At 63.7% G+C, this 56,294-nt stretch carries 53 protein-coding genes, 3 tRNA genes and 1 riboswitch (1 of these 57 running past the window's edge); of the genes, 16 read left to right on the top strand and 40 right to left on the bottom strand.

Going from position 1 to position 56,294, the window contains the following annotated elements:
• The 9 genes from fusA to gltB all read right to left on the bottom strand — a co-directional run.
• Nucleotides 1-198 carry the 5' end (the start) of an elongation factor G gene (gene fusA / locus Q0P59_RS13245; protein WP_295006984.1) on the bottom strand. Its footprint begins 1,854 nt before the window's first position, so 198 of the gene's 2,052 nt are visible here — the first part of the coding sequence; it begins with the start codon at nt 196-198; its stop codon lies beyond the left edge, outside the window.
• A 24-nt stretch (nt 199-222) separates the two neighbouring features.
• Entirely contained in the window at nt 223-546 is a 324-nt protein-coding gene (locus Q0P59_RS13240; RefSeq protein ID WP_295006981.1) for a hypothetical protein, read from the bottom strand.
• Nucleotides 546-1,904, bottom strand: coding sequence for a bifunctional UDP-N-acetylglucosamine diphosphorylase/glucosamine-1-phosphate N-acetyltransferase GlmU (glmU, locus tag Q0P59_RS13235; protein ID WP_295006979.1), 1,359 nt, complete (start codon nt 1,902-1,904; stop codon nt 546-548). Before glmU ends, Q0P59_RS13240 begins: the two co-directional genes overlap by 1 nt.
• Nucleotides 1,905-1,943: 39 nt before the next feature.
• Nucleotides 1,944-2,624, bottom strand: a complete 681-nt coding sequence (locus Q0P59_RS13230) for a YEATS-associated helix-containing protein (RefSeq protein WP_295006976.1) — start codon at nt 2,622-2,624, stop codon at nt 1,944-1,946.
• Nucleotides 2,625-2,756: 132 nt separating this feature from the next.
• Complete coding sequence (locus Q0P59_RS13225; protein ID WP_295006974.1) at nt 2,757-4,289, bottom strand: SpoVR family protein; 1,533 nt, start codon at nt 4,287-4,289, stop codon at nt 2,757-2,759.
• Entirely contained in the window at nt 4,286-5,557 is a 1,272-nt protein-coding gene (locus Q0P59_RS13220) for a YeaH/YhbH family protein (protein ID WP_295006972.1), read from the bottom strand. Before Q0P59_RS13220 ends, Q0P59_RS13225 begins: the two co-directional genes overlap by 4 nt.
• Before the next feature lie 70 nt (nt 5,558-5,627).
• A complete protein-coding gene (locus tag Q0P59_RS13215; RefSeq protein WP_295006970.1) occupies nt 5,628-7,550 on the bottom strand; it encodes a PrkA family serine protein kinase in 1,923 nt (640 codons plus the stop codon).
• Between the two features lie 257 nt (nt 7,551-7,807).
• A complete protein-coding gene (locus Q0P59_RS13210) occupies nt 7,808-9,277 on the bottom strand; it encodes a glutamate synthase subunit beta (protein ID WP_295006968.1) in 1,470 nt (489 codons plus the stop codon).
• Nucleotides 9,277-13,848 (bottom strand): glutamate synthase large subunit, encoded by a 4,572-nt coding sequence (gene gltB, locus Q0P59_RS13205; RefSeq protein ID WP_295006997.1) that lies wholly within the window; start codon nt 13,846-13,848, stop codon nt 9,277-9,279. The genes Q0P59_RS13210 and gltB overlap by 1 nt, the downstream gene beginning before the upstream one ends.
• Here gltB and Q0P59_RS13200 point away from each other — a divergent pair.
• Nucleotides 13,765-13,989: a hypothetical protein gene (locus tag Q0P59_RS13200; RefSeq protein WP_295006999.1), complete on the top strand. Its 225-nt coding sequence runs from the start codon at nt 13,765-13,767 to the stop codon at nt 13,987-13,989. The two genes, gltB and Q0P59_RS13200, sit on opposite strands and share 84 nt — an antisense overlap.
• A gap of 99 nt (nt 13,990-14,088) precedes the next feature.
• Here Q0P59_RS13200 and aroB read toward each other — a convergent pair whose 3' ends face one another.
• The 7 genes from aroB to Q0P59_RS13165 form a co-directional block, all read right to left on the bottom strand.
• Nucleotides 14,089-15,186, bottom strand: coding sequence for a 3-dehydroquinate synthase (aroB, locus tag Q0P59_RS13195; protein ID WP_295006995.1), 1,098 nt, complete (start codon nt 15,184-15,186; stop codon nt 14,089-14,091).
• Complete coding sequence (locus Q0P59_RS13190) at nt 15,186-15,677, bottom strand: shikimate kinase (RefSeq protein WP_366090776.1); 492 nt, start codon at nt 15,675-15,677, stop codon at nt 15,186-15,188. Before Q0P59_RS13190 ends, aroB begins: the two co-directional genes overlap by 1 nt.
• Before the next feature lie 116 nt (nt 15,678-15,793).
• The gene (pilQ, locus tag Q0P59_RS13185; protein ID WP_295006964.1) at nt 15,794-17,929 is read right to left on the bottom strand and encodes a type IV pilus secretin PilQ; all 2,136 of its coding nucleotides are present in this window, start codon (nt 17,927-17,929) and stop codon (nt 15,794-15,796) included.
• A complete protein-coding gene (locus Q0P59_RS13180) occupies nt 17,926-18,471 on the bottom strand; it encodes a pilus assembly protein PilP (RefSeq protein ID WP_295006962.1) in 546 nt (181 codons plus the stop codon). The genes pilQ and Q0P59_RS13180 overlap by 4 nt, the downstream gene beginning before the upstream one ends.
• Complete coding sequence (locus tag Q0P59_RS13175) at nt 18,468-19,151, bottom strand: type 4a pilus biogenesis protein PilO (protein ID WP_295006960.1); 684 nt, start codon at nt 19,149-19,151, stop codon at nt 18,468-18,470. The genes Q0P59_RS13180 and Q0P59_RS13175 overlap by 4 nt, the downstream gene beginning before the upstream one ends.
• A complete protein-coding gene (locus tag Q0P59_RS13170) occupies nt 19,148-19,717 on the bottom strand; it encodes a PilN domain-containing protein (RefSeq protein WP_295006958.1) in 570 nt (189 codons plus the stop codon). Before Q0P59_RS13170 ends, Q0P59_RS13175 begins: the two co-directional genes overlap by 4 nt.
• A complete protein-coding gene (locus Q0P59_RS13165) occupies nt 19,714-20,799 on the bottom strand; it encodes a pilus assembly protein PilM (RefSeq protein WP_295006956.1) in 1,086 nt (361 codons plus the stop codon). Before Q0P59_RS13165 ends, Q0P59_RS13170 begins: the two co-directional genes overlap by 4 nt.
• Before the next feature lie 228 nt (nt 20,800-21,027).
• Between Q0P59_RS13165 and Q0P59_RS13160 the strand changes: the two genes are divergently transcribed.
• Nucleotides 21,028-23,271 carry a penicillin-binding protein 1A gene (locus tag Q0P59_RS13160; protein ID WP_295006954.1) on the top strand — a complete coding sequence of 748 codons (2,244 nt, stop codon included), beginning with the start codon at nt 21,028-21,030 and terminating at the stop codon, nt 23,269-23,271.
• Here the strand turns inward: Q0P59_RS13160 and cyaY are convergent, their stop codons facing one another.
• A complete protein-coding gene (cyaY, locus tag Q0P59_RS13155; protein ID WP_295006952.1) occupies nt 23,272-23,589 on the bottom strand; it encodes an iron donor protein CyaY in 318 nt (105 codons plus the stop codon).
• A 41-nt stretch (nt 23,590-23,630) separates the two neighbouring features.
• On the opposite strand from cyaY, the gene Q0P59_RS13150 reads away from it, so the two are divergent.
• From Q0P59_RS13150 to Q0P59_RS13140, 3 genes are read left to right on the top strand one after another with little or no spacing between them, the layout of a single operon-like run.
• Nucleotides 23,631-23,792 carry a lipoprotein gene (locus tag Q0P59_RS13150; protein ID WP_295006950.1) on the top strand — a complete coding sequence of 54 codons (162 nt, stop codon included), beginning with the start codon at nt 23,631-23,633 and terminating at the stop codon, nt 23,790-23,792.
• Nucleotides 23,789-25,051: a diaminopimelate decarboxylase gene (lysA, locus tag Q0P59_RS13145; RefSeq protein WP_295006948.1), complete on the top strand. Its 1,263-nt coding sequence runs from the start codon at nt 23,789-23,791 to the stop codon at nt 25,049-25,051. The genes Q0P59_RS13150 and lysA overlap by 4 nt, the downstream gene beginning before the upstream one ends.
• Before the next feature lie 5 nt (nt 25,052-25,056).
• Nucleotides 25,057-25,422 (top strand): RNA-binding S4 domain-containing protein, encoded by a 366-nt coding sequence (locus Q0P59_RS13140; RefSeq protein WP_295006993.1) that lies wholly within the window; start codon nt 25,057-25,059, stop codon nt 25,420-25,422.
• On the opposite strand, the gene Q0P59_RS13135 is transcribed toward Q0P59_RS13140, so the two are convergent.
• The 12 genes from Q0P59_RS13135 to Q0P59_RS13080 form a co-directional block, all read right to left on the bottom strand.
• Complete coding sequence (locus Q0P59_RS13135) at nt 25,419-26,306, bottom strand: AEC family transporter (RefSeq protein WP_295006946.1); 888 nt, start codon at nt 26,304-26,306, stop codon at nt 25,419-25,421. The two genes, Q0P59_RS13140 and Q0P59_RS13135, sit on opposite strands and share 4 nt — an antisense overlap.
• Nucleotides 26,307-26,396: 90 nt before the next feature.
• The gene (gene hslU / locus Q0P59_RS13130) at nt 26,397-27,737 is read right to left on the bottom strand and encodes an ATP-dependent protease ATPase subunit HslU (RefSeq protein WP_295006944.1); all 1,341 of its coding nucleotides are present in this window, start codon (nt 27,735-27,737) and stop codon (nt 26,397-26,399) included.
• Entirely contained in the window at nt 27,734-28,270 is a 537-nt protein-coding gene (gene hslV, locus Q0P59_RS13125; protein WP_295006942.1) for an ATP-dependent protease subunit HslV, read from the bottom strand. Before hslV ends, hslU begins: the two co-directional genes overlap by 4 nt.
• A 13-nt stretch (nt 28,271-28,283) precedes the next feature.
• Nucleotides 28,284-29,582: a hypothetical protein gene (locus Q0P59_RS13120; RefSeq protein WP_295006940.1), complete on the bottom strand. Its 1,299-nt coding sequence runs from the start codon at nt 29,580-29,582 to the stop codon at nt 28,284-28,286.
• 45 nt (nt 29,583-29,627) lie between these two features.
• Complete coding sequence (locus tag Q0P59_RS13115; protein ID WP_295006938.1) at nt 29,628-30,392, bottom strand: metal ABC transporter permease; 765 nt, start codon at nt 30,390-30,392, stop codon at nt 29,628-29,630.
• Complete coding sequence (locus Q0P59_RS13110; protein WP_295006936.1) at nt 30,382-30,951, bottom strand: ATP-binding cassette domain-containing protein; 570 nt, start codon at nt 30,949-30,951, stop codon at nt 30,382-30,384. Before Q0P59_RS13110 ends, Q0P59_RS13115 begins: the two co-directional genes overlap by 11 nt.
• Before the next feature lies 1 nt (nt 30,952).
• Nucleotides 30,953-31,849, bottom strand: a complete 897-nt coding sequence (locus Q0P59_RS13105) for a zinc ABC transporter substrate-binding protein (RefSeq protein WP_295006934.1) — start codon at nt 31,847-31,849, stop codon at nt 30,953-30,955.
• 11 nt (nt 31,850-31,860) lie between these two features.
• On the bottom strand, nt 31,861-33,261 hold the full coding sequence (locus Q0P59_RS13100) for a TonB-dependent receptor (RefSeq protein WP_295006932.1): 1,401 nt from the start codon (nt 33,259-33,261) through the stop codon (nt 31,861-31,863).
• A gap of 88 nt (nt 33,262-33,349) precedes the next feature.
• Nucleotides 33,350-33,631 carry a hypothetical protein gene (locus tag Q0P59_RS13095; RefSeq protein ID WP_295006930.1) on the bottom strand — a complete coding sequence of 94 codons (282 nt, stop codon included), beginning with the start codon at nt 33,629-33,631 and terminating at the stop codon, nt 33,350-33,352.
• Nucleotides 33,632-33,640: 9 nt separating this feature from the next.
• Nucleotides 33,641-34,834, bottom strand: a complete 1,194-nt coding sequence (locus tag Q0P59_RS13090) for a class I SAM-dependent rRNA methyltransferase (protein ID WP_295006928.1) — start codon at nt 34,832-34,834, stop codon at nt 33,641-33,643.
• A gap of 73 nt (nt 34,835-34,907) precedes the next feature.
• A complete protein-coding gene (locus Q0P59_RS13085; RefSeq protein WP_157274975.1) occupies nt 34,908-35,060 on the bottom strand; it encodes a hypothetical protein in 153 nt (50 codons plus the stop codon).
• Nucleotides 35,061-35,157: 97 nt separating this feature from the next.
• Entirely contained in the window at nt 35,158-35,691 is a 534-nt protein-coding gene (locus tag Q0P59_RS13080) for a cysteine hydrolase family protein (protein WP_295006924.1), read from the bottom strand.
• A gap of 117 nt (nt 35,692-35,808) precedes the next feature.
• Here Q0P59_RS13080 and Q0P59_RS13075 point away from each other — a divergent pair, with 117 nt between their 5' ends.
• Complete coding sequence (locus tag Q0P59_RS13075) at nt 35,809-36,756, top strand: helix-turn-helix domain-containing protein (protein ID WP_295006923.1); 948 nt, start codon at nt 35,809-35,811, stop codon at nt 36,754-36,756.
• On the opposite strand, the gene xerC is transcribed toward Q0P59_RS13075, so the two are convergent.
• The 6 genes from xerC to Q0P59_RS13045 are packed head-to-tail and all read right to left on the bottom strand — an operon-like array spanning nt 36,753 to nt 41,438.
• Complete coding sequence (xerC, locus tag Q0P59_RS13070; RefSeq protein WP_295006921.1) at nt 36,753-37,658, bottom strand: tyrosine recombinase XerC; 906 nt, start codon at nt 37,656-37,658, stop codon at nt 36,753-36,755. The two genes, Q0P59_RS13075 and xerC, sit on opposite strands and share 4 nt — an antisense overlap.
• Nucleotides 37,655-38,326, bottom strand: coding sequence for a DUF484 family protein (locus Q0P59_RS13065; RefSeq protein WP_295006919.1), 672 nt, complete (start codon nt 38,324-38,326; stop codon nt 37,655-37,657). Before Q0P59_RS13065 ends, xerC begins: the two co-directional genes overlap by 4 nt.
• Nucleotides 38,323-39,153, bottom strand: coding sequence for a diaminopimelate epimerase (gene dapF, locus Q0P59_RS13060; protein ID WP_295006917.1), 831 nt, complete (start codon nt 39,151-39,153; stop codon nt 38,323-38,325). Before dapF ends, Q0P59_RS13065 begins: the two co-directional genes overlap by 4 nt.
• Before the next feature lie 60 nt (nt 39,154-39,213).
• Complete coding sequence (locus Q0P59_RS13055; protein ID WP_295006915.1) at nt 39,214-39,720, bottom strand: N-acetyltransferase; 507 nt, start codon at nt 39,718-39,720, stop codon at nt 39,214-39,216.
• Nucleotides 39,717-40,592: a lipid A biosynthesis acyltransferase gene (locus Q0P59_RS13050; RefSeq protein ID WP_295006913.1), complete on the bottom strand. Its 876-nt coding sequence runs from the start codon at nt 40,590-40,592 to the stop codon at nt 39,717-39,719. The genes Q0P59_RS13055 and Q0P59_RS13050 overlap by 4 nt, the downstream gene beginning before the upstream one ends.
• A gap of 3 nt (nt 40,593-40,595) precedes the next feature.
• The gene (locus Q0P59_RS13045) at nt 40,596-41,438 is read right to left on the bottom strand and encodes a lysophospholipid acyltransferase family protein (RefSeq protein ID WP_295006911.1); all 843 of its coding nucleotides are present in this window, start codon (nt 41,436-41,438) and stop codon (nt 40,596-40,598) included.
• 159 nt (nt 41,439-41,597) lie between these two features.
• Between Q0P59_RS13045 and metK the strand changes: the two genes are divergently transcribed.
• The 5 genes from metK to metF all read left to right on the top strand — a co-directional run bounded on the left by metK (nt 41,598) and on the right by metF (nt 47,372).
• Nucleotides 41,598-42,761 (top strand): methionine adenosyltransferase, encoded by a 1,164-nt coding sequence (metK, locus tag Q0P59_RS13040; RefSeq protein ID WP_295006909.1) that lies wholly within the window; start codon nt 41,598-41,600, stop codon nt 42,759-42,761.
• A 70-nt stretch (nt 42,762-42,831) separates the two neighbouring features.
• Nucleotides 42,832-44,037, top strand: coding sequence for an HD-GYP domain-containing protein (locus tag Q0P59_RS13035; RefSeq protein WP_295006907.1), 1,206 nt, complete (start codon nt 42,832-42,834; stop codon nt 44,035-44,037).
• Between the two features lie 32 nt (nt 44,038-44,069).
• A riboswitch (S-adenosyl-L-homocysteine riboswitch) is annotated at nt 44,070-44,144 on the top strand.
• Between the two features lie 81 nt (nt 44,145-44,225).
• Nucleotides 44,226-45,638, top strand: a complete 1,413-nt coding sequence (gene ahcY / locus Q0P59_RS13030) for an adenosylhomocysteinase (RefSeq protein WP_295006905.1) — start codon at nt 44,226-44,228, stop codon at nt 45,636-45,638.
• A gap of 91 nt (nt 45,639-45,729) precedes the next feature.
• On the top strand, nt 45,730-46,551 hold the full coding sequence (locus Q0P59_RS13025) for a TlyA family RNA methyltransferase (RefSeq protein ID WP_295006903.1): 822 nt from the start codon (nt 45,730-45,732) through the stop codon (nt 46,549-46,551).
• Nucleotides 46,548-47,372, top strand: a complete 825-nt coding sequence (metF, locus tag Q0P59_RS13020; protein ID WP_295006901.1) for a methylenetetrahydrofolate reductase [NAD(P)H] — start codon at nt 46,548-46,550, stop codon at nt 47,370-47,372. Before Q0P59_RS13025 ends, metF begins: the two co-directional genes overlap by 4 nt.
• 61 nt (nt 47,373-47,433) lie before the next feature.
• On the opposite strand, the gene Q0P59_RS13015 is transcribed toward metF, so the two are convergent.
• A complete protein-coding gene (locus Q0P59_RS13015; RefSeq protein ID WP_295006899.1) occupies nt 47,434-48,258 on the bottom strand; it encodes a mechanosensitive ion channel family protein in 825 nt (274 codons plus the stop codon).
• Between the two features lie 157 nt (nt 48,259-48,415).
• On the opposite strand from Q0P59_RS13015, the gene Q0P59_RS13010 reads away from it, so the two are divergent.
• The 3 genes from Q0P59_RS13010 (at nt 48,416) to Q0P59_RS13000 (ending at nt 48,747) form a co-directional block, all read left to right on the top strand.
• Nucleotides 48,416-48,491: transfer RNA gene (locus Q0P59_RS13010), tRNA-Lys, on the top strand.
• Between the two features lie 20 nt (nt 48,492-48,511).
• A tRNA-Lys gene (locus tag Q0P59_RS13005) sits at nt 48,512-48,587 on the top strand.
• An 84-nt stretch (nt 48,588-48,671) separates the two neighbouring features.
• A tRNA-Met gene (locus Q0P59_RS13000) sits at nt 48,672-48,747 on the top strand.
• A 67-nt stretch (nt 48,748-48,814) separates the two neighbouring features.
• On the opposite strand, the gene Q0P59_RS12995 is transcribed toward Q0P59_RS13000, so the two are convergent.
• From Q0P59_RS12995 to rng, 3 genes are all read right to left on the bottom strand, one after another.
• A complete protein-coding gene (locus Q0P59_RS12995; protein WP_295006897.1) occupies nt 48,815-49,228 on the bottom strand; it encodes a ProQ/FINO family protein in 414 nt (137 codons plus the stop codon).
• A 70-nt stretch (nt 49,229-49,298) separates the two neighbouring features.
• Complete coding sequence (locus Q0P59_RS12990) at nt 49,299-50,174, bottom strand: dienelactone hydrolase family protein (protein ID WP_295006895.1); 876 nt, start codon at nt 50,172-50,174, stop codon at nt 49,299-49,301.
• A gap of 19 nt (nt 50,175-50,193) precedes the next feature.
• On the bottom strand, nt 50,194-51,645 hold the full coding sequence (gene rng, locus Q0P59_RS12985; RefSeq protein WP_295006893.1) for a ribonuclease G: 1,452 nt from the start codon (nt 51,643-51,645) through the stop codon (nt 50,194-50,196).
• Between the two features lie 36 nt (nt 51,646-51,681).
• Here rng and yegQ point away from each other — a divergent pair, with 36 nt between their 5' ends.
• Both yegQ and Q0P59_RS12975 read left to right on the top strand, forming a co-directional pair.
• On the top strand, nt 51,682-52,953 hold the full coding sequence (gene yegQ / locus Q0P59_RS12980) for a tRNA 5-hydroxyuridine modification protein YegQ (RefSeq protein ID WP_295006891.1): 1,272 nt from the start codon (nt 51,682-51,684) through the stop codon (nt 52,951-52,953).
• A 67-nt stretch (nt 52,954-53,020) separates the two neighbouring features.
• On the top strand, nt 53,021-54,130 hold the full coding sequence (locus Q0P59_RS12975) for an acyltransferase (RefSeq protein ID WP_295006889.1): 1,110 nt from the start codon (nt 53,021-53,023) through the stop codon (nt 54,128-54,130).
• Here the strand turns inward: Q0P59_RS12975 and Q0P59_RS12970 are convergent, their stop codons facing one another.
• The gene (locus Q0P59_RS12970) at nt 54,131-56,089 is read right to left on the bottom strand and encodes an acetoacetate--CoA ligase (protein ID WP_295006887.1); all 1,959 of its coding nucleotides are present in this window, start codon (nt 56,087-56,089) and stop codon (nt 54,131-54,133) included.
• Between the last annotated feature and the right edge of the window lie 205 nt (nt 56,090-56,294).

Genomic DNA, 56,294 nt, shown 5'->3' with positions numbered 1-56,294 from the left:
CACGGCCGAGTTCAGGGAGTGACCGGCTTCCTTTTCCTGCGGGTCGGAATCACCCACGGTATTGCCTTTTTCGATGCTCCCCCTGGCGGCAATGGCGCCGGTTGCGAACAGCAGGGCTTCGGCCAGGCAGGTCTTGCCGGCCGCACCGTGACCGACCAAAGCAATAGAACGAAGGGCCTCGCTAGCGTATCTGGACATCTTGTTCTCCCTGAAAAAATGAAATCAGCGGTTCTTGGCAGCCTCGACAGCCTCGGCCACCAGTTTTTCTGCGAAATGCGGCCCCAAACCCAGGATCAGGGCGCTCGCCACGGCGACCAGCGCCACGCCGGCGATCAACTGGATGGTCTGGCGACGGAAATCCGCCCCCTGGCTCAACGCGAACCACACCGGGCCGATCACCGGCAGCAGCAAGACCGGCAGGCCGGTTTTCAAACCGAGACTGAAAGCGGCGGGCACGGTTCCGATATAGCCGACGAGCAACAGCACGCCACCCGCCGCCAGCGACAGGGTCGAGGCGACGGCAAAAGCGATGAATCCCCAGTCCATTACTTCTTCACCTTCTGCGGCCGCGCCCAGCCCGGCAGGGTCAGTTGCTTGGCGCGCGACACGGTCAGCGCGTCGGGCGGCGCGTCCTTGGTCAGCGTCGTGCCGGCGCCCAGCGTGGCGCCGCGGCCGACGCGCACGGGCGCCACGAGCTGGGTGTCGGAACCGATGAAGACGTCGTCCTCGATCACCGTCAGGTGCTTGTTGGCGCCGTCGTAGTTGCAGGTGATGGTGCCGGCGCCGACGTTCACCCGCTCGCCGATCTCGGCGTCGCCGATGTAGGCCAGGTGGTTGGCCTTCGATTGCGCCGCGATCCGGCTCTTCTTGACCTCGACGAAGTTGCCGATATGCACCTCGGGGCCGAGCTCGGTGCCCGGGCGCAGGCGGGCGTAGGGGCCGAGCACGCCGTCCGGGCCGATCACCGCGTCCTCGAAGTGGCAGAAGGCCGCGATGCGCGTGCCGGCGCCGACCTTGACGTTCTTCAGCACGCAGTAGGGGCCGACCTCGACGGCATCGGCCAGTTCGACCTTGCCCTCGAAGACGCAGCCGACGTCGATGGCGACATCGCGGCCATGGCTCAGCTGGCCGCGGATGTCGATGCGCGCCGGATCGGCCAGGCGCACGCCGGCAACCAGCAGCTGGTCGGCCAGGTTGCGCTGGTGCTGGCGTTCCAGCTCGGCCAGCTGCACCTTGCTGTTCACCCCCAGCACTTCCCATTCGCCTTCCGGCTGCGCGGTGCGCACCGGCAGGCCCTCGGCCACGGCCAGCGCGACGATGTCGGTCAGGTAGTACTCACCCTGGGCGTTGTCGTTCTTCAGGCGGCCCAGCCAGTCGGCCAGACGCGCCGTCGGAATGGCCATGATGCCGGTATTGACCTCGCGGATCGCCTTCTGCTCGGGCGTGGCGTCCTTTTCCTCGACGATGCGGGTCATGTGGCCCGCCGCGTCGCGCACGATGCGGCCGTAGCCGGTCGGGTTGGCGAGATCGACGGTGAGCACCGACAGCCCGTCCTTGCCGGCCTGCAGCAGACGCTTGAGGGTCGCCACGGAGGTCAGCGGCACGTCGCCGTAGAGAACCAGCGTCTGCGCGGCGCCGCCGAGTTCCGGGATGGCCTGCGCCACGGCGTGGCCGGTGCCCAGTTGCTGCGCCTGCTCGGCCCAGGCCAGGTCGTCGGCGGCCAGCGTGGCGCGGACGACGTCGCCGCCGTGGCCGTAGACGACGATCAGCTTTTCCGGCGCCAGCTGGCGGGCGGTGTCGATGACATGCTGGGCCAGCGGCTTGCCGGCGATCGGGTGCAGCACCTTGGGGAGATTGGAATGCATGCGCTTGCCTTGGCCGGCAGCGAGGATGACGATGTTCATGGTTGGTTTCAGGTTAAGGGCCGGCTGGCGCCGGCGGGTTCATGCGATCTTTTTCTGTTCCTGTCCGCCGATGATGTCGGCCAGCACGGCCTTGCCGCGTGCCGAGACGACCCAGTGCAGGACATTCTTTTCGTTGATCCGGGTTTCGATGACGCCCAGCGTCTTCATCACGGTCAGGCGCTGGCTGACCAGTTCGCGGGCCAGGCCGGTGCTGTCGCAGACGGCGGCCAGGTTGCCGTAGACGAAGCTGTCTTCGGCCAGGACGCGGAGGATTTCGACATCGTTGTAGGACAGCACTTCGCGCGGGTCGGGCTCGCCGCTCCTCGGCGCCTCCGCTTCGGCCTTGGCGGCAACAGGCAGCGGGAGGACGGGTTCTTCGCGCTTTTGCTGCTTGAGATGCCCGACATCGCGCCGGACCTGGTCGATCTGGCCGATCAGGCGCTGCACCATGTTCTCGAACAGGCGGCGCGAGGCGACGACGTAGAGCAGGCAGAAGCCGGCGAAGACGTAGTAGTCGATGGGCTTGGTGCGCGCCCCTTCGAGCAGGGTGCTGGAAATCATGTTGAGGAACATCGGCACGGTCAGTGCCGCGACGACGCCGAATACCGGGTACTTGATCCAGTCGCGGCGGGCGGGTTCGCCCTGGCGGTCGGCGAGGAAATAATTGGCGGCACCGCCCAGCATCCCCATGACGACCATCACTCCGAGAATGAGCAGCATGTGCCCGTCAAGCGCTCCGTTCGGAGTCGTCACCTGCAAGGCAGGTTGCAGCTCAGCCGACATAAATCCCCCTTGTTGTCCCTCGTCATTTTCACATGATTACGGCAAACAGGGGAAGGCATCGGCATGACCTCAGGATGCGCCGTCCGTCGCCCGCCGGCGGTCATGCATGCGCTCGGCGAGCAGGGTCACGCCGCCCTTCTCGTCCTGCTGTTCGAGACGCACGGCAAAGCCCCACAGATAGGCGAGGTGCTCGAGGACGCGCTCGTAATCGGGCGCCAGGTCGCGCCGGCGGTGCATGAAGTGGCGCAGCGTCAGCGAGCGGTCGCCGCGCAGGTCGACATTCCACACCTGGATGTCGGGGTCATGGCTGCCCAGGTTGTACTGCTCCGACAGCTTGAGGCGCAAGGCGCGGTATCCCGGATCGTCGTGAATGGCGCTGACCTCCAGCTTCGCCCGCTCATCGTCGTCGAGCACGGCGAAGAAGCGGAACTGGCGCATCAGGCGGGGCGACAGGAACTGGGCGATGAAGCTCTCGTCCTTGAAATTGCGCATGGCGAAGTCGAAGGTTTCCCGCCAGTCGGAGCCGGCAATTTCCGGGAACCAGGCCCGGTCCTCGTCGTCCGGCGCCTCGCAGATGCGGCGCAGGTCTTGCCACATGGTGAAGCCGAGGGCGTAGGGGTTGATGCCGGAATACCAGTTGCTGTTGTAGGGCGGCTGCATGACGACATTGGTGTGCGACTGCAGGAACTCGAACATGAAGCCGTCGCCGACGCGCCCTTCGTCGTACAGGGTATTGAGCAGGGTATGGTGCCAGTAGGTCGCCCAGCCCTCGTTCATGACCTGGGTCTGGCGCTGCGGATAGAAATACTGGCCGATCTTGCGCACGATGCGGATGATCTCGCGCTGCCACGGTTCGAGCAGGGGAGCGTGCTTCTCGACGAAATAGAGCAGGTTTTCCTCGGGTTCGGCCGGGAAGCGGGCCTCCTCGCCGCTTTGCGCCGCCGCCTCGTGTTGCGGCAGGGTGCGCCACAACTCGTTGACCTGCGACTGCAGGTAGGCCTCGCGCTCCCGCTGGCGCTCCCGCTCCTTCTCCAGCGACAGGGGCGGCGAACGCTTGTAGCGGTCGACGCCGAGACTGGAGACGGCATGGCAGGCGTCGATCAGCTGTTCCACCACGTCGACGCCATGGCGTTCCTCGCACTCGGCGATGTAGTTCCGGGCGAAGACCAGGTAGTCGATGATGGCGTCGGCGCTGGTCCACTGCTTGAACAGGTGGTTGCCCTTGAAGAAGGAGTTGTGGCCGTAGGCGGCGTGGGCGATGACCAGGGCCTGCATGGCCATGGTGTTCTCTTCCATCAGGTAGGCGATGCACGGATCGGAGTTGATGACGATCTCGTAGGCCAGGCCCATCTGGCCGCGCTTGTAGCGGTTCTCGGTTTCCAGGAAGTGCTTGCCGAAGGACCAGTGGTGGTAATAGACCGGCATGCCGATGGCGGCGTAGGCGTCCATCATCTGCTCGGCGGTGATGATCTCCAGCTGGTGGCGGTAGCAATCCAGGCCGTAGGCGCGGGCGACGCGGCCGATCTCGGCGTCGGCGCGGTCGAGTTCCTCGAAGGTCCAGTCCGACCCTTCGGCGATCTTGGGGTGGCGTTTCCGGCTCATGCCAGTTTCTTCCTGAACAGTTCCCGGAATACCGGGTAGATGTCGCTCGCCGCGACGATGCGCTGCTGGGCGAAAACGCCGGCGTGCGTGGCAAGCAGCTTTTCGTATTCGCGCCACAGGTTCTGCGGCTCCGCCTCGGTGATTTCCACGTAGGCGAAATACTGGACCACGGGCAGGATGGATTCGGACAACAGCTCGCGACAGCCCGGCGAATCGGAATCCCAGTTGTCGCCGTCGGAGGCCTGCGCGCCGTAGATGTTCCACATGCTGCTCGAGTAGCGGGCCTGGATGATTTCATACATCAGCTTCAGCGCCGACGAGACGATGGTGCCGCCGGTTTCGCGCGAGTGGAAGAAGGTGTCCTCGTCCACCTCCTCGGCGATGGTGTGGTGGCGGATGAACACCACCTCGATGTGCTCGTAGTTGCGGTTGAGGAACAGGTAGAGCAGCATGAAGAAGCGCTTGGCCATCTGCTTGGTGGCCTCGTCCATCGATCCGGAAACGTCCATCAGGCAGAACATCACGGCCTGCGTCGAGGGTTGCGGGATGCGCACCCGGTTGGAGTAGCGCAGGTCGAAGGGGTCGATGAACGGCACCGCTTCCTGCTTGGCGCGCAGGATGGCGATTTCGTGGCGCAAGCGGGCGATTTCGTCGGGATCGGGACTGGCTTCGTCGAGCAGCGATTCGAGTTCGTTCTGCAACTCGCGCAGCCGGCGGCGGTACGGCCCGCCGATCGCCAGGCGCCGCCCGGCGGCGCTGCGCATGGTGCGCACCAGGTTGATGTTGGTCGGCACCCCGCTCTGGGTGTAGCCCGCGCGCACCCGCTTGTACTCGTCGATCCGCGCCAGCTGGCGCTTGATCAGGTTGGGCAGGGCCAGTTCGTCGAAGAAGATGTCGAGAAACTCGTCGCGGGTCAGCGTGAAGACGAAATCGTCCAGCCCCTCGCCTTCGTTGCTCGCCTGCCCCTTGCCCTGGCCGGCGCCGCCCTCGGTCGGCCGGTCCATCTGGTCGCCCTGCGCGAAGCGGTCGTTGCCGGGATGGACGGTCTCGCGCCGCCCGCCCCGCCCATGGCGGAAATGCGGTTCGCCGATGTCCTTGCCCGGAATGCCGATCTTCTCGCCGTTCTCGAGGTCGCGGATGCCCCGCTTGGCGATGGCATCGGCCACCGCCTTCCTGATCTGCCCCTTGAAGCGGCGGATAAAGCGGCCGCGATTGATCGAACTCTTGTTCCTGCTGTCCTGCCGACGATCGACGATGCGTACGGTCATGACGCCTCCCGTTGTCCGCTGCCCGCTGGCCGGCGGCGCCCGTTTCGCGGACGCCCCGCCACTCAGCTACTCAGCTGCTCTTCCTGACGCGCAGGTACCACTCGCAGAGCAGACGCACCTGCTTCTCGGTATAGCCCTTGTCGCTCATGCGATCGACGAAGTCCTGGTGCTTCTTCTGCTCGTCGGCGCTGGCCTTGGTGTTGAAGGAAATGACCGGCAGCAGGTCCTCGGTATTCGAGAACATGCGCTTCTCGATGACCGCCCGCAATTTCTCGTAGCTGGTCCAGGCCGGGTTCTTGCCGTCGTGCTTGGCCCGGGCGCGCAACACGAAATTGACCACCTCGTTGCGGAAGTCCTTCGGATTGCTGATGCCGGCCGGCTTCTCGATCTTTTCCAGCTCGTCGTTGAGGGCCGAGCGGTCGAGCATCTCGCCGGTGTTCGGGTCGCGGAATTCCTGGTCCTGGATCCAGAAATCGGCGTAGGTGACGTAGCGGTCGAAGATGTTCTGGCCGTATTCGGAATAGCTCTCCAGGTAGGCCGTCTGGATTTCCTTGCCGATGAACTCGGCGTAGCGCGGGCTCAGGAATTCCTTCAGGAAGCGCAGGTAGCGTTCCTCGACCTCGGGCGGGAACTGCTCCTGCTCGACCTGCTGCTCGAGCACGTACATCAGGTGCACCGGGTTGGCGGCGATTTCGCGGTGATCGAAGTTGAAGACCTTGGACAGGATCTTGAAGGCGAAGCGGGTCGACAGTCCGGTCATCCCCTCGTCCACCCCGGCGAAGTCGCGGTATTCCTGGTAGCTCTTGGCCTTCGGATCGGTATCCTTGAGATTCTCGCCGTCATAGACGCGCATCTTGCTGAACAGGCTGGAGTTTTCCGGCTCCTTGAGGCGCGACAGCACCGAGAACTGGGCCATCATGCGCAGCGTGTCCGGCGCGCAGGGCGCAGCAGCCAGCGAGGAATTGGCCAGCAGCTTCTCGTAGATGTGCATTTCGTCGGTGACGCGCAGCGAGTACGGCACCTTGACGATGTAGATGCGGTCGAGGAAGGCCTCGTTGTTGCGGTTGTTCTTGAAGGCCTGCCACTCCGCCTCGTTGGAGTGGGCGAGGATCAGCCCGTCGAAGGGAATCGCGCCGAAGCCCTCGGTGCCCTTGTAGTTCTGCTCCTGCGTCGCGGTGAGCAGCGGGTGCAGGACCTTGATCGGCGCCTTGAACATCTCGACGAATTCGAGGATGCCGCGGTTGGCCAGGCACAGGCCGCCGGAGTAGGAGTAGGCATCCGGATCGTTCTGCGAATAGGTCTCCAGCTTGCGGATGTCGATCTTGCCGACCAGCGAGGAAATGTCCTGGTTGTTCTCGTCGCCCGGCTCGGTCTTGGCCACGGCGATCTGCGACAGCACCGACGGGCACAGGCGGACGACGCGGAAGCGGGTGATGTCGCCGCCGAATTCCTGCAGGCGCTTGACCGCCCACGGACTCATGATGCCGCCCAGGTAGCGCCGGGGAATGCCGTAGTCCTGCTCGAGGATGGGGCCGTCTTCGTTGATGTTGAACAGGGCGAGCGGCGACTCGTGCACCGGCGAGCCCTTGATCGCATAGAAGGGCACCCTCTCGATCAGCGCCTTCAGCCGTTCGGCCAGCGACGACTTGCCGCCGCCGACGGGGCCGAGCAGGTAGAGGATCTGCTTCTTTTCCTCCAGCCCCTGCGCGGCATGCCGGAAGTAGGAAACGATGTGCTCGATGACCTCCTCCATGCCGTAGAACTCGCGGAAGGCGGGATAGAGCTTGAGCATCTTGTTGGCGAAGATGCGCGACAGGCGGGCATCGAGCCGGGTATCGACCAGTTCGGGCTCACCGATGGCCATCAGCATGCGCTCGGCGACGCTGGCATAGGCGCTCGGATCGCTTCGGCACAGATCCAGGTATTCCTGGATCGACAGTTCCTCTTCCTGCGCCGCTTCGTAGCGACTCTGGTAACGCGTGAAGATCGACATGGCTACCTCCGCTGAGTGGTGGTCGGGTACTGCTGTCTGTGGTTTCCTGTCTTCCTGTCCGAAATAACGTGTGCGGCCGGAAAAGGTTGGCTGCCACAGGGAACAAGATACACCTTCGCCCTACTTTTTCGTTTGTCTATTCGACTGGCCTCGGCCGGGCAAGTTCGAAAATTGACAGATTTTCCGACCGGCGGCAAAAACAAAGGCCCCGCCGGCTTTCGCCCGGCGGGGCCTCCGAATCCTGCAGCAGCAGCGGCTTAGCGCGGCAGCGTGGTCGAACCCATCAGGAAGGCATCGACCTCGCGCGCGGCCTGACGACCCTCGCGGATCGCCCAGACCACCAGCGACTGGCCGCGACGCACGTCGCCGGCGGCATAGACGCCATCGACGCTGGTCTTGTAGCAGCCTTCGCCGTCGGTCGTCGCCTTGGCATTCTGACGCGCATCCTTCTCAACGCCGAAGGCTTCGAGCAGGCTAGCGACCGGATTGGTGAAGCCCATGGCCAGGAAGGCGGCATCGCACGGCAGTTCGAATTCCGAACCGGCGACTTCAACCATCTTGCCGCCTTGCCACTCGACGCGCACGGCCTTGAGCGCCTTGACGTTGCCCTTGCCGTCATCGACGAAGGACTTGGTGGCCACCGCGAATTCGCGGACGGTCTCGCCTTCCTTGTGCGACGACGAGGTGCGCATCTTGAGCGGCCAGTACGGCCAGACCAGCGGCTTGTCTTCCTGCTCCGGCGGGGCCGGCATCAGTTCGAACTGGGTCACCGACGCGGCGCCGTGGCGGTAGCTGGTGCCGACGCAGTCGGAGCCGGTATCGCCGCCGCCGATGACGACGACGTGCTTGCCCTTGACGTTGATCGGGTTCTTGACGCCCTGCTGGACTTCCTTGTTCTGCGGGATCAGGAATTCCAGCGCGGCATAGACACCCTTGAATTCGCGGCCCGGCACCGGCAGGTCGCGCGGCACTTCGGAACCGGCGGCGAGGATCACCGCGTCGAAATCCTTCTTCAGCTGCTCGGCCGAAACGGTCTCGGTGGCATCGTTGTTGATGCCGGCCGGGATGTTCTTGTCGCCGACGATGACCTTGGTCCTGAAGGTTACGCCTTCGGCCTGCATCTGCGAAACGCGGCGGTCGATGACCGACTTGTTGAGCTTGAAGTCCGGGATGCCGAAGCCGAGCAGGCCGCCGATACGGCTGCTCTTCTCGAACACGGTGACGTCATGGCCGACGCGCGCCAGCTGCTGCGCGGCTGCCATGCCGGCCGGGCCGGAACCGACGACGGCGATCTTCTTGCCGGTCTTGACGGCGGCCGGCTGCGGCACGACCCAGCCCATTTCCCAGCCCTTGTCGATGATGAAATGCTCGATCGACTTGATGCCCACCGGCGCGGCGTTGATGCCGAGCGTACAGGCGGCTTCGCAGGGGGCCGGGCAGATGCGGCCGGTGAAATCCGGGAAGTTGTTGGTCGAATGCAGCACATCCAGCGCCTGCTTCCAGTTGCCGCGGAAAACCAGATCGTTCCAGTCCGGAATGATGTTGTTCACCGGGCAGCCGTTGTTGCAGAACGGGATGCCGCAGTCCATGCAGCGTGCGCCCTGGGTCTTGGCGGCGTCGTCAGACAGGGTCTGAACGAACTCCTTGTAATGCGTCAGGCGCTTTTCGACCGGTTCGTAAGCCTCTTCCAGGCGTTCGAACTCCATGAATCCAGTCGGCTTGCCCATTATGCGGCCTCCTTCTGTGCAGCAGCGGCCATCTCGGTGAGCGCCCGCTTGTATTCGTGCGGATAGACTTTGACGAACTTCTCGCGATAGGCATCCCAGTTGGCCAGGATGGCCTTGGCGGTCTTGCTGCCGGTGTATTCGGCGTGACGGGTGACCAGCTCCTTGAGCTGGGTCTCGTCGGCCTGACCCCGGTGCAGCGGTTCGCCAGCGGCGTGACGGTTGGCCGGCAGGACCTTCTCCAGCGCCACCTGAGCCAGGTTGCAGCGGCTCTTGAAGGAACCGTCCTCGTCCAGCACGTAGGCGATGCCACCCGACATGCCGGCGGCGAAGTTGCGGCCGGTCATGCCGAGCACGGCGACCGTACCGCCGGTCATGTATTCGCAGCCGTGGTCGCCCACGCCCTCGACGACAGCCGTACCGCCGGAGTTGCGGACGCAGAAGCGCTCGCCGCCGACGCCGGCGAAGAAGGCGTCGCCCTCGGTCGCGCCGTACATGACGGTGTTGCCGACGATGATGTTCTGTTGCGTATCGCCGCGGAAATCGGCGTTCGGCTTGATGATGATGCGACCGCCCGACAGGCCCTTGCCGACGTAGTCGTTGCCTTCGCCGGTCAGTTCCAGCGTCACGCCGCGGGCCAGGAAGGCGCCGAAGGCCTGGCCGGCGGTGCCGGTCAGCTTGACGTGGATGGTGTCGTCCGGCAGGCCGGCATTGCCATAACGCTTGGCCACTTCGCCCGACAGCATGGTGCCGCAGGTGCGGTTGACGTTGATGATGGTGGTCTCGATCTGGACCTTCTGGCCCTTTTCGAGAGCCGGCTTGGCTTGTTCGATCAGCTTGTGGTCGAGCGCCTTCTCGAGGCCGTGATCCTGGCCTTCGGTATGGCGGCGCGACACGTCGGCCGGCACGGACGGCTGGTAGAAGACCTTGGTGAAATCCAGGCCCTTGGCCTTCCAGTGGTCGATGCCCGGACGGGTATCGAGCAGGTCGACACGGCCGACCAGGTCGTCGAACTTGCGGATGCCGAGCTGGGCCATGATTTCACGGGCTTCCTCGGCGACGAAGAAGAAGAAATTCACGACGTGTTCCGGCTGGCCGGAGAAGCGCTGACGGAGCACCGGGTCCTGGGTGGCGACACCAACCGGGCAGGTGTTCAGGTGGCACTTGCGCATCATGATGCAGCCTTCGACGACCAGCGGCGCGGTGGCGAAGCCGAATTCGTCGGCGCCGAGCAGCGCGCCGATGACGACGTCGCGACCGGTCTTCATCTGGCCATCGACCTGGACGCGGATACGCGAACGCAGGCGGTTCAGGACCAGGGTCTGCTGGGTTTCGGACAGGCCGAGTTCCCACGGCGTGCCGGCGTGCTTGATCGAGGACTGCGGCGAAGCGCCCGTACCGCCGTCGAAGCCGGCGATCACGACGTGATCGGCCTTGGCCTTGGCGACACCGGCGGCGACGGTACCGACACCGACTTCCGACACCAGCTTGACCGAGATCGACGCCTTGGAATTGGCGTTCTTCAGGTCATGGATCAGCTGGGCCAGATCCTCGATGGAGTAGATGTCGTGGTGCGGCGGCGGCGAGATCAGGCCGACGCCCGGCACCGAGTGACGCAGGAAGCCGATGTACTCGGAGACCTTGTGACCCGGCAGCTGGCCGCCTTCGCCCGGCTTGGCACCTTGCGCCATCTTGATCTGGATCTGGTCGGCATTGACCAGGTACTCGGTGGTCACGCCAAAGCGGCCGGAAGCGACCTGCTTGATGGCGGAACGCAGCGAGTCGCCTTCCTTGAACACGTAATCGCGTTCGATGCGCGAGGCACCGACGATTTCGGACAAGGTCTGGCCGGCCTTCAGCGGCTGGAAGCGCTTGGCGTCCTCGCCGCCCTCACCGGTGTTCGACTTGCCGCCGATACGGTTCATGGCGATGGCCAGCGTGGTGTGCGCTTCGGTCGAGATCGAGCCGAGCGACATGGCGCCGGTGGCGAAGCGCTTGACGATTTCCTTGGCCGGTTCGACTTCGTCGAGCGGGATCGGCGCGCCTTGCGGCTTGAATTCGAACAGGCCGCGCAGGGTCAGGTGACGCTTGGTCTGATCGTTGATCAGCTTGGCGTATTCCTTGTAGGTCTCGTACTTGCCGGAGCGGGTCGAGTGCTGCAGCTTGGCGATGGAATCCGGCGTCCACACGTGCTCTTCGCCACGGACGCGGTAGGCGTATTCGCCGCCGGCATCGAGCATGTTGGCGAGCACCGGGTCAGCCGAGAAGGCTTCGGTGTGCAGGCGGATGGCTTCCTCGGCGACTTCGAAGACACCGATACCCTCGATGTTGGACGGCGTGCCGGTGAAGTACTTCTCGACGAAGTCCTTCTGCAGGCCGATGGCTTCGAAAATCTGGGCGCCGGTGTAGGACATGTAGGTCGAGATGCCCATCTTGGACATGACCTTCATGAGGCCCTTGCCGACGGCCTTGATGAAGTTCTTGGTGAACTTCTCGGCCTTCTCGGCATCGCCCTTGGCCAGGGATTCGATGGTTTCCAGCGCGAGGTACGGATGCACGGCCTCGGCACCGAAACCGCCGAGCAGCGCGAAGTGATGCGTTTCACGGGCCGAACCGGTCTCGACGACGAGACCGGCGCTGGTGCGCAGGCCCTTCTTGACCAGGTGCTGGTGGATGGTGGACGTCGCCAGCAGCGCCGGGATGGCGACCTGCTCGGCGCTGACCTGACGGTCGGAGACGATCAGGATGTTGGCGCCGGAACGCACGGCGTCCTCGGCATCGGCCGCCAGCGAAGCCAAGCGGGCTTCGATGCCGTCCTTGCCCCAGGCCACCGGGTAGCAGATGTCCAGTTCGAAGGAGCGGAACTTGTTCGACGTGTACTTGCCGATGTTGCGCAGCTTTTCCATGTCGGCGAAGGAGAGGACCGGCTGCGACACTTCCAGACGGATCGGCGGGTTGATGTCGTTGGTGTTGAGCAGGTTCGGCTTGGGACCGATGAAGGACACCAGCGACATGACCAGTTCCTCGCGGATCGGGTCGATCGGCGGGTTGGTCACCTGTGCGAACAGCTGCTTGAAGTAGGCGTACAGCGTCTTGTTCTTGGCCGACAGCACCGGCAGGGCCGAGTCGGTACCCATGGAACCGGTCGCTTCCTCGCCGTTCTGCACCATCGGCTCGAGAATGACCTTGACGTCTTCCTGGGTGTAGCCGAAGGCCTGCTGGCGATCGAGCAGCGACGCGGACGACGCGGCGCACTTCTCGTCGGCGGCCGGCACTTCGTCGAGCTTGATGCGGATCTTCTCGATCCACTCGCGGTACGGCTTGGCGTTGGCCAGGGAGTTCTTCAGTTCCTGGTCGTCGATGATGCGGCCCTGTTCCATGTCGATCAGGAACATCTTGCCCGGCTGCAGACGCCACTTCTTGACGATCTTCTTGTCCGGGATCGGCAGCACGCCGGATTCGGAAGCCATGACCACGAGGTCGTCGTCGGTGACCAGGTAACGGGCCGGACGCAGGCCGTTACGGTCCAGCGTGGCGCCGATCTGGCGGCCGTCGGTGAAGGCCACGGCGGCGGGGCCGTCCCACGGCTCCATCATGGCGGCATGGTATTCGTAGAAGGCGCGACGGTTCTCGTCCATCGTCGTGTGCTTTTCCCAGGCTTCCGGGATCATCAGCATGACGGCCTGGGCCAGCGAGTAGCCGCCGCCCATGACGAGCAGTTCGAGCGCGTTGTCGAAGGACGCGGAGTCCGACTGGCCGGGGTAGTGCAGCGGCCAGACCTTCTTCAGGTCGTCGCCGAGGATGGGCGAGGAAATCGCCTGCTCGCGGGCCTTGAACCAGTTAACGTTGCCGCGCACGGTGTTGATTTCGCCGTTGTGGGCGATGTAGCGGAACGGGTGGGCCAGATCCCAGGTCGGGAAGGTGTTGGTCGAGAAACGCTGGTGCACCAGGGCCAGGGCGGTGACGGTGCGCTTGTCCTGCAGGTCGAGGTAATAGACACCGACCTGGTCGGCCAGCAGCAGACCCTTGTAGTTCACGGTACGGGCCGAGAACGACGGCACGTAGAATTCCTGGCCGTGCTTCAGCTTCAACGACTTGATGGCGTTGGCGGCACGGCGGCGGATGATGTACAGCTTGCGCTCGAGGGCGTCGGTGACGAAAACGTCCGGGCCGCGACCGACGAAGATCTGGCGGATCACCGGCTCCTTGGCCTTGACCGTCGGCGACATCGGCATGTCGGCATTGACCGGCACGTCGCGCCAGCCGAGGATGATCTGGCCTTCGGCCAGCACGGAACGCTCGATTTCCTCGACGCAGGCGTGGCGCGAAGCAGCCTCCTGCGGCAGAAAGACCATGCCGACGCCGTACTCGCCGTTCGGCGGCAGTTCGACGCCCTGCTTGGCCATCTCCTCGCGATAGAACTGATCCGGAATCTGGATCAGGATACCGGCACCGTCACCCTGCAGCGGGTCGGCGCCGACGGCGCCGCGGTGGTCGATATTTTTGAGGATCAACAAACCCTGCTCGACGATATTGTGGCTCTTCTGGCCTTTGACATGAGCAACAAAGCCCACGCCGCAAGCGTCGTGCTCGTTGGCTGGGTCGTACAAACCCTGCCGATCAGGTACTGCCGGTTCCATCACACGCATTCCTTCAAAGTACTTGGTCCTCCTGCATCAGGACCAATGATGAAAAAAGCCGAACGTCATATTTGACGCTTCGGCCTGTACGAAAATTTGAGGCAACCATTAAATATACTGGCAAACCCCTGTCGAATCAAGATGCTGCGATGCACCAAACCCGGACATTCCCGGTCAGATTCTCCCCGTAGCGGTGCATCGCGCCTTGATTGCCGCTGCAATCTGCGCGGGCGTCGCCGCATCGGAAACAACGGCCCGGCCGATACCCTGCAGCAATACCAGGCGCAGCTTTCCATCCTGAACCTTCTTGTCATGACTCATCAACTCGACGTATCGCTCGACACCGAGGGCGGGCGCCAACACCGGCAAACCGGCACGAACGAAGATACGCTCGATCCTGGCCACGGTTGCCGCATCGATCCAACCCAAACCGCATGACAATTCGGCAGCAATTAGCGTGCCGGCCGATACCGCCTCCCCATGGAGCCATTCGCCGTACCCCATGCCGGTTTCGATGGCATGGCCAAAGGTGTGCCCCAGGTTGAGCAGGGCACGCTCGCCGCTTTCACGCTCATCGGCCGCGACGACCTCGGCCTTGTTGGCGCAGGAGCGCTGCACGGCGTAGACCAGCGCGGCCTGATCGCGGGCCAGCAGTTTGTCCAGGTTGAGCTCCAGCCAATCGAAGAATTCGGGGTCGCGGATCAGGCCATACTTGATGACCTCCGCCAGCCCGGCCTTCAATTCCCGGTCGGGGAGGGTATCGAGCGTTAAAATATCCGCCAGGACCAACTTGGGCTGATAAAACGCCCCTATCATGTTCTTGCCCATCGGGTGGTTGATCGCGGTCTTCCCGCCGACCGACGAATCGACTTGCGACAACAGTGTCGTCGGCACCTGGATGAACGGCATTCCGCGCTGGTAGCAGGCCGCGGCAAAGCCTCCCATATCGCCGACCACACCACCGCCCAAGGCGATCAGAACCGTGTTGCGTTCGCAGCGCTCGGTCAACAAGGCGTCGAAGATCAGGTTCAGCGTTTCCCAGGTCTTGTATTTTTCGCCATCGGGCAGGATGACGGAGTGCACGGCGACGCCGCCGCTCGCCAGCGTTTCGCACAAGCGCCCCAGGTAGAGCGGCGCCACCGTCTCGTTGGATACCACCAGCACTTTTTTCTGCTTGATGAAGGGCAGGAGCAAATCCGCCCGCCCCAGAAGATCCGGGCCGATATGGATCGGGTAGGAGCGCTCATCGAGCGCTACCTCAAGGGTTTCGATCATGCTTTGCATAAACGGTTGAATTCTCTCAATAAGTGCTGAACGATCCCGGCTGCGACCAGATGGGATCCATCGACGATCATGTGCGCCGTTTCCCGGTAAAGAGGGTCCCGTACGGCATGAAGTTCCTCCAGTCGCGCCAGCGGATCGTCGACGTGCAGCAACGGGCGATTGCGGTCGTGACGCGTCCGCTCGAACAACAAGCGGGGAGGAACGTTCAGATAGACGACCCAGCCCGTCTCGTTCAGGCGGCGACGATTTTCCGGATTGATGACCACTCCGCCGCCCGTCGCCAGCACCAGACCGCTTCCGGCAGTGAGCTCATGCAGGGTTTGCGCTTCGCGGCGACGAAATCCGTCTTCGCCTTCGATTTCGAAGATCGTCGGAATCGGCACGCCGGTTCGTTCGACGATTTCGTGGTCCGAGTCCATGAACGGACGAGACAAGCGCTTGGCCAACATGCGCCCGACAGTCGTCTTGCCAGCCCCCATCAGACCAACCAGATATATGTTTCGATTTTGTTCCACGGAATTGATTTTAGCCGAGTCTCGACCGGACACAAAAAAGGCCGGCTAGTGCCGGCCTTTCCAACAAAGAATCCCTCAAGTCAATCGAAACGGACCTTGTCTGAAATGACGCGCGGCGTGATGAACACCAGAAGCTCGCGGCGATTGCCGGTATCGTTCTTGTACTTGAACAACCACCCCAGGAAAGGAATATCGCCCAACAGCGGCACCTTTTCGACAGTATCTTCCGTCTTGGTGATGAATACCCCGCCAATCACCACGGTACCGCCATTCTCGACGACCACGTTGGTCTCGACGATCGAACTCTTGATCGGAGGATTGCCGAGAACAGCCTTCGTCCAATCCGGCTCCTCCTTCTTGACCACCAAGGCCATACGCACGGTACCTTCAGGCGTAATTTGAGGAGTAGCCTCCAAGGACAGCTTGGCTGGCTTGAAGCTGACCGTCTGGGTAATCGACGTACCTGTGGTCTGCGTGGTTACGTAAGGCACCTCGGTACCGTCCTCGATTTTCGCCTTGACGTTGTTCGCGGTAATCACGCGCGGACTGGAAATGATTTTGCCGATACCATCCGACTCAAGCGCCGCTATTTCCAGGTTCAGGAACTTCGTCAGACTCGAATTAAACAACGACAGCGCAAGCGTTCCACCTGTCGATGTATAGGAAGGAAGATTCACACCGACAGTTTGCGGAGTCGTCTGAGTCGGGTTGGTCACGGTAGGCGTCGTAGTTCCCGGCGTGATACGGCCACCCGTGACATTCCAGCCGCTTCCTCCCAGCATGCTTTGCTTCTGATTCAAGAAGTTCAATTTCGCGCCAATGCTGCGATTAAAGCTATCGCTTGCCTCCACAACGCGTGCCTCAATCAGGACCTGACGGGCCCCCACGTCGATTGCATTGATGAAGGAGCGAATCTCCTCCAGCTTAGAGGGGATGTCGTTGATAAAAACGATGTTCGACTGAGGATCAGCGACGGCACTGCCCCGCTTGCTGAGGATGCGTTGTGCAGGACCTGCCGGAGCACCACCACCCGTTGCCACCCCCGCCAGCAAACGTGCGATATCGGCTGCCTTCTGGTAGTTCAGCTGAAACTGCTCCAGCTTCAGCGGCTCGAGTTCACTGATCTGCTGCTTCGACTCGAACTCCAGCTTTTCACGCGTGGCAATTTCATCGCGCGGGGCAATCATGATGATATTGCCCTTCTTGCGCATATCCAGCCCTTTTTGCTGGAAGATGATGTCGATCACCTGATCTGCCGGCACATCCTTCAGGACCAGCGTCGTCGTCCCGGTGACCGTTTCGCTGATCACCGCATTCAGACCGAGTTCTTCCGCCATCAAGCGCAGCAAGGCGCGAACGTCGCCATTTTGGTAGTTGATGCTGACGCGCGGCCCCTGATAACCGACCTTGGCCCCCTGGACCAGTTTGTTGGGGTCTTCGACAATGCGCTTGACCTCGACGATGAACTGGTTGTCACTCTGGTAGGCATTGTGTTCCCACAGCCCCTTGGGCGAGATAATCATCCGCACGTTGTCACCATTGGATCGGGTCTCCACCGTCGTCACCGGCGTAGCGAAATCGGTGACATCAAGCTTACGACGCAATCTGTCCGTAACGGTCGTCTTCATGAAATCGACAACCAGATTCGGGCCCTGCTGACGAATATCGATACCCGTTCCCGAATCGCTCAGGTCGACAATGACGCGTCCCTCTCCGTCCTTGCCGCGGCGAAACATGACATCGTTTACCGAATGCTTGGAGCCGACCAGGCTCTCCTCGGCAAACCGGGTGGAGCGCGTAGCAGCGGTATCGGAAACCCTTTCGACCGGCGACAGGGTTACATAAAGCGATTTTCCTTCAAGACGGGTCTTGAAGTTGAGGCTTTTCACCAAATTGAGAACTACCCGGGTGCGGTCGCCAACCTGCACGACATTCATGCTGCGCAGATCACCCTGGTTGAAAACCTGGCTGTTTTTCCCAAGCGCATTGGCCGTCGACTGGAAATCGAGCGCGATTTTTGCCGGATTCGCCACACTGAAGCCCGGCGGAGGAGCACTCATGGCTTCCTTCATATCGATGCGCAACGAAACCTCGTTACCCTGCTGAGCAACGTTGATTGCCTCGATTGCGTTTGAGGGAAGAGCCTCGGCATGAGCCGAAGGCGACAAAGCAAGGCACACCGCAAGCGTGGCCAATGCGTGTTTGATGAGTTTCATTTCTTGCTCCCCTCCTTGTTCTGCAGATAGAGGGAGCTTTTGCGCTCGCTCCAGTCACCCGCAGAATCCTGTATCAATTCCCGCAATTGCACTTCGGTGTCCGAAACCTGGGTCACCATGCCAAAGTCAAGCCCCATGTAGTCTCCAACCTTGACCTGCTTGACCTTGTCTTCGACCTGTATGACGGCCATCGGACGTTTATTGACGTTCATGTAGCCAATCATTTTCAGCGACTCTATCGGATACTTTTCCAACATGCTGTTGCGAATTTCCCGCGCCTCGAAATCGGGTTGGAAAGCCCCGCCCTTGCCGGCAAGCTGCCTGTATCGGGACTCCGGCTCGATTTTATTCGGCTTAAACGGGTCCAGCACGCCGTCCATTGCGTAGGGAACCGGCTCGTACGGCTTGACCTCGGGCAGCTTGGGCACGTTTCCGCGCATATCCTTGGTGCTCTCGGCCATCCATTGCTTCAGATCGTCGTGCTCTCCCCCAGCGCAGGCTCCCAAGGCACCAAAGACGGCAATGAGCAATAGTCGGTTCACTTTTTCGCTCCTTGTGCTGCCTTCTTGTCCTGTTCGGACTTCTTCTGGCGCGCAATTTCCTCTTCGTCGAGATAACGGAAAGTCTTGGTCGTCGCATCCAGCGTCAATTGCCCGCCCTCTTTGACCGGGGCGATTGAAATATTGTTCAGCGTGACAATACGGGGAAGTTTGGCGATATCGGCGGCGAAAGCCCCGAAATCATGATATCCGCCGTTGATTTTTACGGTCACGGGAAGCTCGGCATAAAAATCCTTGACCTGCTCCTGCCCGGGCTTGAAGAGTTCGAACTGCAGCCCGCGCCCCAGACCCGCCTGGTTGATTTCAATCAATAGCGCCTCGATTTCGGACTTGTCGGGCAATTGCTTGAGCAAAGCGCCAAAAGAACGATCGATCTCGGCAAGTTGCTGGACATAGAGATCCAAATTGACGGCCTGACGCTTTTTGTCGAGGAATTGTTGCTTCAGGGTTTGCTCTTCCCGTTCCTTTGTTTCCAGGTCGACAAACTGATCGTTCCAGACGAACCACCAGCCCGCCGCCACGATGGCGACGAACAATCCGAGCAAGACGGAAATCTTGGGAATCAGCGGCCATGAACCCGGCTCGTTCGGGTTCATAAAGCGGAAATCGTCCGCAATAGACTGGAAGTCTATGCTGGGCAAGGAGATGGATTTCACGTTCATTTTTTCTCCTTCCCGTCGTCAGGCTTGACCCGCGTGAGCACGAAACTCATGCCGAACTCGTACACCCGGCGACCGCCGACAACCACGGCCTTGCTCTCGATCAACTGCGGCTGCTCCATCCACGGCGAGGCGTCGAGATTTCGCATCAACGCCGAGATACGCGCATTCGACTGGGCATGCCCCACGAGATTGACCTTCAGGCCATCCTGTTTGACTGACTTCAGGTAGATGCCTTCCGGCACCTGCTTGACCAATTCGCTCAGCAGATAAACCGTTTCACCGCGGTCGCGCTGCAGGTTTTCGATGACCTGCTTGCGTGCCAGCAGCGCCTGGGTCTGTTCCTTGAGGCGCTTGATCTGATCGAGTTGCTTGTCGAGGACGGCGATTTCCTGCTTCAGGAAATTGTTGGCCCCTTCCTGGTTGCTGATCGCATTGCCGATCAGCGTATACCCGGCAAACACGATCAAGGCGCCGAGCACGAACACCAACCCGGCCAACACGAAAAACTGCTCGCGCCGGGCCTTCTTGGCTTCTTCGCGATGCGGTAAGAGGTTAATGCGTATCATGATGGATCGAACCTCCGCAGCGCCAGGCCGCAAGCCACCATCAAGGACGAGGCGTCGGCCAGGAGGCTTTTTGCCCGCACCCGATCGGACAGCACCATATTGGCGAAGGGATTGGCAATCAGCGTATTGACCTGGGTGCGCGTGGCAACGACCTCATCGATCCCGGGGATGACGGCGCAACCGCCGGCGAGCACGATATGGTCGACCTGGTTGTACTGGGTCGACGTGAAGAAAAACTGCAGCGCCCGGGAGACCTCGAGCGCAAGGTTCTCCATGAACGGGTTCAGCAACTCGACCTCGTACCCTTCGGGCAGATTACCCGCCCGCTTGGCGGATTCGGCATCTTCGATGCTCATTCCGTAGTGGCGGGCAATATCCTGGGTCAGCTGTCCGCCACCGAAGGCCTGTTCACGAGCATATACCTGCTGTCCGTTGCGCAAGACCGTCAGATTCATGACGTTCGCCCCGGCATCGATCAAGGCGACAACCTGGTTCTTGCCCGCTTCCGGCAACTGGCGCTCGATCAACTCGAAGGCCGCAAGCGCCGCAAAGGACTCGACATCGACGACCATCGCCTTCAAGCCTGCCGCGTCGGCAACCGCGACACGATCCTCGACCCGCTCCTTCTTGGACGCGGCGATCAGGACTTCCAGCTCATCGGGCACGGCGGGAGCAGGCCCGAGCACCTGATAATCGAGATTGACCTCATCGATCGCGAACGGAATGTACTGATTCGCCTCCGTCTCGACCTGGGCCTCCAGCTCGTCGTCGCGCAGACCGGCCGGCACGATGATCTTCTTCGTAATGACCGCGGAGCCGGGCAAGGCCATGGCGACGCTGCGTGTCGACGTTCCCATGCGCTTCCAGGCACGCTTGACGCAATCGACCACACCGTCCAGGTTGGCGATATTGCCATCGGAAACCGCATCCTTGGGCAACACCTCGATGGTGTAGCGCTCGACGCGATAGCCGTCTTTCCCGTTGGCGGTCAGCTCGACCATCTTGACAGCCGAGGAACTGATGTCCAGGCCGAAAAGGGAGCGCGCCTTAGGATTTAACAACGCTGAGATATCGAAGCCCACCAGACCCCCAAAAAGTCCTTACGGATTACGAAGTTACAAAAATAACCAATAATTCACTTCAGATGCTAGCAACAACCTATAGGTGTGTAAAGCATTTTCACGGCCGGAATATGGCCCGGCGTATAATCGGCGCAACTTCATCTTGCCCGCCTGAAAACCGTGCCCACCCTGCCCCCAACGCTACGTCTGATTCTTTATCCCGTCATATTTTTGGTCGGTCTGGCGGCAATGGGCGTGGCCATGATCCTGATCATCCTCGTCCTGACCTACCCGAATTTGCCATCACTCGAGGTATTGACAGATTATCGTCCAAAAATTCCACTCCGCATTTATACCGCAGACGGATTCCTGATTGGAGAATATGGTGAGGAACGCCGCGCGGTAGTCGCCTTCCAGGACGTCCCGCCGGTGTTGAAGCACGCGATCCTGTCGGCCGAGGACGATCGTTTCTACCAGCATGGCGGCATCGACTACACCGGCATCCTGCGTGCGGCAGGCGCCAACCTGCTGGGGGGAGGCAAGCGCCAGGGCGCTTCGACGATTACCCAGCAGGTGGCGCGCAATTTCTTCCTGACCGGGGAAAAGACCTACACCCGCAAACTCTACGAAGCGCTGCTGTCGTTCAAGATCGAGAGCAACCTGAGCAAGGATCAGATTTTCGAGCTCTACATCAACCAGATATTCCTGGGGCAACGTGCCTACGGCTTCGCAGCGGCCGCCCAGATCTATTTCGGCAAGCCGCTCAAGGACATCTCGATCGCCGAGGCGGCCATGCTGGCCGGCCTGCCGAAGGCCCCGTCCGCCTACAACCCGGTGGTCAACCCCAACCGCGCAAAACTGCGCCAGCAGTACGTGCTGCGCCGCATGCACGAACTGGGCTACATCACCGACACGCAGCAGGCGGCGGCGCTGAAGGAACCGCTGGTCATCAAGCGCGAGCTCGCCGGCTACGCCGTGCATGCCGAATACGTGGCCGAAATGGCCCGCCAGATCACCGCCGAGCGCTTCCCGGAGGAGGTCTACTCCCGCGGCATGAAGGTTTACACCACGATCATCAAGGCCGAACAGGAAGCCGCCTACAACAGCCTGCGCAAGGGCGTCATGGATTACGACCGGCGACACGGCTACCGGGGCGCCGAGTCCTACCTCGAAATGAAGGACATCAAGTCCGACCAGGACGAGGCCATCGACGAAGCGCTGCAGGACATCGCCGATACCGGCGACCTGATTCCGGCGCTGGTCCTCGCCGCCGACAGCAAACAGATACGCGCCTACCGCAAGGGCGGCGAGGTCGTCACCCTGACCGGCGACGCAACCAAGTTTGCCGCCAGGATGCTCGACGACAAGGCGCCGCCCAACAAGCGCCTGAAACGGGGCGCCATCATCCGGCTGCAAAAGGATGACAAGGGCAGCTGGCAGATCAGCCAGTTGCCGGAAGTCGAATCGGCATTCGTCGCCATTTCGCCGCAGGATGGCGCCATTCGCGCCCTGGTCGGCGGTTTCGACTTCAACCGCAACAAGTTCAACCACGTGACCCAGGCCTGGCGCCAGCCCGGCTCCAGCTTCAAGCCCTTCATCTATTCGGCCTCGCTGGAGAAAGGCTTCGGCCCCGGCAGCGTGATCGCCGACGAGCCGATCACCATCCCCGCCAGCCAGACCGGCGCCCAGGCGTGGGAACCGCACAACTATGACGGCAAGTACGAAGGCCCGATGAAGATGCGCACGGCGCTCGCCAAGTCCAAGAACATGGTTTCGATCCGCATCCTGCAAGCCATCGGCACCAACTACGCCCAGGACTACGCAACGCGCTTCGGCTTCGATGCCGCCAAGCACCCGCCCTACCTGACCATGGCCCTCGGCGCCGGCTCCGTCACGCCGTGGCAGATGGTGAGCGGCTACGCGGTCTTTGCCAATGGCGGCTACAAGGTCAACCCCTTCGTCGTTCGCGAGATTCGCGACGAACGCGACCAAGTCGTTGCCCAGTCGGCCGAAATCGAAGCCGGGAACGAAGCCATTCGCGCCATCGACCCGCGCAATGCCTTCATGATGGACACCATGCTCCGTGACGTCACCCTCTACGGCACCGCCGCCAAGGCATCCGCCGCCCTCAAGCGCCAGGACCTGGCCGGCAAGACGGGCACCACCAACGAATATGTCGATGCCTGGTTCTGCGGCTACCAGATGACGGTCGCCGGCTGCGCCTGGATCGGCTTCGACCAGCCGCGCAAGCTGGGCGACCGGGAAACCGGCGGCGTCGCCGCGCTACCGATCTGGATCGGCTACATGGGCCGCGCCCTCAAGGATGTTCCGATGCAGACGCAGCAAGCGCCCGAGGGCCTGGTTGCCTACGGCGAAGGACGGGAACGGACCTATGTCTATGCCGAGAACGTCAAGGAGCGCGCCCCCGAGGAAGAATCGCAGGATGCCGTGCCGCTGCCCAAGCCCGACCTCAGCTCGCCGCCCAGCGACTGATCAGCGCAGATCCACGGGTTCGCCGGCCTGCTGGCTGGCGAGCCCGGACAATTTCCCGAGCAACTCGGCGTTGTCCCGCGTATCGCGCCACGCGGCGCCGTCCCAGCGAAAATGGAAACCACCGGCGCGGGCAGCGACCCAGATTTCCTGGTTAACGCCGTGCCGATTGACGATGATCTTGCTGTCATCGGCAAACTCGATTTCCAGCACGCCTCCCGCCCCCAGTTCGAAATCGAGATCGACGCCGCTGGCCTCGAGGGCCGCTTCGATCCTGGCCAACATCGCGTCGGCCAGGCGGTTGAAATCCTTGTCATCCATCGTGTGCTAACATCCCGCTCTTTGCTGACAGCGTCCCCAACATGTCCAGAATCGCTGCCCTGCTGATCATTCTCGGCCTTGCCGCCTGCGGCATGAAAGGCCAGCTCGAAAGGCCGTCCGGCCCGGCGCCGGAGCCGCTGCTGGGCAGCGGCAAGGCACCTGCCAAGGATGTTAGCACGCCCACTCGCCCCAACGCCCAATGACCCACTTTGCCCTGAAAAACGGCGTCCTGCACGCCGAATCCATCGCCCTGCCGATCCTCGCCGAACAGTTCGGCACGCCGGCCTACGTCTATTCCCGTGCCGCGCTGACCGAGTCGCTGCGCGAATTCCAGGATGTCCTGGGCGCTCATCCGGCCGGCAGCGGCGCGCTCGTCTGCTATGCCGTCAAGGCCAACTCCAGCCTCGCCGTGCTCAACGTCTTTGCCCGCATGGGCGCCGGTTTCGACATCGTGTCCGGCGGCGAACTGCAGCGCGTGCTGGCGGCCGGCGCCGATCCGCAAAAAGTCGTCTTCTCCGGCGTCGGCAAGACCGCCGCCGAAATGAAGCTGGCGCTCGATGTCGGCATCTTCTGCTTCAACATCGAATCCATTCCGGAACTGGAACGCCTCAACGAGGTGGCCGGCCAGTGCGGCAAGCAGGCCCCGATCAGCCTGCGCGTCAATCCCAACGTCGATCCGAAGACGCATCCGTACATCTCGACCGGACTCAAGGAAGCCAAGTTCGGCGTTGCTTACGACGACGCCCTGGCGCTCTATCGTCGTGCCGCCGCCCTGCCCAATATCCAGGTCGCCGGCATCGACTGCCATATCGGTTCGCAACTGCTCGACCCCTCGCCCTTCGTCGAAGCGCTCGACCGCATCCTGGCGCTGGTCGACCAGCTGGCCGGCGAAGGCATCCGCATTCATCACCTCGACCTCGGCGGCGGCCTCGGCATCAAGTACAAGGCCGACCAGGTGCAGCCGACCGTCGCTTCCTACCTGAATCCCCTGCTCGACAAGCTCAATGGCCGCGGCCTGCAGGTCGTGCTCGAGCCGGGCCGCCGCCTGGTCGGCAATGCCGGCCTGCTGCTCACCTGCATCGAATACCTGAAGGAAGGCGAAGGCAAGAATTTCGCCATCATCGATGCCGCGATGAACGACCTGATGCGCCCGGCGCTGTACGAGGCGTGGCATGACATCGACCCGGTCGTACCGCGCCCCGGCACGACCCGCGACTATGACGTGGTCGGTCCGGTCTGCGAAACCGGCGATTTCCTCGGCCAGGCCCGCCCGCTCTGCGTACAGCCGGGCGACCTGCTGGCGGTGATGTCGGCCGGCGCCTACGGCATGGCCATGGCCTCGAACTACAACACCCGGCCGCGCGCCGTCGAAATCATGGTCGATGGCGCCCAGGTCCATGTCATCCGCCAGCGCGAAACCGTCGAACAACTCTACGCCGGCGAGCAGGTCCTGCCGGCTTGACGGGCATTCGCATCGACAAGTGGCTATGGGCTGCGCGCTTCTTCAAGACGCGCAGCCTGGCCACCGATGCGGTCGGCGGCGGCAAGATCAAGCTGAACGGCGCACCGACCAAGGCGTCGCGTGACGTCAGGATCGGCGACCGCCTGGATGTCTTCAACGGCGAAACCCGCTGGGAGGTCGTCGTCCGCGCCCTGTCGGAGAAACGCGGCCCGGCCAGCGAAGCCCGCCTGCTTTACGAGGAAACCGCGGACAGCATCGCCGCCCGCGAAGCGGAGCAGATGCGACGCAAGTTCGAGACCGAACCGGCCTCCGACATCCATGGCCGGCCGACCAAGCGCGATCGCCGGCAACTGGACCGCTTCGGCCGCTAAAGGACGAGCGCCAGGGCCAGCGGCAGGAACAGCAGCGCCGCCAGGTTGCCGATCAGCACGATGGAAGCGACACGCTGCGGCTCCTGCTTGTAGCGTTCGGCAAACAGGAAATTGAGCACGGCCGGCGGCAAGGCGCCGAACACCAGCAGCATGGCGGCGTCGCGCCCGTGCAGACCGAGCAGGGCAATCACGCCATAGGCGATGGCCATGCCCGCCAAAGGCCGCAGCAGCGCGCTGCCGACCGCCAGCTTCCACTCACCGAACGATACGTCGGTCATGCGGACGCCGAGCGAAAAGAGCAGCAACGGCACCGAGACGTCGCCCAGCATCTTGATGGCAATGACGGCCGGCTGCCAGATCGGTATCTTGAACACCGCCACCGCCAGCCCGGCAATGGCGGCAAAAACGACGGGAATGCGCCACAGCGTCAGGATTCGCGTCGTCGGATCGAGCAGGCGGGCACCGAAGGAAAAGTGCAGCGTGTTCTCGACCATGAACAGGATGACCGCCGCCGGCAAGGCCTGCTCGCCCCAGGCCAGCACGGCGAGCGGCAAGCCGATGTTGCCGGAGTTGTTGAACAGCATCGGCGGCACCAGCGTCTTCGGCTGCACGCCGCACAGGCGGGCGACCGGCCAGGCGAGCAGGCCGCAAGCCACGAGCACCAGGAAGCCGCCCAGCGCCAGGGGCGCATAAGCCGCCAGGTCGAAGGATTTGCCGGCCATCGCGGCAAAAACCAGGGCCGGCACGAAGACATCCATGTTCAGCCGGTTGGCCACTGCCATTTCGGGCTTGTGCTTGCGGCCGTAGAAATAACCGGCGGCGACGATGCCGAAGATGGGAAACAGGATCGCCAGCAGGCGGAAACTCAGGCTTTGCTCGTCCAAAAAATTTACTCGAATGAGGGGTGGCTGGCATGTCGCATTGCCGACGAAAACGGAGCCATCGGAAATCCCTCCTGGCCCCGTTCCTTCCTGTTACAGCACGTAGCGCGACAGATCCTCGTCGGCAGCGACTTCGCCGAGTTTTTCGTTAACGTAGGCCGTATCGACGCGTACCTTGTCCAGCCCGGCCTTGCCGGCGGTGAACGAGACTTCCTCAAGGAGCTTTTCCATCACCGTGTGCAGGCGGCGGGCGCCGATGTTCTCGGTCTTCTCGTTCACCTGGAAAGCGATCTCGGCCATGCGGCGTATGCCGTCGTCGGCGAATTCGATGGCGACGCCCTCGGTCTCGAGCAGCGCCTGGTACTGCTTGGTCAGGCAGGCATCGGTCTGGGTCAGGATGCACTCGAAATCGGCCACCGACAGCGAATCCAGCTCGACGCGGATGGGAAAGCGGCCCTGCAATTCCGGGATCAGGTCGGACGGCTTGGAGAGGTGGAAGGCACCGGAGGCGATGAACAGGATGTGATCGGTGCGGATCATGCCGTACTTGGTCGACACCGTCGTCCCCTCGACCAGCGGCAGCAGGTCGCGCTGCACGCCCTGGCGCGACACGTCGGCGCCTTGCGCATCGGAGCGGCTGGTCACCTTGTCGATTTCGTCGAGGAAGACGATGCCGTTCTGCTCGACCGCCCTGACCGCCTCCAGCTTGACCTCCTCGTCATTGACCAGCCTGGCCGCCTCCTCGTCGGTGAGCAGCTTGAGGGCTTCGCTGATTTTCAGCTTGCGCGACTTTTTCTTGCCGCCGCCCATGTTCTGGAACATGCCCTGGATCTGCTGGGTCAGTTCCTCCATGCCCGGCGGCGCGAAAATCTCGGCCTGCATGTTGGGCGCGGCGACCTCGATGTCGATTTCCTTGTCGTCCAGTTCGCCCTCGCGCAGCTTCTTGCGGAATTTCTGGCGGGTGGTGTTTTCGCTGCCCGCCGCCTCGGCATTCTCGGCAAAGAAACCGGGGCTGCGCGCCGGCGGCAGCAGGGCATCGAGCACCCGTTCCTCGGCGGCATCCTCGGCGCGGGCGCGCATGCCCTTCATGGCCCGTTCCCGCCCCGACTTGATGGCCATTTCGACCAGGTCGCGGATGATGGTTTCGACATCGCGGCCGACATAGCCGACCTCGGTGAATTTCGTCGCCTCGACCTTGATGAAGGGCGCATTGGCCAGGCGGGCCAGGCGGCGGGCGATTTCGGTCTTGCCGACGCCGGTCGGGCCGATCATCAGGATGTTCTTCGGCGTGATTTCCTGGCGCAGCGGCTCGGCCACCTGCGAGCGCCGCCAGCGGTTGCGCAGGGCGATGGCGACCGCCTTCTTGGCGGCATTCTGGCCGACGATGTGCTTGTCGAGTTCGGAAACGATCTCCGGCGGCGTCATGGTCGTCATTCCAGCGTCTCCAGCGTAAAATTGCGGTTGGTGTAGATGCACAGGTCGCCGGCGATCTCGAGCGACTTGGTCACGATGTCGAGCGGCGGCAGGTCGGTATTTTCGAGCAGGGCACGCGCCGCGCTCTGCGCATAGGCGCCGCCCGAACCGATGGCGACGATGCCCTGCTCCGGCTCCAGCACGTCGCCGTTGCCGGTGATGACCAGCGAGGATTCGCGGTCGGCTACCGACAGCATGGCCTCCAGCCGGCGCAAGGCGCGGTCGGAACGCCAGTCCTTGGCCAGTTCGACGGCCGAACGGACGAGATTGCCCTGGTGCTTTTCCAGCTTGGCCTCGAAACGTTCGAACAAGGTGAAGGCGTCGGCCGTGCCGCCGGCGAAACCGGCCAGGATCTGCCCCTGGTACAGGCGACGAACCTTGCGGGCGGTCGCCTTGATGACGATGTTGCCGAGGGTGACCTGGCCATCGCCGCCCATGGCGACGAGATTGCCCCGGCGCACCGACAGGATCGTCGTGCCGTGATATTGCTCCATGTTTATTCCTGAATTAAGACTTGGGAACGATGATGCGTGCCTGTTTGTTGAGGCCGACGACGGCCATCAATTCGGCAACGAGATGATTCGGACTGCGGATGACGATTTCCCGTCCGGCGGCCTTGATCGGCGCCAGGCGATTGACCAGTTGCCCGGCCGAGATGAAGTCCAGTCGGGTTACCCGCGAAAAGTCGAGGATGGGCAGGCTGTAGCGCTCGAGAACCTGGGGCAGATCCTCGAAACGACAGGCCTTGAGCTCCCCGACGAAATAATGGGCGTCGTCCGCCGGCCCCGGAGAGGCTGCCGCGGCCTTCGCCCCGGCTGGTTTGGCGGTCTCCCACGAAGGCGGCGACAGTTCGAAGGTCACGGCGTAGTCGACTGCCCGTTCCTCGAAGCGATCCTGGGTGCCATGGCGTTGCAGCAACTCCAGCAGCAGGCGCCATGCCGGCTCGTGCACCGCATCGCCGGCGACCAGACGCTCGTTCAGGCGTTCCATGAAGGCTTCGGCGCCGAGCAGGCCGACCGTCAGGGACTGCTTGCGCGCCCGCAGCAGCAGATCGGCCAGTTGCGCCGCGATTTCGTCGTCGCAGCCGATCAGCTTGGCGCAATCCACGCTGATATCGGCCTTCTGGGCGATCAGGCGGGCCAGTTCGTCGACCGGCAAGGCACTTTCGCTGGTCAGCACGCCCTGCAGGAAAACCTTGCTCACGGCCGGTCCGCCGGCAAGCGGCAGGCTCGCCGTCACCTCCTGGCTCCAGGTCGGCGGCGAGGATTCGCAGGCCTCGGCATAGTCGACACCGAGTTTTTCGAAGGCGGCGCGGTCGCCGCCGATCTGCAGCAGATCGAACAGCAGCATCCAGAAACGCTTGCCTTCCAGCCCGCGATACGAGCGCACGAAGGTCTCGAGCAAGGAGCGGGCCGCCGCGTCCTGGCCATTGGCATAGAGGACGACAACCTGCTCGACGCAGGACTGCAACGGGTCCACGTCGTGCTCGACGTCGATTCCCATCACGCTGGAATTGGTAAAGTCGCTGTCGAAGTCGTCGATACTGAAACCTTCGTCGGCCGCCGGCTCGGGCGCCGCGACAGGCGCGGGAGCGGGCGGTTTTTGCGGTGCCGCCGCCGGCGGGGAAGCGAGGGGCGCGGAGGTCGAGAATTCCAGGTCGGGCAAGGGCGCGGCCGGCGCCTTGACCGGCATCTCGACGGCCGCCTCGGCCGGTTTCGCTTCAGGCTGCGGCTCTACCGGACGCGGCCGGGCAGCAGGCCGCTCGGGCATCTTGTTGGGCTGCTTCTTGAAAAACGAAAAAACCATGACCACTCCGCATGCAGAAAGGGAGTTTTAGCACGCCGTCCGAGTTCATGCAACGATCAATCCCAGCGCCACCAGCATCATGGCCAGGATGGGTCCGAACGGCTGGTCGAGCCAAAGCGCCACGCCAAACGCGACGACATAGGCGGCCAGGCCAAGCAGCAGGGAAAGCAGCAATCCGGCACGCCAGTTCCTGGCCCGGCGGAAGGCCAGCCAGGGCGGGATGAAGACCAGCGCGAAAGCGCCCATGACCCCCAGGCTCATGGTCGCCAGTGCCAGCGCCAGCGCGGCCAGCAGGTCGAAGCCAATTTGCGTCGGCCAGGCGCGCAAGCCGCGAATCCGGAAAAAATCGGGGTAGGTGTGGGCCAGCAGCAGATGCCGGGACAGTATCCGCAAGACGCCCAGCGCGACCGGCACGCTGGCAGCGACCAGCCACAGCTGTTCGCTGCCGCTGAAATACAGCTGCCCGTCGAAGAGCGCATGCCCGAGACGCTCGGCCTGCGGCTGGTTGGCGGCGAGCAGGACGGCAACGGACCAGCCGGCGAGCAACAACACGGCATACGCCGCCCCCCCGGAAAGACGGGCGGCGAACAGCCGCTTGCCGGCGCCGGCCAGGGCCGCGGCGGCAATCCCGCCGGCGGCCGGGGGCAATCCCGCCACCAGGGCGAGCAGCGCCCCGGCGGCGGAAACATGCGAGTAGGCCAGCGCCGCCAGCCACTCGTCGCGCAAACGCAGGTAGCAGCCGAGCAGCGGCAGCAGGATCGCCAGACCCAGGCCGGTGAAGAAGGGGATCAGGAAGAGATCAGTCGCCATCGCGCGCCTCCAGCACCACCACCCGGTCGCAGGCGGCGGCGACAAACGCCGCATCGTGGCTGACCACGACGATGCCACAGCCCTCGCCCGCCCGTTCGTGCAGATGCGCCGTCAGATGGCGCACCCCGGCCGCATCGAGGTTGTTGGTCGGCTCGTCGAGCAGCACCAGGTCGGCCGGCGCATGGAGCACCGCCCACAGCGCGAGGTAGTGGCGCTGACCGCCGGACAGGCGGTCGAGGCGGATATCCACCCGATCGATCAGCCAGGGCGGCAGCCCTGCCGGCGAGGCGCCGGTCAGCCCCAGCAAATCGCGCCCCGACAACGGCAAGCCGTCGACCGGCGGCACATCCTGCGTCTGCACGGCGAGCCGGAGGCCCGCCTGCAGTTCGAGACGCCCGGAAAAGACCGAGGCCCGACCGGCGAAGGCGGCCAGCAAGGTGCTCTTGCCGACGCCGTTCGGGCCGGTCAGGCCGACGATTTCGCCGGCCTGCAGCGAAAAATCGATGGGCGACGTCGCCGGCTTGCCCCAGCCGGCCACCAGGGCCTCGGCGCGCAGCATGTCAGCGCAAGCCCTTGAGCAAGCGCTGGACCGTATCGTCGAACAGACCGAACAGATCCCTGGCCTCCGGCGTGCCGCCGACCGTATAGGGCAGCAGCACCGCCGGGATGCCCGTTTTGCCGGCGATCCACTGGCTCGCTGCCTCTTGCTGGTAGGCCGTGCGCAACACCATCCGGGCCGGGGTTGCCTGCTGCCGCGCCAGCAATGCGCCCAGATGGCCGCTGGTTGGCTCGATGCCCGGCTTCGGTTCGAGCGCGCCGACTTCCTTCATCCCCAACCAGTTCGACAGATAGACGAAAGACTGGTGATGAACCAGCACCGCCACGCCTTTCAGCGGCGCCGCCTCCTTTTCCCAACGCGCCATGGCGGCTTGCCACTTGCCGGAAAAAGCGGCAAACCCGGCCTGGTAGGCGGCCGCGTTGGCGCTATCCAGTTCGGCCATGCGCACCGCCAGCTTTTCGCCGACCTTGAGCACGTTGTGCGGATCGAGGTGGGTGTGCGGATTGCCAGCGGCATGCACGTCGCCATGCGCGCGGTCGAGCACGGCCGGAACCTCGAGGCGATTGACGAAGGCCGCTGCCTCGAAGTAACCCGGCCGTCCCGGCTGGATGGCCGGATTGCCGGAATCGCGCAGGACCAGCGGCAACCAGCCGACCTCCAGGTCGGCGCCGGCGGCGACGACCAGACCGGCCTGCCGGGCCTGCGCCAGCAAGGACGGCTTGGCCTCGATGCGGTGCGGGTCCTGGAAGGCATGGGTCGCGGTGTACAACTTCACCTTGTCACCGCCGATTTCCTTGGCCAGCGCGCCCCACTCGGGCACCGTGGCGAATACCTTGAGGTCGGCCCGGGCGGACAAGCCCGTCGCCAGCAGCAACAGGCCAATGGCTAGATATTTCATGGTGCCGCCTCCTAGAACTTGTGAGCGCCGTGGGCACCCAGGCTCATGATGTACTGCACGGTGACCTGGTTGTCGGTGATGCCGAGCATCGATTTATCCTGCGCGAATTGCAAGCGGACGCGCGAGAACTCGCTCCAGCTGTAATCGACCATCGCCGTCGCCTTTTTCGGGCGGTAATCGGCCACCGCCAGATTGGCCGCATTGGCGCCGAAATCGCGATGGCCGCTGTCGAGCTGCTCATAACGCAGGCCGGCGCGCCAGTTCGGCGTGAATTGATAGACGCTCTGCGCGTACCAGCCGGACTGCCGGGTGCGGTACAGGCTGTTCACACCGCCGGTGCAGGCGCCGGGACTGGCCGAATCGGCATCCTCGCACGAGAAGTCGCCCTTTTCGTGGCGATTGAAATACTCGGCCTGGAACTTGAAGTTCTGGTATTTCGGATTGCCGTTCGGCGCCCATTTCCAGACGAAATCGGCCAGCCAGGTCCGCGAATCGCCGGTGAACTTGCCCAGCGCCTCGACGCCGCCGACATCCTCGAAATGCCCTTCGCGCGCCTTGGCCTGGGTCGTCAGGTACGAAACGCCGGCGCGCCAGTTGTTCGACACCCCGACATCGCCGCCCACGTGCGCGAAGGCCGAAACCGCCCCGCTGCCATTCTTGTTGCGGTCCGTTCCGGGGAAACTGGCGCCGCGCCCGGCTTCGGCACCGATCTCGACGAAGGTTTCGGTCGGCGCCAGCCACTTGAACTGCACGCCGTCCTGCACGTAACTCGCCTCCGGGCCGAACATCGCCTGGTACATCAGCGGCGCGTCGGCAAAATCCCACATGTGCGGATGCTGCTCGTTGAGATAGCCGATGCCGGAACGGAAACGCCCGCCCTTCAGGCCGATGCCGTGACCCAGGCCAAGCGACTGGAACCACGCCTCCTCGACCTCGGCCTGGCCATCGACCATGGCGATGATGGCCTGGCCCCGCCAGTAGGGATCGATGTTGGCCGCCAGCACCAGTTCGGTATGGTCGACCGAGAAACCGCGCTTGCTGATCCCGGGAATGGCGCCCTCGCCATGATCGTGGCCGCCGGCCGGATAGAAACCGGTGATGCCGCGCTCCGCGACGTCCTTCATGCTCTTGTACTGCCCCTGCAGGATCAACGACACCTCGGGATTGAAACCGCTGGCCGCCGGGGTCGCCGGCTGGCGGGCCTCGCTCGCGGCGGACGGTGCCGCGGCAGGCTGCACGCTCGCCTTCGATTCGGCTTGCGCCAACTTCTTTTCCAGCGTCGCGATACGCTGTTCGTAGCTTTTCTTCATCTCGTCGATCTGTGCGCGAATGGCGGCCAGATCGGCGTTATCGGCGGCCTGGGCCGCTCCGGCGGCGGCCAGCATGGCAGCCATGGCAATGGTTTTTTGCATGGAAAACTCCTGAAAATGCATGACGACAGACCGCGCGCTCGGCAGCGGTCTTCGGAAATGACATACGAACCGGTGGAAACCGGTTTTTTCAGGCGTTGGGTGGGCCGCGCTGGCAGGCGATCGGCGCCGGGAAACTCGCTCGGCCGTGGGCCGCTTGCGTTTCCGGCACCAACGGGTGGGCCACCACCGGTGGCAGAGTCGCCACGGACGGCAGGGCGATACCGAGATCGTGCGCGGTCAGGCACAGCTGGCAGGCGTGCGTCGGCAGGGCATCGTCGTTCCCTGCCGCATGCTCGATGGCATGCGCCCCCGCCAGCAACTGGGCGAAGACGAGAACGGCAACAAGAAGGAGATGACGCAGCGGATTCACGACGACAGTTTAATCGACCTGGACGAGCAGGCCCTTGAGATATTCGCCTTCCGGGAAGTTCAATGCCACCGGGTGATCGGCCGTGCCCGACAGGCGGCGGACGATGCGCGCCTCGCGCCCGGCATCGAGCGCCGCACCGGCGACGATCTTCTGGAACAGTTCCAGCCCGATGCCGCCCGAGCACGAGTAGGTCATCAGCAGGCCGCCCGGGCGCAGCAGCCGGAAACCGAGCAGGTTGATGTCCTTGTAGGCGCGTGCCGCGCGGTCGGCATGCGCTGCCGACGGGGCGAACTTGGGCGGATCGAGGACGATCAGGTCGAAAGTCCGCCCGGCCTTGCGGAAGTCGCGCAGCGCCTGGAAGACGTCGGCTTCCAGCCACTCGGCGCGTTCGGCCGGCAAGTGCGGATTCAGGGCCAGATTGGCCCGGGCCTGGGCCAGCGCCGGCCCCGAGGAGTCGATGGACAGCACCTGGGCCGCGCCGCCGGCCAGCGCCTGCAGCGAGAAGCCGCCGGTGTAGCAGAAGCAGTTGAGGATTTCCTTGCCGGCCGCCACGCTGCGCAGCCAGGCGCGGTTGTCGCGCTGGTCGAGGTAGAAGCCGGTCTTGTGGCCGCCGACGACATCGACGGCCAGCTGCACGCCGTTCTCGTCGATGCTCAGGCCGCCCGCCGGCGCCTCGCCGTGCAGCCAGCCGACGGTCGGCTCCAGCCCTTCCAGGCCGCGCACGTCGGAATCGGAACGCTCGTAGATGCGGGCGCAGCCGGTGGCCTTGGCCAGGCCGGCGACGATGGCCTTGCGCCACTTGTCGGCGCCGGCCGACGTGAGCTGCACCACCACCGTGTCGCCGTACTGGTCGGCGATGATGCCGGGCAACCCGTCGGATTCGGCATGGATCAGGCGCAGGCCCTGCTGCCCCTTCAGTTCCGGCAAGGCCTGGCGGCGCGCCACGGCGGCCGCGATCTTGCGCTTGAAGAAGGCGTCGTCGATCGACTCATCGGGATCGAAGGTCCAGAAACGGGCGCGAATCTGCGATTGCGGGCTGTACGCCGCGCGGCCCAGCGGCCGCAGGTTGTCGGCCAGCACTTCGACGGTATCGCCCGGCCGGGCACGGCCTTCGAGCCGTCCGACCGACCCGGCGAACAACCACGGATGATGCTGCTTGAACGCCGAACGTTCCTTACCCGGCAGAAGAATCAATTGCGCCATGTTTTCCCGACCTCAAAAGCAAGAAGCCCCGGTTACCTTGCAGCAACCGGGGCCCTGATAAGCCTGTTAACGCTTAGGCGCCCAGTGCCTTGCGGTTACGCTGATGACATTCGGCAGCGTACATGGTCTTGAACATGGTCTTGCCATCGCCCTTGAACAGGCGCTTGGTGGACTTGGAAACGCAGCGGCGTTCCAGGGAAGAACGGCGGTTACGGTTGATGGCCATGAAAACTCCTTGAATCCGGCGATTTTTCGAAACCGTCAATCATAGTGGGTAGACAAACAAACGTCAATTGAGGGTTGATTTTTCGGATGTTTTGCCCTCATTCACCGATGACCGCCGCCGCATCCGCCACCGGCACGCGCGCCGAAACGGCATTCAGGGCAATCTTGTGGATCATCTCGCTGACGCTCGCGCAACAATCGCCGAGGACAGTGACCTTGTACTTCTCCGCCGATTTCGAAATGGCCGTATGGGTGACGCAGTTCTGGGTCATCATGCCGCAGATCAGCAGTTCGTCGACGCCCAGACGGACGAGTTCCCGCTCCAGCGCCGTATTGAGAAAGCTGTCGGCGAAGGACTTGGTGACGAGAACCGCCCCCGGTGCCGCCGCCAGAATGCGCGGATGCACCTCGACCCCCGGCGTGCCGGCATTGAAGAACGGCGCAATGCCCTTGCCGGCGTCGGCGACGTGCTGGACGACGATGACCGGAATGCCCCGCGTATTCGCCCGGGCAATGGCCGATTCGACCTTGCCCAGGGTTTCCTCGGCTTGCCACAACGGGAATTTGCCATCGGAAAAATAGTCGTTCTGCAGATCGATGACGATCAGGGCGCGTTTGTTCGCAGCGGTCATGATGCTCTCCGGTATGTTTGACGAGGCTTCATTCTGGAGAAAGCGCAGGCAGGCAGGAAGTGGCCCGAATGACAATATGCGACAATATCAGGCCACACCAAGCCTGTCTGTCGTACCATGCGCCACGCCATTGCCATTGTCGCCTTCGACCGCATCAGCCCCTTCCACCTCTCGGCACCCTGCGTGGTGTTCGGCGACCCTCACCCGGGCGTGCCGCCTTTCGAGTTTGCGGTCTGCGCCCCCCAGCCGGGCCGGCTGGCGACAACCTCCGGCTTTTCCATCGTCGTCGAGCACGGCCTCGACAAGCTGCTCACGGCGGACACCGTCATCGTGCCGAGCTGGCGCGACCCGGCGGAGCAGGCTCCGGCCGCCCTGCTCGCCGCCCTCGTCGCCGCCCACGCGCGCGGCGCGCGGATCGTCGGACTCTGCCTCGGCGCCTACGTGCTGGCCCAGGCCGGACTGCTCGACGGACGCGCGGCGACGACCCACTGGGCCTATGCCGAGGATTTCGCCCAACGCCACCCTGGGGTCCGTCTCCATCCCGACGTGCTTTATCTTGAGGATGGCAATGTATTGACCTCGGCCGGCACCGCCGCCGCCATCGACTGCTGCCTGTACATGCTGCGCCAGCAACTGGGGGGAGAAATCGCCAACAGCGTGGCGCGCCGGCTGGTCGTTCCACCACATCGCCAGGGCGGGCAGGCCCAGTTCATCGCGCAACCGCTGCCGGCAAACGCCACCGACACCCGCCTCTCAGGCCTGCTCGACTGGGTGCGCGCCCACCTCGACCAGGCGCATACGCTGGACAGCCTGGCGACGCAGGCGACAATGAGCCGCCGGACCTTTACCCGTCACTTCCGCCAGATGACCGGCGCAACGGTAGGGGCCTGGCTGCTCGGCGAACGCCTGGCGCTGGCCCAGCGCCTGCTGGAATCGAGCGCCCATTCGGTGGAAGTCGTGGCGAGCCTGGCGGGATTCGGCTCGGCCGTTTCGCTGCGCCAGCATTTCCGCGCGGCCTTCGGCATCTCGCCGGTGGCGTGGCGCCGGACATTCAGGGGCGATTAACTGCCCTGTTTCGCCTTGGCCCGCGGATGGGCGGCATCGTAAACCTTGGCCAGGTGCATGAAATCGAGATGGGTATAGACCTGGGTCGAGGCGATGCTGGCGTGACCGAGCATTTCCTGCACCGCCCTCAGGTCGCCCGAGGATTGCAGGACGTGCGACGCGAAGGAGTGGCGCAGCATGTGCGGATGAACGTGGGCGGGCAAGCCGAGCAGCACGGCGCGGCGCGCCAGGCGGGATTCGACCATGCGCGGACTGATGCGGGCGCCGCGCACGCCGACGAACAGGGCCTTCTCGTCCGGCCGGGCCAGCTCACCCCGGAGCGCGCCCCAGGCGGCCAGGGCCTCCCGCGCCTTGCGGCCGACCGGCACCAGGCGCAACTTGCTGCGCTTGCCGAGGACGCGGATTTCACCGTCGCGCAGCACGTCATCCAGCACGTCGCCATTCAGGACGACCAGTTCGGCCAGACGCAGGCCGGAAGAATAGAACAGCTCGAACATCGCCAGATCGCGCGCCGCCTGCAGCGGATCGTCGTCTTCCACGGGTTCCAGTAGACGCGCCGTTTCGTCGACCGACAAGGCCTTGGGCAGCAGGCGGGGAGATTTCGGCGGACGGATGCCTTCGCAGGGATTGGCCGGCACCATGCCGCGCTCGCCGAGCCAGCGGAAAAAGCCTCTCCAGGCCGAGAGCAGGCGGGCCAGCGAGCGGCCGGCCAGGCCCTGGGCGTGCAATTGGGCGACAAAACGGCGGACATGATGCACCTGCACGCCGGCCAGCGGAATATCGCCGGCGGCGGCCAGCAGCTTGCCGAGGTCGCGCCGGTAATTCGCCAGGGTGTGCGGCGACATCCGGCGCTGGTCCGAGAGTTCGGCCAGCCAGGCGTCGACCGCCGCAACGGGGCTCACAACACGCTCTTGGTCACCCGGGCGAGAGCTGCGGAAACCATCTCGCCGAGGCGTTCGAGATAGAGGGTACCCATGTCGGTATAGAAGCGCTGCATGTCTTCGCTGCCGAGCGCGATCATGCCGATGGTGCCACCTCCGTTGCGCAGGGCGATCAGCGCCTGCGAGCGGATATGGGAAGCATGCTCGCCAAACCACGAGGCGGTGCCGAAACCGGCCGTCGAACCGCAGTACGGGCGAGCCAGGGTTTCGGCGAAAACCTGCAGTTCCTCACTGACCGCCGCGAACTCGGGCAGGTCCTCGATGCCTTCCGGCTTGTCCCACAGACGCAGGGCGACGTGCGGCACGGAAAAGTCGTCGCGCAGGTGGAAATTTAGCAGATGGATGACCGCCTGGAAGGTTTCGGCGGCGACCAGCGCCACGGCCAGGCGATGCACCTTTTCGCTGATCGCATCGTTTTCCTCGCCGAAGGCGATCAGTTCGGCCAGCTTGCTTTCGGTCGCCCGGTTCTTTTCGCGCAGCGTCAGCATCTGGCGCTCGGCCAGCGACACGGCGCGGCCGCCGTGCGGATGCGGCACGAAGATCTGCGCCATCAGGTCGGCGTACTGCTCGAAAAAGCTCGGGTTGTTCTTCAGGTAGTCCGCAATTTCCTCGGGGAACATGGCGCTCATAATTCGATTTCTCCAGTGAATACGGTGACCGCCGGGCCGGTCATCAGGACCGGTCGGCTGGGGCCGCCCCAGGCGATGCTCAGGTCGCCGCCACGGGTCGTCACGCGCACCGGCGAGTCGAGCAGGCCGCGGCGGATGCCGGCGACCGCGGCGGCGCAGGCGCCGGTGCCGCAGGCCATGGTTTCGCCCGAGCCGCGCTCGTAGACGCGCAACTTGATGGCATGGCGGTCGACGATCTGCATGAAGCCGGCGTTGACCCGCTTGGGGAAACGCTCGTGACGCTCGATCAAGGGGCCGTGCCGGCCGACCGGGTGGGTATCGACGTTGTCGACCACCTGCACGGCATGCGGGTTGCCCATCGAGACGACGCTGGTTTCCAGCGTTTCGTCGGCCACGTCGAGCAGGTGAATGATCACGTCGTCGTCGGCCATGAACGGAATCTCGGCCGGCAGGAACCGCGGCTCGCCCATGTCGACGGTGACGTTGCCGTCGGCTTCGAGGCGCGGCTCGATGATGCCCTTCAGGGTTTCGACGCGAATCTGGCGCTTTTCGGTCAGCCCCTCGTCGTGCACGAAACGCACGAAGCAGCGCGCGCCGTTGCCGCACTGCTCGACTTCGCCGCCGTCGGCATTGAAGATGCGGTAGCGGAAGTCGATGCCATCCTGCGCCGTTTTTTCGACCAGCAGAATCTGGTCGCAGCCGACGCCGAAATGGCGGTCGGCCAGGTAAACCAGTTGTTCCGGACTCAGGGAAAGCTGTTGGCGCACGCCGTCGAGGACCACGAAATCGTTGCCCAGACCGTGCATCTTGGAGAATTTGAGTTTCACGTGCCGCTCCGCTGAATGATCCTGAAAATCATAGCAGACACAGCACGTTGCCCAAAATTCTTAAAGCTTCTTCTCCATCACGTAATCGTCCATCACGTAGCCGTGGCCAATGTCGTCCACGGTGACTTCGCGAACGACGAAACCGTATTTCTTGTACGAGTCGATGGCATTCACGTTGCGCTTGTTCACCTGCAGGATGACGCAAGGATAGCCTTCGCGCTTCGCCCGCAGCGCCACGTTGGCGATCAGCTGGCCGCCGACGCCGCGCCGCTGGACGTCCGGATGGATGTAGAGCTTGTCGAGCTTGAATTCGCCCTTGTAGATTTCGCTGAAGGCGAAGCCGATGCGCCGGCCGTCGACGAAAGCCTGGTCCAGCCACTTGTGCAGGTCTTCCAGATCGTCGTACAGGCGCTCGTGGCCGTAGCGCTGCTCGAGCATGAAGTCGATCTGTTCCTGGGTGATGATGCCGGGATAGGTAGCCTGCCAGATTTCGCGGGCCAGCGCCGCAATCGCCGGCACATCGGGCGGCGTCACGGGACGGATTTCGACGTTCAGGTTGCTGTTCATTTATAAAACCTCTGTTCTCCGGGTGGCCGGGTCTTGAAGCGCTTGTGCAACCAGAAATACTGCTCCGGCATGCGCAGTACCTGGCTTTCGATAAACTGGTTCATGAATTCGGTATCGGCCTCGACGCTGTCGCCGGGGAAGTTCTCCCAGGGCGGCATGACTTCGACCTCGTAGCCGTCCTCGACCTGGCGCGTGATGCAGGCCACCACCCGCGCGCCGGTCAGGCGCACCAGGCGGGACAGCGCCGGGATGGTCGCAGCCGGCACACCGAAGAAGGGGACGAAGATCGACTCCTTCGGGCCGAAATCCATGTCCGGCAGGTAATAGAACGGGTGTCCCTCCTTCATGGCCTTGACGATCTTGCGCATGCCGTCCTGCCGCGACAACAGCACAGCCGGATTGAAGCGCATCCGTCCATCATAAAGCAGCCGGTTGAGCACCGGATTTTTCTGGTTCGAGAACACGCTGCAGCCGACCACATACATCGAGATTCGCGTCGCGCCGGCATCGAGCCCGACGAAGTGCGGCGACAACAAAATCACCGGCCGGCCCTCGGGGTCGGTCAGATGCTCGGTACCGCGGATACGGATGATGCGCTCCAGGCGTTCCCTGGAAGCCCACCAGCCCAGGGTGCGGTCGAGCACGGCCTGGGCGAAAGCCACGAAATGCCGGCGCGCCAGGGCTTCGCGCTCGGCTTCGGTTTTCTCCGGAAAACACAGGCGCAGGTTGGTCAGCGCCACCTTGCGCCGCTCGCGGCCCAAAGCGTAGAGCAGGCGCCCCAGGCCCCGGCCGAGCGCCCGCAGGAGGGGCAATGGCAACCAGTGCAACAGCCACAGGAAGCCAACAAGGATGTAGGTAAAGAAGACTTTCAAGAATCACTCCGCCGGCGGCGCTTCGGCGCCCCCCGGCCGTTTGTAGCGGTTGTAGCCCCACAGGTATTGGCTCGGACACTGGCGGATCAGGGCCTCGATCTCGTGGTTGATCTGCTGCGCCCGCTCAATGGTCGGACCACTCAAGGGCGCGCTCGGCTGTGCGAAATGGATGCGGAAACCGCGCCCCCCGGGCAGGCGCTCCCCCCAGGTGAGCAGCGAAACGGCATCGGTCTCGGTCAGGCGGGCGGCCAGCGTCATGGTGTAGGCGTAGCGCCCGAAAAACTTCAGCCACACGCCCTCGCCGGTCTTCGGAGCCTGATCGGGCAACATGCCGACCATCTGCCCCTTCTTCAGCGCCTTGATCAGCGCCCGCACGCCGGACAGGTCGGCCGGTGCCAGGTGCAGGTGCTCGCGCTTGCGGCCCATCAGGATCAAGTCATTCGCGGCAGCCGACTTGGGCTCACGATAGAGCACGGTGATATCGCCAAAGGACGAAAGATACTGGGCGGTGATTTCGAAGCAGCCGAGGTGCGGGGTCAGGAAAACGATGCCCTTGCCGGCCTGGCGCGCCGCCTCGACCAGTTCCCAGCCGACCACCTCGGCAACCAGCGGCACGGCCTCGTCGAGCGGACGCATCCAGATGCGCGACAGCTCGACCATCTGCTTGCCGGTTTCGGCAGCGACGGCGCCGCGAATGCTGGGATCGATGCCGGCCTGTGCCAGGTTCTCCTGCACATGCCGACGATAGGTCGGCGACAGCCAGTAGATCAGCCGGCCGAGCAGCCCGCCAAGGGCATGCAACACGCACAACGGGAGCAGGGAAAGGAGGCGAAAGAGAAAAACCATGAAACCCCGGGGGTTGATTCCCCCTGAGAAAAGGTTACCATTATCCAATCGCCGAGTTAAAGAGACAACTTGCGGGGCGATTCACAAATTCTGCTAAAGCGTCGCCCGCTCGTGGTCCAAGGCAGGTAACGCCGGACTGAAGGACCACTGGAGCATTTCATGAGCGATTACCTCTTCACCTCGGAATCTGTCGGCGAAGGCCATCCCGACAAGGTTGCCGACCAGATTTCCGACGCCATCCTCGACGCCATCCTGGCCCAGGACAAGCATTCCCGCGTCGCCGCCGAAACTCTGTGCAACACCGGCCTGGTCGTGCTGGCCGGTGAAATCACCACCTCCGCCAACGTCGACTACATCCAGGTCGCCCGCGACACCATCAAGCGCATCGGCTACGACAACACCGACTACGGCATCGACTACAAGGGCTGCGCCGTGCTCGTCGCCTACGACAAGCAGAGCCCGGACATCGCCCAGGGCGTCAATGCCGCCTACGACGACAACCTCGGCCAGGGCGCCGGCGACCAGGGCCTGATGTTCGGCTACGCCTGCGACGAAACTCCGTCGCTGATGCCGCTGCCGATCTACCTGTCGCACCGCATGGTCGAGCGCCAGGCCATGCTGCGCAAGGACGGCCGCCTGCCGTGGGCCCGCCCCGACGCCAAGTCGCAGGTCACCATCCGCTACGTCGATGGCAAGCCGCACTCCATCGACACCGTCGTGCTGTCCACCCAGCATTCGCCGGATATCAGCCTGGAAGACCTGCGCGAAGCGACCATCGAACAGATCATCAAGCCGGTGCTGCCGAAGGAGCTGATCAAGGGCGACATCAAGTTCCTGGTCAACCCGACCGGCCGCTTCGTCGTCGGCGGCCCGCAGGGCGACTGCGGCCTGACCGGCCGCAAGATCATCGTCGACACCTACGGCGGGGCCGCCCCGCACGGCGGCGGCGCCTTCTCCGGCAAGGATCCGTCCAAGGTCGACCGTTCCGCCGCCTACGCCACCCGCTACGTCGCCAAGAACATCGTCGCCGCCGGCCTCGCCTCGCGCTGCCTGGTGCAGGTTTCCTACGCCATCGGCGTCGCCGAGCCGACCTCGATCATGGTCGAGACCTACGGCACCGGCAAGGTCAGCAACGAGACCCTGACCGCGCTGGTCCGCAAGCACTTCGACCTGCGTCCGAAGGGCATCGTCAACATGCTCGACCTGCTGCGCCCGATCTACCAGAAGACCGCCGCCTACGGCCACTTCGGCCGCGACGAACCGGAATTCACCTGGGAGGCCACCGACCGCGCCAACCTGCTGCGCTCGGATGCCGGCCTGTAAGACAACAGCTTTGTGAAGTTTTGCAAGAGGGGAGCCCATGCGGCTCCCTTTTTCGTTAAAATCATCAAATATGTTGAAGAAAATCCCTGTCGAACGACTGGTGCTGGGCATGCACCTGCAGGCCTTTTGCGGCGCCTGGCTGGACCACCCGTTCTGGCGGACCCGGTTCGTCCTGACCGACCCCAACGATCTGATCCTCATCGTGGAAAGCCCGATCAAGGAGGTCTGGATCGACGTTGCCAAGGGTATCGACGTCGTCGCCGACGCGGGCGAAGAGACGAGCGGGATTGTCAGCGCCGAGGTCATCCCGGTCGAGCAACCCGTCGTCCAGGAAAAAGCCTCGTTCAGCGATGAGGTCAAGCGCGCCTCCCGGATTGTCGCCAAGGGCAAGGAGGCCGTCGTTTCGATGTTCCAGGAAGCCCGCATGGGCAAGGCCATCGAAGCCGACGCGGTCGCCCCGCTGGTCGAGGAGATCTCGAATTCCGTAATGCGCAACCCGGGCGCCCTGATCAGCCTGGCCCGCCTGAAGACTGCGGACGACTACACCTTCATGCACTCGGTCGCCGTCTGCGCCCTGATGATTGCGCTGGCCCGCCAGCTCGACCTCGACGAACGGCAGGTCAAGGAGGCCGGCATGGCCGGCCTGCTGCACGACCTGGGCAAGGCGATGATTCCGCTCGACGTCCTCAACAAGCCGGGCAAGCTGACCGACGCCGAGTTCGACCTGGTCAAGACCCACCCCGAAGAAGGCTACAAACTGCTGCTCGAAGGCCAGGGGGTCAGCGACATCACCAAGGACGTGTGCCTGCATCACCACGAAAAGATCGACGGCAGCGGCTACCCCAAGGGCCTGACCGGCGAGACGATGAGCCTGTTCGCCAAGATGGGCGCCGTCTGCGATGTTTACGACGCGGTCACCTCCAACCGCCCCTACAAGGCGGGCTGGGATCCGGCCGAATCGATCAAGCGCATGGCCGAGTGGAAGGGGCACTTCGATCCCACCGTCTTCCAGGCATTCGTCAAGAGCCTGGGCATTTACCCGATCGGCTCGCTGGTCAAGCTGGCCTCGGGCAAGCTGGGCGTCGTCATCGAGCAGGGCGAGCAGTCGCTGCTCAAGCCCAGGGTCAAGGTCTTTTTCTCGACCAAGTCGCAAGCCTACATCAAGCCGGAAATCGTCGACTTGGCCCGCAGCCCGGAAAAGATCGCCGGCCGCGAAGATGCCGCCAAGTGGGGCATCAAGGATATCGACCAATACTGGGCCGGCGACAAAGGCTGAATTCCGGCCCGAAAACGGTTTATAATCCGCAACCTACCGAGGGGCGCTGCAGGAACGAGGCAAACACCATCGTTCCCAGGCTCGGTTTAAAACGGCGCTCACTGATCAACCCTGCCGGGCGCAGGGGGCCGCCGGTGAGCAACAACGCCGCACCTCCCCTCCCCGTCACAGTTATTTAGGAGCTTACTGTGGCTGAATTCAAAGACTACGTCATCGCCGATCTTTCCCTTGCCGACTGGGGTCGCAAGGAAATCCTCATTGCCGAAACCGAAATGCCGGGCCTGATGGCCATCCGCGAGGAATTCGCCAAGACCCAGCCGCTCAAGGGCGCGCGCATCACCGGTTCGCTGCACATGACCATCCAGACCGCCGTGCTGATCGAGACGCTGACTGCGCTCGGCGCCGAAGTCCGCTGGGCCTCGTGCAACATCTTCTCGACCCAGGACCACGCTGCCGCCGCCATCGCCGCGCAGAACATCCCGGTCTTCGCCGTCAAGGGCGAAACCCTGGTCGATTACTGGGATTACACCCACCGCATCTTCGAATGGGCCGACGGCGGCTATTCGAACATGATCCTCGACGACGGCGGCGATGCCACCCTGCTGCTGCACCTCGGCGCCCGTGCCGAGAAGAACATCGAGCTGCTGGCCAAGCCGGGCTCCGAGGAAGAAACCATCCTCTTCGCCGCCATCAAGGCCAAGCTGGCCGTCGATCCGACCTGGTACTCCGTGCGCCTGGCCCAGATCAAGGGCGTCACCGAGGAAACCACGACCGGCGTCCATCGCCTGTACCAGATGCACCAGCGCGGCGAACTCAAGTTCCCGGGCATCAACGTCAACGACTCGGTGACCAAGTCCAAGTTCGACAACCTGTACGGCTGCCGCGAATCCCTGGTCGACGGCATTAAGCGCGCCACCGACGTCATGATCGCCGGCAAGATCGCCGTCATCGCCGGCTACGGCGACGTGGGCAAGGGTTCCGCCCAGGCCATGCGCGCCCTGTCCGCACAAGTCTGGGTCACCGAAATCGACCCGATCTGCGCCCTGCAGGCCGCCATGGAAGGCTACCGCGTCGTCACCATGGAATACGCCGCCGACAAGGCCGACATCTTCGTCACCACCACCGGCAACTTCCACGTTATCACCCATGACCACATGGTGAAGATGAAGAACAACGCCATCGTCTGCAACATCGGTCACTTCGACAACGAAATCGACGTCGCGTCGATCGAGAAGTACCAGTGGGAAGAGATCAAGCCGCAGGTCGACCACGTCATCTTCCCGGACGGCAAGCGCATCATCCTGCTCGCCAAGGGCCGCCTGGTGAACCTCGGCTGCGGCACGGGCCATCCGTCCTACGTGATGTCCTCGTCCTTCGCCAACCAGACCATCGCCCAGATCGAGCTGTGGACGGAAGCGGTCAAGGGTTCCAACAAGTACCCGGTCGGCGTCTACACCCTGCCCAAGCACCTCGACGAGAAGGTCGCCCGCCTGCAGCTGAAGACGCTCAATGCGCAACTGTCCGAGCTGACCGACGAGCAGGCCGCCTACATCAGCGTCCCGAAGGAAGGCCCGTACAAGGCCGACCACTACCGGTACTGAGAGTCGCTAGTCGGTAGTTGCCAGTCATTCGCGGGGAAAACCAAGCCCCCGCTTTTGCTAACAACCACCGACTACTGACCAACAACTCGCCATGAGCATGAACTCCTTCCACGCGCGGCAGAAAAAGCCGCGGCCGGCACGCGAGCCGTCGTACGAACGACCGGCTGGCGTGTCGCGGGCGGATGCCCTGCTCGTCGCCCAGAAGCTGGCCCCTTCGCGCACGGCGGCCCAGTCACTGATCAAGGAAGGACGCGTCAGCTGGGCAGGCGGCCCGATCGGCAAGCCGGCCATGGATTTGCCGGACGACACGCCGCTGATCGTCGCCGCCGACCCGGATGGCCATTTCGTTTCGCGCGGCGGGCAGAAGCTGGCCGGTGCCCTGGCGCGGACCGGCATCGCCGTCGGCGGCAAGGTTTGCCTCGACGTCGGCCAATCGACCGGCGGCTTCACCGACTGCCTGCTGCAAACCGGCGCCCGGCATGTCGTCGGCGTCGATGTCGGCCACGATCAGTTGCATGCGAACCTGCGCGCCGATCCGGCGATCACCGCCATCGAAGGGGTCAATTGCCGCAGCTTGAGCGCCGCCGATCTCGGCCAGGCGTTTCCGGCCAACGGTTTCGACCTGATCGTCGGCGACGTTTCCTTCATTTCGCTGACGCTGATCCTGCCGCAACTGCCCGCCCTGCTGGCAGCGCAAGGCGACATGCTGCTGCTGGTCAAGCCGCAGTTCGAAGTCGGCCCGGCCAACATCGGCAAGGGCGGTATCGTCCGCGACACCGCCCTTTACGTCGACGTCGAACGCAAGCTGCGGGACTGCGCCCGCATCCTCGGCCTGACCGTCCGCGCCTGGCTGGACAGCCCGATTACCGGCGGTGACGGCAACCGCGAATTCTTCATCTGGTTGAACAAATGAATACAGAAATCTCCATCGAGTTTTTCCCGCCGCAAACGCCGGAAGGCGTCGACAAGCTGCGCACCGTCCGTGCCAAGCTGGCCGAACTGAAGCCGAGTTTCTTTTCGGTCACCTTCGGCGCCGGCGGCTCGACCCGCGAACGCACCTTCGCCGTGGTCAAGGAAATCGCCACCGAAGGCTTCGACGCCGCCCCGCACCTGTCGTGCATCGGCTCGACGCGCGAATCGATCCGCGACATCCTCGCCGACTACAAGGCGGCCGGCATCCGCCGCATCGTCGCCCTGCGCGGCGACCTGCCCTCGGGCATGGCCGAGACCGGGGAATTCCGCTACGCCAACGAACTGGTCGAATTCATCCGGGCCGAAACCGGCGACCATTTCAGCCTCGAGGTCGCCGCCTACCCGGAATGGCACCCGCAGGCGCGCAGCCCGAAGGACGATCTCGAGGCCTTCGCGCGCAAGGTCAAGGCCGGCGCCAATTCGGCCATCACCCAGTATTTCTTCAACGCCGACGCCTACTTCAGCTTTGTCGACGAAGCCCGGGCGCTGGGCGTCGACGTACCCATCGTCCCCGGCATCATGCCCATCGTCGGCTTCACCAAGCTGGCCCGTTTCTCCGATGCCTGCGGCGCCGAAATCCCGCGCTGGATGCGCAGGAAATTCGAGAGCTATGGCGACGATGCCGACGCTATCCGCGCCTTCGGCCTCGATGTCGTCACCGAACTGTGCGAACGCCTGCTCAAGGGCGGTGCCCCCGGCCTGCACTTCTATTCCATGAACCAGTCGGCGCTGACCACTGAAATCTGCCGCCGCCTCGGCTGATCCGGACGACAGACAAAGCAAGCCCGCGCCTGGTGCGCGGGCTTTTTTGCGCCTCGAAAAATCAGGCGGCTTGCGTCACGATCACGTTCTGCGCCGGCATCGGTGCCGGGAATCCGGCTTCGGCCAGCGCCTCGCGGATCACCCGGTTGGTATCGAAATACACCTGCCAGTAGTGGTCGTTGTGGCAGTACGGGCGCACCGCCAGCACCGGCCCGACCAAGGTGAAATCGAGGATCTCGACATCGATCTTGGGCTCGGCCAGAACATTGGGAATGGCGGCGATCCTGTCGCGCAGCAGGGCCATCGCGGCCTGATGATCGGCCGCGCCGGCCAGCTGGCATTTCAGATCGACCCGGCGGAACGGGTTGTGGGTGAAGTTCTGGATGTTGTCGCCGAATATCTTGTTGTTGCCGATCACGGTCGACACGTTGTCCGGCGTATTGACCGTCGTCGCGAACAGGCCGATTTCGGTCACCGTCCCCGTGAGGCCGGCCACGGTCACGAAATCACCGACCTTGAAGGGGCGCAGCACGATCAGGAAGGCGCCGGCCGCGAAATTGGCCAGCAACCCCGCCCAGGCCGCCCCGATGGCGATACCGGCACCGGCGATCAAGGCCGCAAAGGTGGTGGTCTGGATACCGAAGTAGCCGAGGATGCCGATGACCAGCAACACGTTCAGCGTGACGGTGACGATGGACCCGACGTAGCGCAGCACCGTCGGATCGACCTTCTGTCTTTCGAGCGCGGCGCGCACCATGCCGACGGCGACGCCGATCAGCCAGCGGCCGATCACCCAAAAGGCAATGGCCGCGAGTATCTTGACCCCGACATCGGTAGCCGTTGCGACAATCAGATCCTGGTAACGGGAAATATCCTGCTCGGTCATTTCTGCTCTCCTTCCACCGTGAAAGATGCCCCGAATGGGCACCGCAAATTCTAGTTCGGCCGCCCGGAAAAAATATGCCGGGGCACATATCTTCACAAAACTCCGCTTTCCCGTTGACGCACCAAGGGGTGGTCTATATAATTCGCGCTCCCTAGGCGGGTCGGTAGCTCAGTCGGTAGAGCAGCGGACTTTTAATCCGTTGGTCGCGAGTTCGAATCTCGCCCGACCCACCAGTCGTTTTGCAGGGGATTCTGGGGCGTTAGCTCAGTTGGTAGAGCAGCGGACTCTTAATCCGTAGGTCCACAGTTCGAATCTGTGACGCCCCACCAGAATAAAAGCTCTAAGCCTCGGCCTGGTGCCGAGGCTTTTTGCTTCAGCAGTACCCGGTTCGCCCTGGCGAATCGACCACCGGACGCGGGGTGGAGCAGTTGGCAGCTCGTCGGGCTCATAACCCGAAGGTCGCAGGTTCAAGTCCTGCCCCCGCAACCACAGCATTCCAGCAAAAAGGCCAGTCGCTCGACTGGCCTTTTTCTTTGTGGTGGGTGCCGCTTTCCGCTTACTTGCGGCCGAACTTCTCGGCCAGCTGGCTCAGCTTTTCCTGCCGACGCTGCTCGGCCTTCGCTTCCGCCTCGGCCGCCTTGCGTTGCTCGGCCTGCTTCTTGAAGCGTTCCTTCAGCTGCTCGGCCGCGTGCTGGCGGTTTTCGTCGGTTACTTCCCCGGCCGGCGAGCCATCCAGGTTCAGGCGCATGCTGCCTTTTTCCATCTCCTTCAGGTAACGCGTCGAGATGGTGTGGCTACGCATCGCCATGCGCAGGGACTTCTTGCTGACCTCGGGCAACTGGGCGAAGACCTGCTTGTCGATGCCGATGGCCAGCGGGCTGAAATTGCGGAAGACATCGAAACGCGTCTGCAGGTCCTTGAGCAGGGCACGCGCATCGACGGGTTTGTCGGTGGTGGTTTCTGTGGTCATGATGAAACGGGAACGAGTCGAGGCGCGAAGGTTAGCACGAAGGCACGCATTTTCGGCCTCGAATCCGCATTCAGACGCCGTTTTTACGGAACCAGGCGAGCATCCGCTGCCAGCCATCCTCGGCTTCTTCCTTGCGGTAGCTGGGCCGGTAGTCGGCATGAAAGGCATGCGGCGCATTGTCATAGACGTGGATTTCCGACGCCTGCGCAGCCGCCCCGCCCAGCTGGAGCGCCTTCTCCATGGCCTCGACCGTTTCCAGCGGGATGCCCGCATCGAGACCGCCATACAGGCCCAGCACCGGAGCTTTCAACTGGCCGGCCAGGTCGGTCGGATGCCTGGGCGTGAAGTCGTTGGCGACCCCCACCAGACGGCCGTACCAGGCCACCCCGGCCCTGACCCCGGGGTTGTGGGCGGCATACAGCCAGGTGATGCGGCCGCCCCAGCAGAAGCCGGTAACGGCCAGCCGGCCGGTGTCCGCACCCTTGCCGGCGGCCCAGGCCACGCAGGCGTCGAGGTCGCTCAACACCTGGGCATCCGGCGTCTTGCTGGTGATCCGCGCCTGGATATCCGGAATGCTGGCGATCTGACGCGGGTCCCCCTGGCGGGCGAACAGTTCCGGGGCAATCGCGCAGTAGCCCAAGCTGGCGAAACGGCGGCAGACGTCGCGGATATATTCGTGCGCACCGAATATCTCGGAAACCACCAGCACGACAGGCGGTTTTTTCAGCCCCACCGGAACGGCGCGGTAGGCCACCATGTCGCCATCCTTCACCGGCACCTTGATTTCGCCGGCGACCAGGCCCGTCTCGTCGGTCTTGATCGCCGTTTGCGCCAAGACCGACTGGGTGGCCAGCGCAAATCCGGCGCCCAGCGACGTGACGATAAAGCTTCGGCGATCGAAGGATTGTGCCGGCACAAGACTGTCCAACTCGGATTCGGTTTCCATGGCTTGCCTTTTCAGTGGGTTACATCAAGACGATGTCGTACTGCTCCGGGGAATAACTCGGCTCGGACTGCAGGGAAACGGCCTTGCCGATGAAGTCGGAAAGCATGGCCAGCGATTGCGACTCCTCGTCGAGGAAGAGATCGACGACCTCCGGGCCGGCCAGGATGCGGTACTCGCGGGCATTGAACTGCCGCGCCTCGCGCAGCAACTCGCGCAGGATCTCGTAGGCCACCGTGCGCGCCGTCTTGACCTCGCCGCGCCCGCCGCAGGTCGGGCAGGACATGCACAACACATGGGCCAGCGACTCGCGGGTGCGCTTGCGGGTCATCTCGACCAGGCCGAGCGCCGTGAACCCGTTGACCGTCAGCCGGGTGTGGTCGCGGGCCAGCGCCTTGTTGAACTCGTCGAGCACGGCTTTCTTGTGCTCCTCGTTCTCCATGTCGATGAAGTCGACGATGATGATGCCGCCGAGATTGCGCAGCCGGAGCTGGCGGGCGATGGTGACCGCCGCCTCCAGGTTGGTCTTGAAGATGGTGTCGTCGAAATTGCGCACGCCGACGAAGCCGCCGGTATTGACGTCGATGGTGGTCATCGCCTCGGTCTGGTCGATGATCAGGTAGCCGCCCGACTTCAGGTCGACGCGGCGCGCCAGCGCCTTCTGGATTTCCTCCTCGACCCCGTGCAGGTCGAACAGCGGGCGCTGGCCGGTGTAATGCTCGAGCAGCGACTGCACCGCCGGCGTGTATTCCTCGGCGAAAGTGGTCAGTTTCTGGAAGTTTTCGCGCGAGTCGATAAAGATGCGGGTGGTTTCGGGATTGACGAAATCCCGCAGGACGCGCTGCCCCAGCGACAACTCCTGATAAAGCAGCGACGGCGGCGCCGAAATGCGCGCCCGGTCGCGAATGTCCGCCCAGGTCTTCTTGAGGTACGCGATATCGGTCGCGAACTCGGCCTCGCTGGCGTTCTCGGCCATGGTCCGCACGATGAAGCCGCCCTTCTCGTCCGCCGGCATCAGCCGGGTCAGCTTGTCGCGCAAGGCCTCGCGCTCGGCCTCGGACTCGATGCGCTGGGAGATGCCGATATGTTTTTCCTGCGGCAGGTAGACCAGCATGCGGCCGGCAATGGAAATCTGCGTGGACAGTCGGGCGCCCTTGGTGCCGATCGGGTCCTTGATCACCTGCACGACGATGCTTTGCCCTTCGGCCAGGATGCGCTCGATCGGCCGCTCGGTCGCCGTCTCGCGCGGCTGCCAGATATCGGCGACATGCAGGAAGGCGGTGCGCTCGAGGCCGATCTCGACGAAGGCCGACTGCATCCCCGGCAAGATGCGCACAACGCGGCCCAGATAGACGTTGCCGACCAGCCCGCGGCTCGCCGTGCGCTCGATGTGCAACTCCTGCACAACCCCTTGTTGCATAACGGCAACGCGTGTTTCCTGCGGCGTGAAATTGATCAGGATTTCTTCGGTCATACGCTCTACAATTCGCGGTTTTTTCTGGATTCTACTATGCGCAAGGCGCCCGAACTTCTCGCTCCCGCCGGCTCGCTCGACATGATGCGCACCGCCTTCGATTTTGGCGCCGACGCAATCTATGCCGGCCAGCCGCGCTACAGCCTGCGCGTCCGCAACAACGAGTTCGGCACGCTGGAAAAGCTGGGCGACGGCATCGCCGAGGCGCATGCGCGCGGCAAGCAGTTCTTCGTCGTCAGCAACATCTTCCCGCACAACGCCAAGCTGACCACCTACCTCGCCGACATGGCGCCGGTCGTCGCCCTCAAGCCGGACGCCCTGATCATGTCCGACCCCGGGCTGATCGACATGGTACGCGAGGCATGGCCCGAACAGGCGATCCATTTGTCGGTACAGTCGAACACCGTCAACTGGGCGGCCGTCCGTTTCTGGAAGAAGCTGGGGCTGACCCGCATCATCCTGTCGCGCGAGCTGTCGCTCGACGAAGTGGCCGAAATCCGCCAGCAATGCCCGGACATCGAGCTCGAAGTCTTCGTCCATGGCGCGCTGTGCATCGCCTACTCCGGCCGCTGCCTGCTCTCCGGCTACTTCAACCACCGCGACCCCAACCAGGGCACCTGCACCAATTCCTGCCGCTGGGACTACAAGGTCCATCAGCCGGCCGAACAGCCCGTGCAGTTCATGGATCGCGACGCGGAAATCCTGCTCGAGGAAAAGCAGCGCCCGGGCGAGTTGATGCCCATCGAGGAAGACGAGCACGGCACCTACATCATGAACTCGAAGGACCTGCGCGCCATCGAACACGTGCATCGCCTGGCCGAGATCGGCATCGACTCGCTGAAGATCGAGGGCCGCACCAAGAGCCCCTACTACGTCGCCCGCACCTGCCAGGCCTATCGCCAGGCCATCGACGACGCGGTCGCCGGCCGCCCCTTCGACGCCAGCCTGCTCGGCGAGCTGGAGAACCTGGCCAACCGCGGCTATACCGACGGTTTCTACCAGCGCCACCACGATGCCGACTACCAGAACTACCTGCGCGGCCATTCCGAGTCGGACAAGAGCCAGTACGTCGGCGATGCGGTAGCCTTCGACACGGCCCGCGGCCTGATGGAAATCGCCGTCAAGAACCGCTTCGCGCTGGGCGACGACGTGGAGTGCGTCCATCCCGGCGGCAACTATCGCCAGCGCCTGAGCCGGATGGAAAACAAGGACGGCCAGCCGGTGTCCGTCGCCCCCGGCAGCGGCCACCGCGTATGGGTCGATTTGCCGGCGCTGTACACCGATTCGTTCCTTGCGCGTTTTATGTAATAAAGTCCATACAAATCAACATCAAACCACTTTGTGCACCGCAACAACAAGGTGTAATATTCGCGTCATGAGCCAGAACCAGAACCGCATGCCCCTGATCGATGCCCTGAAGGCGGTCGCGGCATTGCTCGTGCTGATGAACCATTTCTCGTCCTACGGCCCGCTGGCCGAGGCCGCGCGCGACTATTTCCCGGTCGTTTTCAACTGGTTCTTTGAGTACGGCCGCATGGCGGTGCAGGTCTTCCTGGTCATCGCCGGCTTCCTCGCGGCGCGCGGCCTGTCGGCCCACGGGCAGGCGCTCTCCGGATCGCCGCTGCCGCTGATCTGGAAGCGCTACCTGCGCCTGGCCGTGCCCTACCTCGCGGCCATCGGCCTCGCCATCATCGCCGCGGCCATCGCCGACCGCTGGATGGAAGACGACGCGATTCCGGCGCGCGCCACCTTCCTGCAATGGCTGGCCCACGCCGCCCTGCTGCACGGCCTGCTTGGCTTCGACGCCCTGTCGGCCGGCGTCTGGTACATCGCCATCGATTTCCAGCTGTTCGCACTGATGGCCATCCTGCTGTGGTCGGGTCGCGTCCGCATCGTCGCGCCGGCGCTGGTGCTGGCCGTCGCCACCGCCTCGCTGTTCTGGTTCAACCGCGATGCCGGCTGGGACAACTGGGCGATCTATTTCTTCGGCTCCTACGGCCTGGGCGCCGCCGCCTGGTGGGCATCCGATCGCCGGCAAATGTCCTCCTGGCTGGGCGTCATCCTGACTGTCGCCATTGCCGCGCTGGTCATCGATTTCCGCCTGCGCATCGCGCTCGCCCTGGGCGTCGCCATGCTGCTCGGTTTCGGACGGCGCACCGGCCTGCTCGAACAGTGGCCGGCTTTCCGCCCGCTGGCCTTCCTCGGCCAGATCTCGTACTCGGTCTTCCTGGTGCACTTCCCGGTCCTGCTGCTGGCCAACACCTTGTACGCCCAGACCGATTACGACTCACCGCTGTCCACTTTGGTCTGCCTCGGCCTGTCGGTATCGGCCAGCATCGCTGCCGCAACCCTGTTCTATCGCTGGATCGAAAGCCCGGAAGCCAGCCGGCGCATCACCGCCGCGCTGAGCTGGAGCGCCGGCAATACGCTGCAGATCGTGCGCAAGGTGCCGCTGGTCGGCACCCTGCTCGCCCGTCGCTTCTGATCAGTCGGCCAGTTCCTGCCGCCCGCGGAAGAACTCCAGGGCTTCCGGATTGGCCAGGGCTTCGACGTTCTTCACCGGCTGCGCCTGCACCACGTTGCGCACGGCCAGTTCGACGATCTTGCCCGACTTGGTGCGCGGGATGTCCTGCACCTGCACGACCTTGGCCGGCACGTGGCGCGGCGTGGTGTTGTCCTTGATCTGCTTCTTGATGCGCTCGATCAGCGCGGCATCGAGTACGCAGCCTTCCTGCAGGCGCACGAAGAGCACCACCCGCACATCGTCTTCCTTGCCCGGCGGCCAGGCCTGACCGATGACCAGCGATTCGAGGATTTCCGGCAGCTGCTCGACCTGGCGGTAGATTTCCGCCGTGCCGATGCGCACGCCACCGGGATTCAACGTGGCGTCCGAACGGCCGTAGATGATCATGCCGTCGTGTGCCGTCAGTTCCGAGAAATCGCCGTGGCACCAGATATTGGCGAAGCGCTCGAAATAGGCGGCATGGTATTTCGCGCCATCCGCATCGTTCCAGAAGCCGACCGGCATCGCCGGGAAGGGCTTGGTGCACACCAGCTCCCCCTTTTGCGAACGCACCGGGCTGCCGTCGTCGTCCAGGACCGCGACCGCCATGCCCAGGCCGCGACACTGGATTTCGCCGCGATACACCGGCAGCACCGGGTTGCCGAGGACGAAGCAGGAAATGATGTCGGTACCGCCGGAAATGGAAGCGAGCAGGATGTCCTGCTTGATTTCGCGGTAGACCCAGTCGAAGCCTTCCGGCGACAGCGGGCTGCCCGTCGAGAACATGGCGCGCAGGGCGCCGAGATCGTGGGTCTTGCCCGGCGTCAGGCCCATCTTGGCCGCCGCGTCGATGAACTTGGCCGAGGTGCCGAAGTGGGTCATCCGCTCGGCCGCCGCATAGTCGAACAGCACCGTGCCGCCGCCGGCGAACGGCGAGCCGTCGTAGAGCAGCAGCGTCGCCCCGCAGGCCAGGCCGGAGACCAGCCAGTTCCACATCATCCAGCCGCAGGTGGTGAAGTAGAACAGCCGGTCGCCGGGGCGCACGTCGCTGTGCAGCTGGTGCTCCTTGAGATGCTGCAGCAGGGCGCCGCCGTGGCAATGGACGATGCACTTGGGCACGCCGGTGGTGCCACTGGAAAACATGATGAACAGCGGATGATCGAAGGCGACGCGGCAGACGACGACCTCGGCGGCACCGTCCACGGGGGCCAGATCGTTCCAGCATGTGGCCCCGGCGATACCGGCCAGCGACGGCTGTGCATTCAGGTAGGGGACGACCACCGTTTTCAGCAGCGACGGCATGCGGGCGACCACTTCGGCGTTCTTGGCCAGGCAATCGACCGGTTTGCCGTTGTACCAGTAGCCATCGACGCAGACCAGCACCTTGGGCTCGATCTGGCCGAAGCGGTCGAGCACGCCCTGCACGCCGAAATCCGGCGACGCGGACGACCAGATGGCGCCGAGCGAGGTGGCGGCCAGCATGGCGACCAGGGTTTCCGGCAGGTTGGGCAGGTAGCCGGCAACGCGGTCGCCCTCGCCGACGCCGGCGGCGATCAGGAATTGCTGGAAGCGGGCGACTTCGGCGTAGAGTTCGGCCCGGCTCATCCGCCGCTTCACCTTGTCCTCGCCCCAGAACACCAGCGCCTCGCCGGTATCGCGCGCCTTGAGCAGGTTTTCGGCGTAGTTCAGGCGGGCATCGGGAAACCAGCGGGCGCCCGGCATGCGCTCGCCATCGACGAGAACCCGCCCCCCCTTGTCGCCAACGGCGCCGCAGAAATCCCAGATCGTCGACCAGAAGGCCTCCGGCTGGTCAACCGACCATTGCCAGAGATCGGCATAGCGACCATGGCCGGTCGCCTGCATGAACGACGCCATGCGGGTATCGCCGACGGTTTGGGGATTGGGTTGCCACAAGGGCTGCGCTTCGATGGCGTAGGTCATTTTGTCTCCTGGGTGTTGTCGATTTTGCATGACAGGATAGCAGGTTAACGTTAACGTCAACTGTCGCCAACCGGACAAAGGTCGAGGTGGTTGCGCGACGGGAAAACCGCAAAATATCACCGAACCAAGGAGAACCCCATGTCCCAAGTCGTCCTCAGCGAAGTCATCGGCAAGGTAGGCCTGATCCGCATCAACCGGCCGGAGG

The organism is uncultured Dechloromonas sp. (assembly GCF_945957265.1).
Taxonomy (GTDB): Bacteria; Pseudomonadota; Gammaproteobacteria; order Burkholderiales; family Rhodocyclaceae; genus Azonexus.
The sequence above is the reverse complement of the archived record's forward strand: the minus strand, read 5'-3'. Positions and strand labels throughout refer to the sequence as shown.

Excerpts from the sequence above, each read along its gene's own strand:
- Q0P59_RS13240 (WP_295006981.1), bottom strand. The coding sequence starts at position 546 with ATGGACTGGGGATTCATCGCTTTTGCCGTCGCCTCGACCCTGTCGCTG.
- glmU (WP_295006979.1), bottom strand. The coding sequence starts at position 1,904 with ATGAACATCGTCATCCTCGCTGCCGGCCAAGGCAAGCGCATGCATTCC.
- Q0P59_RS13230 (WP_295006976.1), bottom strand. The coding sequence starts at position 2,624 with ATGCTGCTCATTCTCGGAGTGATGGTCGTCATGGGGATGCTGGGCGGT.
- Q0P59_RS13225 (WP_295006974.1), bottom strand. The coding sequence starts at position 4,289 with ATGAGCCGGAAACGCCACCCCAAGATCGCCGAAGGGTCGGACTGGACC.
- Q0P59_RS13220 (WP_295006972.1), bottom strand. The coding sequence starts at position 5,557 with ATGACCGTACGCATCGTCGATCGTCGGCAGGACAGCAGGAACAAGAGT.
- Q0P59_RS13215 (WP_295006970.1), bottom strand. The coding sequence starts at position 7,550 with ATGTCGATCTTCACGCGTTACCAGAGTCGCTACGAAGCGGCGCAGGAA.
- Q0P59_RS13210 (WP_295006968.1), bottom strand. The coding sequence starts at position 9,277 with ATGGGCAAGCCGACTGGATTCATGGAGTTCGAACGCCTGGAAGAGGCT.
- Q0P59_RS13190 (WP_366090776.1), bottom strand. The coding sequence starts at position 15,677 with ATGGGGGCTGGCAAGACGACTGTCGGGCGCATGTTGGCCAAGCGCTTG.
- pilQ (WP_295006964.1), bottom strand. The coding sequence starts at position 17,929 with ATGAAACTCATCAAACACGCATTGGCCACGCTTGCGGTGTGCCTTGCT.
- Q0P59_RS13175 (WP_295006960.1), bottom strand. The coding sequence starts at position 19,151 with ATGAACGTGAAATCCATCTCCTTGCCCAGCATAGACTTCCAGTCTATT.
- Q0P59_RS13170 (WP_295006958.1), bottom strand. The coding sequence starts at position 19,717 with ATGATACGCATTAACCTCTTACCGCATCGCGAAGAAGCCAAGAAGGCC.
- Q0P59_RS13160 (WP_295006954.1), top strand. The coding sequence starts at position 21,028 with ATGGGCGTGGCCATGATCCTGATCATCCTCGTCCTGACCTACCCGAAT.
- cyaY (WP_295006952.1), bottom strand. The coding sequence starts at position 23,589 with ATGGATGACAAGGATTTCAACCGCCTGGCCGACGCGATGTTGGCCAGG.
- Q0P59_RS13150 (WP_295006950.1), top strand. The coding sequence starts at position 23,631 with ATGTCCAGAATCGCTGCCCTGCTGATCATTCTCGGCCTTGCCGCCTGC.
- lysA (WP_295006948.1), top strand. The coding sequence starts at position 23,789 with ATGACCCACTTTGCCCTGAAAAACGGCGTCCTGCACGCCGAATCCATC.
- hslU (WP_295006944.1), bottom strand. The coding sequence starts at position 27,737 with ATGACGACCATGACGCCGCCGGAGATCGTTTCCGAACTCGACAAGCAC.
- hslV (WP_295006942.1), bottom strand. The coding sequence starts at position 28,270 with ATGGAGCAATATCACGGCACGACGATCCTGTCGGTGCGCCGGGGCAAT.
- Q0P59_RS13120 (WP_295006940.1), bottom strand. The coding sequence starts at position 29,582 with ATGGTTTTTTCGTTTTTCAAGAAGCAGCCCAACAAGATGCCCGAGCGG.
- Q0P59_RS13115 (WP_295006938.1), bottom strand. The coding sequence starts at position 30,392 with ATGGCGACTGATCTCTTCCTGATCCCCTTCTTCACCGGCCTGGGTCTG.
- Q0P59_RS13110 (WP_295006936.1), bottom strand. The coding sequence starts at position 30,951 with ATGCTGCGCGCCGAGGCCCTGGTGGCCGGCTGGGGCAAGCCGGCGACG.
- Q0P59_RS13105 (WP_295006934.1), bottom strand. The coding sequence starts at position 31,849 with ATGAAATATCTAGCCATTGGCCTGTTGCTGCTGGCGACGGGCTTGTCC.
- Q0P59_RS13100 (WP_295006932.1), bottom strand. The coding sequence starts at position 33,261 with ATGCAAAAAACCATTGCCATGGCTGCCATGCTGGCCGCCGCCGGAGCG.
- Q0P59_RS13090 (WP_295006928.1), bottom strand. The coding sequence starts at position 34,834 with ATGGCGCAATTGATTCTTCTGCCGGGTAAGGAACGTTCGGCGTTCAAG.
- Q0P59_RS13085 (WP_157274975.1), bottom strand. The coding sequence starts at position 35,060 with ATGGCCATCAACCGTAACCGCCGTTCTTCCCTGGAACGCCGCTGCGTT.
- Q0P59_RS13080 (WP_295006924.1), bottom strand. The coding sequence starts at position 35,691 with ATGACCGCTGCGAACAAACGCGCCCTGATCGTCATCGATCTGCAGAAC.
- Q0P59_RS13075 (WP_295006923.1), top strand. The coding sequence starts at position 35,809 with ATGCGCCACGCCATTGCCATTGTCGCCTTCGACCGCATCAGCCCCTTC.
- Q0P59_RS13065 (WP_295006919.1), bottom strand. The coding sequence starts at position 38,326 with ATGAGCGCCATGTTCCCCGAGGAAATTGCGGACTACCTGAAGAACAAC.
- Q0P59_RS13055 (WP_295006915.1), bottom strand. The coding sequence starts at position 39,720 with ATGAACAGCAACCTGAACGTCGAAATCCGTCCCGTGACGCCGCCCGAT.
- Q0P59_RS13045 (WP_295006911.1), bottom strand. The coding sequence starts at position 41,438 with ATGGTTTTTCTCTTTCGCCTCCTTTCCCTGCTCCCGTTGTGCGTGTTG.
- metK (WP_295006909.1), top strand. The coding sequence starts at position 41,598 with ATGAGCGATTACCTCTTCACCTCGGAATCTGTCGGCGAAGGCCATCCC.
- Q0P59_RS13035 (WP_295006907.1), top strand. The coding sequence starts at position 42,832 with ATGTTGAAGAAAATCCCTGTCGAACGACTGGTGCTGGGCATGCACCTG.
- Q0P59_RS13025 (WP_295006903.1), top strand. The coding sequence starts at position 45,730 with ATGAGCATGAACTCCTTCCACGCGCGGCAGAAAAAGCCGCGGCCGGCA.
- metF (WP_295006901.1), top strand. The coding sequence starts at position 46,548 with ATGAATACAGAAATCTCCATCGAGTTTTTCCCGCCGCAAACGCCGGAA.
- Q0P59_RS13015 (WP_295006899.1), bottom strand. The coding sequence starts at position 48,258 with ATGACCGAGCAGGATATTTCCCGTTACCAGGATCTGATTGTCGCAACG.
- Q0P59_RS12995 (WP_295006897.1), bottom strand. The coding sequence starts at position 49,228 with ATGACCACAGAAACCACCACCGACAAACCCGTCGATGCGCGTGCCCTG.
- Q0P59_RS12990 (WP_295006895.1), bottom strand. The coding sequence starts at position 50,174 with ATGGAAACCGAATCCGAGTTGGACAGTCTTGTGCCGGCACAATCCTTC.
- rng (WP_295006893.1), bottom strand. The coding sequence starts at position 51,645 with ATGACCGAAGAAATCCTGATCAATTTCACGCCGCAGGAAACACGCGTT.
- yegQ (WP_295006891.1), top strand. The coding sequence starts at position 51,682 with ATGCGCAAGGCGCCCGAACTTCTCGCTCCCGCCGGCTCGCTCGACATG.
- Q0P59_RS12975 (WP_295006889.1), top strand. The coding sequence starts at position 53,021 with ATGAGCCAGAACCAGAACCGCATGCCCCTGATCGATGCCCTGAAGGCG.
- Q0P59_RS12970 (WP_295006887.1), bottom strand. The coding sequence starts at position 56,089 with ATGACCTACGCCATCGAAGCGCAGCCCTTGTGGCAACCCAATCCCCAA.